The sequence below is a fragment of the Brucella sp. NBRC 12950 genome, from assembly GCF_030268145.1.
In the GTDB taxonomy this organism is placed as follows: domain Bacteria; phylum Pseudomonadota; class Alphaproteobacteria; order Rhizobiales; family Rhizobiaceae; genus Brucella.
On record NZ_BSQC01000006.1, the window covers coordinates 287,596 to 345,266 of the forward strand.

The following is a 57,671-nucleotide window of genomic DNA, read 5'->3' on the forward strand; positions in this document are numbered from 1 at the left end:
GCTCAACGATCCGACACGCGGCGTTGATCTCAACACCCGCATGAAATTCTATGAAGCCTTCCGTAAACTCGCCCGTGAAGAAGGTATCGCGCTCGTCATCCTGTCGAGCGAAATCGAAGAAATCCTGCAAATCTGCGACAGCGTTTCAGTGTTCCGCGATTTTGAATGCTCAAAAACCATCGGCAAATCCGAAATGTCGATGTCGGGCGTCCTTGCAGCCATGTTCGGACAGGATGAGGTGGAGCTATGATCTTAACCGACAACAAAAGCGGCTTTCGGCGCATCTTCTGCGGCAGTCAGGAAACACGGCTCGCCGCAATCCTGTTCATCATTCTGCTTGTCATCAATATTGTGCTTAACCCGGTACGCTTTGCACCGTCAAACTGGGGCTCGGTGTTGGGGCTTGCGGCCCCGTTGCTGCTGACTTCGCTCGCAATTACCATCCCGTTTCTTGCCGGGCGCGGCTCGATTGACATTTCCGTTGGTCCGCTCGTGGGTTTGATCAATGTCATTCTCGTTCAGATACTGATCACAAAAGGCGGCATATCCTCGCCCTTCATCATTATCCCCGCAGCAATTGCACTCGGCATTCTAGCTGGCGCATTAAATGGCCTTCTGGCGGCGATCATCCGCATTCAGCCAATTGTTGCAACGCTTGGCACCTACTTGATCTTTGGCGGGCTGGCACTCACCATCCTGCCGTCCCCATCTGGCTCGGTGCCTGCATGGCTGTCATCTTTGGCGGGTCCATGGTCCATTCTGCCAGTGGGCGCTGCGGTTCTGATATGGATCGGTATCAAACGCCTGCCTTTCTATGAGGCGCTTATGGCCGTCGGCAGCGAGGATCGAGCCGCCTACACCGCTGGTGTCAATGTTCCTCTCGTACGCTTCATCGCTTACGTTCTGGCCGGATTATTTGCAGGACTGGCAGCATTGTCGCTCACAGCTCTCATTGGCTCGGGTGATCCGATCATCGGCCCCGGCTATACGCTGATAGCTATTGCTGCAATCGCCCTTGGCGGCGTTAGCCTCGCCGGCGGTGTTGGCGGATTAACCGCAGCATTTCTAGGTGCAGCATGTATTTTCCTGCTGCAAAGCATGTTGACGGCCTTCAACGTCTCGACCTTCGTGCTGCAGGCAGTCTATGGCGCAGTACTTGTTCTGGCTGTCTGCCTCAACTCCGAAAAACTCAAACTCTATTTCCGACGCAAGGTGGCACAGTCATGATTAAGGCACTGGCTACAAATCGCGCTCTGGTCGCCTTCATCGGGGTGGTGCTGGTGTTCTTCTTGGGGGCAGCCCTCATTCCGGGCTTTGCCAGCCTTTTCTCCATTCGCGCCATGCTGGTTCTGGCAGCACTACTTGCTATTGCAGCACTTGGTCAGACGCTGGTGATGATCCTTGGTGGCATCGACCTTTCCATTCCGTTTGTGATCGGCTTTGCCAATGTAGTCTTCGCCAGCCTCTATGGCGATGGAATGTCACCGCTTTCGGCCGGTATTATCGTGCTGACATCGGCGGGGCTGATCGGTGCGTTTTCCGGTGCATTATCGGCAGCGCTTTCCATCCACCCACTCATCGTCACGCTTGGTGTCGGAACGATGGTTCAAGCGAGCGTACAAATTTGGACACGCGGCTTGCCGACAGGTTCAGCACCCGCTTTCATCAATGATTTCGTGTCACTGGGTGGCAGCATCGGGCCTTTGCCATTCCCTTGGCTGATCCCGTTTACAATTTTGCTAACCCTTGGCACCGTCTTTGTGTTGCGTGGTACGATTTATGGCCGCAAGCTTTATGCGTTGGGTTCAAACATCAAAGCCGCCGAACTGGCACTGATCAGACCAGTTGCAATGTGGGCAATCACCTTTTGTCTGAGTGCCATGTTTGCGGCACTTGCTGGCATTCTTCTGCTCGGCTTCACCGGCTCTTCAAGTGCGACAGTGGGCACGCCCTATCTTTTCCAAACGGTTTCTGCAGTCGTCATCGGCGGAACCGCGCTGATCGGCGGGCGCGGCGGGTTTGTCGGGACGGTGGCGGGTGCGATCATGCTGATGGAACTACGCACGTTTCTCATCGGCATGGGATTTTCGGATGCTATGGTACAGTCGTCACTTGGTGTCCTCATCCTGCTTCTGGTCGCAGCCTATGGCCGTGATCGTCATATCCGCAACCTTATCTGAAGGAGAACCCGTTGGACGAGCGGCTTGCACGGACAATTGATGCCATCAAAGTTTGCGGTGCCGATTGGGGCATTTTCACCAGCCCCGATGGCATCGCCTACGCTTCAGGTCATATCGTGTCCATTGAAGCGGGACCATCACCCTTTGCGGGTGGACCTGTCATCGCACTGGTTAGCAAAAGCGGCGAATGCGGACTTGTCGTCACCAATCTCGAAGCAGACACGCCAAGCTGGGCACAGATCGTTCTCACATATGAAGGTTTTTCATATAAAGAGCCGACGGACATTTTTACGAACTATCTCAACGCCGCGCAGGATCTCTTTACCAAATTTGGTGTCGGCGGAGTAATTGCCATAGAGCAGAACAACTTCCCAATATCCTTGCTCCCACTTATCGACACATGCCGTCGTGTGTCGATTGACGATGCTTTCAAGCGCCAGCGCATGCTGAAAACAGCAACTGAGATCGCGCTATTGCGTGAGGCAGCGCTGACGGCTTCCGCCGGGCAACGCGCGTTTATTGAGCACAGTAAGGCTGGCCGCAGCGAGCTGGAAATATTTGCCGACATCAGGCTCGCCATGGAAAGCAGAGCCTCTGAACGCCTGCCACTTACCGGCGATTTCATATCCGGAAAAACCCGCTCATCACAATTCATGGGCTGGCCAACAAACCGCATCGTTGCCACCGGCGACCCGCTCATCTGCGATCTCGCACCGCGCGTCAAAGGCTATTGGGGCGACAGCTGCGCATCGGCAATGCTGGGCAAAACAACTGACGGGTTTGAGAAGCAGTTCAAGGCTGTAAAATCGGCGCTTGATCTGGCAATCGAAATCATCCGCCCAGGCCTTGGCATCGGTGAACTGGATCAAAAATTGCAGGCCCATATAGCAGCACATGGCTATGGCTATGCTCATCATTCCGGACATTCTATCGGCACATCTGTCCATGAATGGCCACGGCTTGTCAGTTATGAAACCGCGCGTTTCCGCAAAGACATGGTTGTGATGGTGGAACCCACCGCCTTCGATCCGGACACTGGCGGCGTGCGGCTCGAATTCATGCTGCATGTGACAGAAAATGGCTGCAAAGTGCTAACCGACTTCGAGCATCAAATGGTTATTTAGCCACTAGCCCTGATCTTGAGTTCGAAACCGACATCGACAATCGTGTTTGTCGATGTTTCACCACGCATGGCTTCAAGCAAAAGCTCACCCGCCTGCCGTCCGATTTCCGCGGAAGGTACGGCGACCGTCGTCAATGGCGGCAGCAGATGACGCGAAAGTTCAAAGTCGCCAAAGCCTGTAATCGCGAGGCGTTCTGGCACCTTGATACCAATGCGCTGCGTCTCCAAAAGCGCGCCGGAAGCTAGAATATCGCTTGAAAACATCACGGCATCGGCTTCCGGATATTGAGCCAGCGCCCGTCGCAGAAGATCGACACCCGAAGCCATGGCAATCGGCATTTCAGTTGCCACCGTGATGCGTGGCTTCTCATCCGGGAACTGTTGCTCCATTGCCGCTTTGAATGCGGCACGGCGTTCAGCAGCACGGCTGTCGCCTTTCCGAACCACACCAGCAAAAACAATATAGCGCCGACCCGTATTGATCAGATGACTGACCATCTCGGTGATGGCCGCCGTATTTGAAAATCCAACCAGCCGGTCAATCGGTTTGTCGGTAAAATCCCAGCCCTCAACGACAGGAATTTCCGCACGTTTGAGCAATGCAACGCTGCGCTTGCTATGGTGTGTACCAATCAGAAAAACCCCATCCGGACGCCGCCCGAGGAGGCTACGAATGATTTCTTCCTCGCGTTCCAGTCGGTAATCGGTATTGCCTAAAAATATCTGATAACCGGCCTGATGCAGAATGTCGGAAAAATGCTGGATCGTGTCAGCAAAAACAGATGCGGACAGGGTGGGTATAATCGCCGCAACCGTATTGCTTTTATGCGATGCAAGGTGGCTTGCCGCGAGATTATGAACGTAATGCGTCTTCTCGATTGCATCCTGAATAAGCTTTCGCTTTTCAGGCATCACGGAATCGGGAAAACGCAACGCGCGCGAAACGGTCTGCATGGAAACCCCTGCAGCCGCGGCCACATCCGCCATGGTCACGCCAGAACCTTTGCGGCGCTGTTTTCGCGGTGTTGAGGCTTCAACGCTCACAGATAGAACGGCCTGACACAGACGGGAGTGCCAATTTCGATGCGTTTGCCCGTATCGGTCAAATTTCCCGTCTCCTTGTTGATGGCGAAGATCGTAATGCAATCTCCGTTCTGGTTAGCGACCAGAAGCCAATTGCCATCCGGTGTCAGCGTAAAATTACGCGGTGTTGCACCACCCGTAAAGCTGTGACCGATCTCAACCAGGTTGCCATTCTTCTGATCCACACGAAATATTGTGATCGAGTCATGACCACGATTGGAACAATAAAGAAAACGACCATCGGGTGAGAGGTGAATATCAGCGCAATGCGACTCAACATTCGCTGGCACTGTCGGCAAGGTCTGAACAAGGCGTATCTCATCGCCGTCACGCTCAATGAGCGAAACCGTGGAATTTAGTTCGTTGGAGACATAGACAAACCTGCTGTCGGGATGCTGGGCGATATGGCGAGGACCCGTACCGGGTGGCGTCGCAACACTGCTCACCCGCTTGAAACTGCCATCACTATCAAGACGATAGGCAATGACTTCATCGAGGCCAAGGTCGGCAGACAGGAACATGCCGCCTTCCGGTGTTTCAACCACGCAATGCGGGTGGCTGCGTTCTTGCCGGTCGACAACAGGCCCAATCTTGCCCTCGTGACGAACGCTATGTGCAACCGGCCCGAGGCTGCCGTCAGGCAACACTGGCAACGCAGAAAGCGACTGGTCAGGCCCGTCCGAGCCCATCGCATAATTGGCGACAAGCACAAACTTTCCGTCCACCGTCACGGTATTATGCGCAGTTATGCTGCCCTGGGCACTTTGCTTGTTGAGATAAACAAGCTCACTCTTTTCAGCATCAAAACGATAGGCACTGACCGTTCCCTCGTGCCAGCTGAACACTTCGGAATTTGCATAGATCACGCCTGTATCCGGCGCGACACTCAGGAATGTTGGATTGTCGACGGAAGATGTCGAGCATATATGCGACGCATCTCCTTTCGTCGTATCGAATGCATAGATGGAAAGGCCTTCACCACGCGCACCCTGAAAATAAGGTGCTTCGCGATTAAGCGATCCAACCGCCAGATAAAGCTTCCTCACGCATTCCTCCAATGCCAACTCTTTCCTTAATGCATTACCCATCCGCCATCGACATTCAAGGTCTGCCCGGTGATAAATCCTGCTTCATCAGAGGCAAGAAACATCAAAACCGCGGCAATATCCCGCGATGATCCGCGGCGCTTAACAGCCTGATGCTCAAGCACGAATTTCGTATAACCTTCCGGGTCGGGATGGATTTTCTCGGCGTCTGTTGGAAAAGCACCCGGCGAAATTGCATTGACGGTAATGCCATAAACGCCGAACTCGCGTGCCCAGGCGCGCGCAAGCCCTATGAGCGCCCCCTTTGATTGTACATAAGGCGAAAGCTGCGCCCAACCGCCATAAGCAGTTACGCTGGCTATATTGATAATACGACCCCAGCCCTTTTCCCGCATATGCTGCAGCGCTACCTGGACGCAGACAATACCCGCATCGACATTGATGTGCTGAACTTTCTGCATTTCCTCAAGCGTATAGTCTTCAAAAGATTTGGATGGATAAATCGCAGCATTGTTGATCACGATATCGAAGCCACCTGCCTCACGACTAATCGCTTCTAGTGCGGGGCGTAATGCCTGCAAATCCGACAGATCAAGCGCATGGATCGACAAGCCGCTTAAACCTTCGGCTGTGGCTTTTTCTTGCAGTTCATCAATCTTTTTCGGGTCGTGATCAATAGCCACCACCCGCGCACCAGCGCGTAGAAAATTCAAGCTGGTTTCAAGACCAAGCCCACCGGCAGCACCTGTATAGAGAATGGTTTTTCCTGCGACAGAAAACGGCGATGGTGCGGTCATGAGCGGCCCCCAATGGCAAGATGATTGCCAGATGGTGCGGGATAATCTTGGTCCGGCTGTTTAGCGATTGCAGCAATTCTGGCTTCGCTGGCAGCAATATCTGCAGCATCGCCCAGAATACGGAACGTACTGTTGTAGCGGCGCTCTTCACCATGTTCGAGCCAGATCAGCTCCCCACGTTCCCGCGCTCCACCATGCCCAAGCACATGATTTGTCGATGGTTCAATGCCAAGCGCATACTGCCCGGCTTGCAGGTTCTGCCACTCATACATGCAAGGGAACTGATCCTTGCGGGTAACGACTTCAAAACCGACACCAAGCTTGTCATTGACCAGCGCAACAGGCACTTCGCCAATGGCATCAGCGCCCATTTCATGCTGCCAAACCTGCTCATGAAAATTCATCTGCGGAGCAGGCAGCCTACGATAGCCGATGCCCTGCTTTTTGTAGTCTTCTCCGGCATGTGCCACCCATACCACATCCCTTATAGGCGCAAGATAACGTGAGCCTTCGGCCAAAACGGGATACCCAACATTAATGTGATAACAATACATATGCGGCGTGCGATAAAAGCCGCGATTGGTCACGCGATCCGTCAGCTTAATATCATTCGTGCCGGCCTTGATTTCGATGCGGCGTGTCAGTTCGAGGTGCTCACCGAACACGGTTCCTTGTGTGACGACACCCTCGCACCACAGATAACATTCGTCGCCTTCCCAGCGCTCACCATAGCCGGTCAGCTTTGCAGGAATAGTGCCAACACGGCCATGAATGGAGTGCGTGATCGTCTGACGCGGCTTGTAATTATAATGGTCCGCCGCCTCGTCATACATGAAGAGGATATGGTCCAGACCGCATGTCACCATCAGGCCGGAGAAAGAACGCATCCAACCCAGGCCGCCCTCACCCTCATATTCATGCAGTCCCGGATGGCGGAAACCGGACGGGGAATGCCACCCGATGGCCATGCCACGATAGTCGCAATCGGCAATATCCAGCGCGCGATCAACCAGAACGGTAAAGCGCAAACCGGTGCCTGAACGAAACTCCAGCATTCTTATGCCGCGTTCCAATCCGTCTTCAAGCACCATCAGGCGAACGCCTGCAAATTGAGCAAAAGAGCCACTGCTCGCTGCGATGTCGCGCCGCGACTTCACCTCTCCATAAAGCTTCACCATTCTGGCACCTTCGAGCGCATTTCGAGCTGATTGATTCAGATCGGCGCTCTAACTCCTTGTTTAAACGCGCATATAGTTCCGAAAGCCGTTTCACACTTTTCGGGATGCTCTTTAAATGCTGAGGCGTGCAGCCATTACAGTCGAAGGCGGCCAGTGTTTAAACGCTTGTTTATAGCACCAGCCGCCCCACCCCGCCCAAGGTGGCATTAAAGTCCTTGCGCGCGCAGCTTTCCGTCGAGGAACTTCTTCGCGCGTGGTACGTCGGCCTCATCGAGATGTTCGATAATCATCGGAATATTCGGATGCTTTTGTGCAAGGCGCTTGAGGTAAAGGTCATAGTTCAGCGAACCAAGCCCCGGAGCCGGCAGTTCGATCTCACCAACGCCACGGAAAGTATGGCTCTCAAGGGCATCGGTATCACCGATATCAGCATGCTTTTCCGTCTTATCATCGCCTGAGCGCTTGACGTCCTTGGCATGACCGATCTTGATCTTATCGCTCAAAGTATCGAACACCTGGTTGAGAATTTCATCCATCCGGTCGATGTTGTGCGTCTCGAAATAATTGGTCGGATCCATCAGGAGGCCAAGGCCCGGATGATCGACCTGCGCAAACATTTTTACCGTTTCCTCGACCGAACCGACGACGTTGTTCACATAGGTTTCGAGCAGGAACATTGCACCGTGGTCGTAAGCAAACTGCGACAGATCAGCTATGACCTTGCAGCATTCTTCAAAACCTTCTTCGGTCTTGTTCTTCGGGTGATGAACCCAGTCGGATTCAGTATTATAAGTACCGGTTTCCGAAATCACATAAGGCGTGCCAAGATATTGTGCGTGGCGGATAATCTCTTTGAGATAGCCCACGCGACGCTCACGCTCTGCCTTGTCCGGATGAATGATGTTCGTATAACCGGAAATGCATGAAATCGGCAGATTATGATCGCGGAATGTCTCGCGAATTTTGACGCATTTGTCCTTGGTGATCTGCCCAGCACTCAGATCCATATCCTTGAAATGCATATCCAGCTGGACCGTATTGAAGTCGAGTGCGCGGATTTTTTTGGCCGTTTCCTCAAGCGAATAAGGGAAATAGCCGCTGAAAATACCCACCTGCATCATGATCGTAACCCTCCCGTTAAGATTCTTTGTTAATGCGCATCTTTCCCGAAAACCGCTTCGCTCTTTTCGGGATGCACTCGTTTAACTAATTGATATCTCGGACAATTTTACAGTGCGACCTTCATCGATCGATTTGTAGCCAGCCTCAATGAGTGCGACCGTCTTCACATTGTCCGCCACAGAAAGCGCCGGCGGCTCGCCAGACTGAATGGCGTATTGCAGCTGCTCCATCACACCGATAAAGGCGTGCGGGAACCACATGGTTTCCCATTTTGGGCTTACCCATTTGCCGTCTGTCGTCTTTTTGGAGGCATAAGTCAGCGTTGATGGCGAACCATCCGGCCAGCCAATCGTGCCCTGTGCCACACCATCCGTACCCTCGACCCGCCATTTAATGTAAATATCGCTGTCAAAGCCGTCCTCGCGCGGCCCCGACCAAACGTCTTCCATTGAAACAGCCATCACACCGCTCGGGAACATCAGCGTCGAAACGGTGATACCGTCCTTGTGTTCAAACTGAGTACGTGGGTCAGTGCGTGTCAGGGTGGTGATGGTGTCAGGCTCACCAAACAGGAAGCGCAGCACATCGAGATGATGCACGCTCATGTTAGACAGTGTCAGGCGGTCATAATCTTCCAGAAACCCCTGCCAATGTGGGATAGCACGCATCTCGATTGTCGCCATGACAGGCGCACCCAGCTCACCCTTATCGAGAATTTGCTTCAACACGCGCATCGACTGGTCGTAGCGCATGTTCTGATTGACCGAGAGGATCTTGCCACTTTTTGCTGCTTCATCGCGAAGCGCAATGGCCTCTTCAAGCGTCAGAGCCAGGGGCTTTTGGGCGAGAATGCCCTTGATATGTGGTTGTGCCAGCGCTTTGCGGATGAGCGCAGGCTGCTGATCCGGCGGATAAGCAATATCGATGATTTCGATAGCTTCGTCGCCAATCAGCGCTTCTGGCGTGTCATGCACGGCGGCTATACCCCAGCGCGTAGCGACCTCTTCGGCCTTTGCCTTGGTACGTGAGGCGATTGCCGTGACTGTAAAACCAGCGTCTTTATAGGCAGCAAGATGGCACTCGGCCATGATCATGCCTGCGCCTATACAGCCGATTTTGAAATCCCGAGCCCGCACCTGCGGATCAGGAACAAAGCCCCGCGCTTCGCTCATTGCACCCTCCCATTTATGCCTAAGCCCGCATATCGTCAAAAGATCGACAAACGGGCCGCCCTCATCCGAGGAAAATGCCAACCTCCATTGGCAGCTTGAGGATTAATGAAGACTCAATACGATCGTGTCAACATCATATAAGATCATTTTACATCATTTCACATCGAACTTAATCAAGTTACTGTTCATTCTTTTGAATTTCAGCGTTCATATATAAATTAATGATGTTTTTTGATGGGGCCATTTCGCATTAATGCCAATTTAATGAGGAAAACAGATGGCAGAGACACAAGAAGCCTTGCATCTTGCATAAATCGAAATACATCATTTCCCATCATTTTGGTTAGGAGTGTGATTTGCGTTCCACGGTGAGCGACATTGCCAGAACAGCGGGCGTTTCCAGCGCCACGGTTGATCGCGTATTGAACAACCGCGATGGCGTGAAAGAGCGCACGCGTGAAATCGTCCTCGAAGCCGCGCGCAATCTTGGCTATCTCCCTGGCAGCGCGCCGCTCAACGCAAATACCACCGAGCGCATCAAACTGGCTTTCGTTCTGCCAGCGGGCACAAACACCTTCATTGCCAATCTGCGCGACCAGATCGCGAGGCAAGCAGCCTTGAGGCCCGAGATCGAACTTAAAATCCACAGTGTCGAAGGTTTCAACCCTGATACGCTTGCGCGCACCCTTGACGATCTCAAGGGACAGTCACAAGGCGTTGGCGTGATCGCACTGGATCACCCAACCGTGCGCGAAGCCATGCGCGCCCTTGCCGAATCCGGCACCCGCATTGTCACCATCGCGTCCGACATTCTGCATGTGCCGCGCGTCGGCTATATCGGCATCGATAACCGTGCAGCTGGTCGCCTCGGCGGCTATATTCTCGGTCGCTTTCTTGGCCCACAGTCCCGAAACGAGATCGCGCTTTTCGCCGGATCACTTTCCTATCGCGGCCACGAAGAGCGCGAAATGGGCTTTCGTCGGGTCATTGCGGAAGAGTTTTCGCACTTGAATATCGTCGAACTTAACGAGATCGAAGACAGCCGCGAAAAGGCCTACTCAGAAACGAGAGCTTTGCTTAAACGTCACCCGAACCTTGCAGGCATCTATAATCTCGGCGCTGGTAATCAGGGCATCGGACAGGCGCTGATGGATTTGGGAAAATCGGATTCCGTTATTTTCATCGGCCACGAGCTAACCGAAAACACAAAGCGACTCCTGTTGAATGGCACAATGGATGCAGTCATTGACCAGAACCCGCGTGTTGAAGCACGGGAAGCACTTGCTTCCTTGATGAGCAGCATCAAGGGCGAACCATTCGACCAGCAGCCACCTCGGGTTCAGGTGATCTTCAGAGAGAACATTCCTGAGAATTGAAGCGCATCCCGAAAAAGCTATTTCGTATAAAGGGCGCGCGAACGCTCCAGGTGATTGAGCATTGCCGCCTCTGCACCATCCGCATCTCTTACGGCCAGCTTGTCTACAATCTCTTCATGCTCGACCAGCGTGTACTTTTCTTTACCCGTCCAGATCAGCATATGCGTGTGATATTCACGCAGCCAGGCAAGCATGGATTCGCTCACCGCGACAAAGATCGGATTGCCTGAAATCTTCGCGATACGGATGTGAAACTCCATATCGGCAGAAATGAATGCATCAGCGTCGCCCAGCGAATCCCGCTGTCGCTCGACGATGGTACGTAACTCCGCAATATCCTTGTCGGTTGCCTTGAGTGCCGCTTCGCGTGCAATGCCGCGTTCAAAAAAGATTCGCGCGCTTTTAAGATGCTCCAGCGTATCTATTGATTGCGCCAGCATGATCTTGGCTGTCGGATCGACCTGCTGCAAAATTGAACGCGCAGTCAGTTTGAGAACTTTAGCACGTTCACCATGCGAAATGCTGACAAGCCCCATTTTGGCAAGTGACTGCATCGCCTCGCGGATGGCCGGACGCCCAACTCCAAGGCGCTCCATCAATACGCGCTCAGAGGGCATTTCATCGCCGGGCGTCAATTCGCCAGAAGTAATCATGTTTTCGAGCCGGTCGAAAACTTCGTCGGATAGCTTACGGCGAACAATAGGTTCCATGGGCTTATTCATTGCATCTCACTGTTCATAAGCTTTCTCCCCTTATGCACCGTCGAGCGACCAGATGAAAGCCGTTACCCACGCTCTCGTGAACAGGCTAACAATTTTCCGCTTGCAGATATTGGAATACTCATTATACCAGTTCGCACTCAGAGCCAAGCGCTTCAGTCGCATCTCGGAAAGTGAGGAGATACTTTCTGGCAAATGCGGGAAATAAGCTGCCAGAGACTCTCTGGCATGGGTGGAACACGAGAAGCGAGCGACAAACAATCCGATGAATATTTGTCTGACCTATCGCATTGAGACAACCGGCAGCATTGAAAAGATGGCCGCCAAGATCGCCAGCGATCAGTCGACCGGCACTTTTGTCGCCCTGCCCGGTGAAACAGAAGAGCTCAAAGCCCGCGTTGCAGCGCGCGTCTTGGAAATCCGTCCGCTTGAAGATGCGACAGTTCCAGCGTGGCCAGAACTCGAACCTGGTCACGGCCCAATCAAGCGCGCCGATGTGGATATTGCTTTTCCGCTCGATGCGATCGGCACTGATCTTGCAGCACTGATGACGATTGCCGTTGGCGGTGTTTACTCGATTAAGGGCATGACGGGCATCCGCGTCGTTGATATGAAACTACCGGAAGCATTCAAAAGCGCGCATCCCGGCCCGCAGTTCGGCATTGCTGGAAGCCGTCGGCTGGCGAGCGTTGAAAGGCGCCCGATCATTGGCACCATCGTTAAACCTGCACTTGGCCTACGTCCGCATGAAACAGCAGAACTCGTTGGCGAATTGATCGAATCCGGCGTCGATTTCATCAAGGATGATGAAAAGCTTATGAGCCCGGCCTACTCGCCGCTCAAAGAGCGCATCGCCGCCATCATGCCACTTATTCTCAATCATGAGCAAAAGACCGGTAAAAAGGTCATGTATGCATTCGGCATTTCACACGCCGATCCTGACGAGATGATGCGCAACCATGACATGGTGCTCGAGGCGGGTGGAAATTGCGCCGTGGTCAACATCAATTCGGTCGGCTTTGGCGGCATGAGCTTCTTGCGGAAGCGCTCCGGCCTCGTGCTTCACGCTCATCGCAATGGCTGGGATATTTTGACCCGCAATCCGGGCGCAGGCATGGATTTCCGTGTTTATCAGCAGTTCTGGCGCCTACTTGGCGTCGATCAGTTCCAAATAAACGGTATTCGCGTGAAATATTGGGAACCAGACGAAAGCTTCGTCAATTCGTTCAAAGCCGTCAGCACGCCACTTTTCGACCCGGCTGATTGCCCGCTTCCTGTTGCTGGTTCTGGCCAGTGGGGCGGACAGGCACCTGAAACCTATGAGCGCACAGGTCGCACCACGGACCTGCTTTATCTTTGCGGCGGCGGCATTGTCAGCCACCCGGGCGGCCCGGCAGCTGGTGTTCGCGCCGTACAACAGGCATGGGAAGCAGCAGTCGCTGGAATCCCACTTGAAACCTATGCTGCAGAGCATCCTGAACTCGCAGCTTCGCTCGCTAAATTCGGCTCCCCTAATTCAAATGGAGGAGGCGAATAATGAACAAGGCTTCCAACGAATTGCTGCTGTCTTACTACGGTGACGACCTTACCGGCTCGACCGATGTTATGGAAGCCATGGCTTCCAACGGCGTTGACACTGTGCTGTTTATGAATGTGCCGGACGAAGAGCTTCTTTCGCGCTTTTCGCACTGCAAGGCTATCGGTCTTGCAGGAACAAGCCGCAGCGAAACGCCGGAATGGATGCAGGAAAATCTCTCGCCTGCATTCAACTGGCTCAAAAGCCTGAATGCTTCAATTGCCCATTATAAGGTCTGCTCGACATTCGATTCCGCACCTCAGGTTGGCAATATCGGTAAGGCGGTTGAAATCGGCAAAGCGATCTTCAATCAAGCCTATGTGCCGTTGATTGTCGGCGCACCGCAACTCAAGCGCTATACCGCTTTTGGCAATCTGTTTGCCGCCTATCAGGGCGAAGTCTATCGTATCGACCGCCATCCGGTCATGAGCCGCCATCCTGTCACGCCAATGCACGAAGCTGACCTGCGCGAGCATCTGGATAAGCAGACCGCACTGAAAACCGTGCTTGCTGATCTCGTAGCGCTTTCATCCGCCGATGCGGATGAGCGTGTAAATGTGATTGTCAAAGATGCTGACGGCATGTTGTTGCTTGACGTCGACAGCCACGAAAGCCAGCTACAAGCAGGCCAACAGCTTTGGCGTCTGCGCCATGATATGGGCTGGTTCGTTGCCGGCTCGTCCGGCGTCGAGTATGCGCTTCTGGCCGCCTGGGCCAAGGCCGGACTGATCGGTGCAAAAAAAGAGTTTCCGCTTCCAGGCAAGGCTGACCGCATCGCGGTCGTTTCGGGCAGTGTTTCGCCGACCACCGAACGCCAGATCCGCCACGCGACCGCATCGGGCTTCACCGGGATTAATCTTAACCCGCTCGATCTTCTCGGCGAAAACGGAAATCAGGCAATCGAAGCTGCCATTGCTGACGGCCAGAAGGCGCTCCAGCAGGGCAACAGCGTTATCCTCAACACCGCCCTTGGTCCGTCGGCTGATCGCGGCACAGAAATTGATAGGATCGCAGGCAGCCGCCACAAGCTGGCCCGCAGCCTCGGCTTCATCCTCCGCAGTCTTGTCGAGCGCGAACAGCTCACCCGCGCAGTGATTGCAGGCGGTGACACTTCCAGCCACGCATTGCGTGAACTGCATGTTGATGCATTAACCACGCTTTTGCCGCTTCCACAAACACCGGGGTCGCCGCTTTGCACGGCGCACGGCGCGCATGCCGCCACCAACGGCCTCCAGATTGCTCTCAAGGGCGGTCAGGTCGGTTCTGACGGGTACTTCAGCCAGATTCGTGATGGCTTGACTTCTTGAATCTGGAATACTCATTGACTGGTTATACCAGTTAAGCTACCAAAACTACGGGAAGGAAATACAATCATGACAGCTATTGCTCTGTTCGGCGCAGGCGGCAAGATGGGTTACCGTCTGGCCAAGAACCTCAAGGGTTCGCGCTTCGACGTGCGCCACATCGAAGTCAGCGACGCAGGCAAGGCACGCCTGAAGAACGAACTCGACATAGACACCATCGATGCAGATGCAGGTCTCGAAGGCGCCGAAGTCGTCATTCTGGCTGTGCCGGACACCATCATCGGTAAGGTTGCTGCAGGCATCGTTGATAAGCTGAAGCCAGGCACCATGGTTATTGCGCTCGACGCAGCTGCTCCATTTGCTGGCCATCTACCAGAACGCGCGGACCTCACCTATTTTGTAACCCATCCTTGCCATCCGCCGATCTTCAACGATGAAACGGACATGCAGGCAAAGAAGGACCACTTCGGCGGTCTGTTTGCAAAGCAGCACATCGTTTCTGCACTGATGCAGGGTCCTGAAGAATCCTATGCGCTTGGTGAAGAAATCGCCAAGGTCATCTGGGCACCAGTCATGCGTTCGCACCGCGTAACCGTTGAACAGCTCGCAATCCTCGAGCCTGGTCTTTCGGAAACAGTTTGCGCGTCGCTTCTGGTTGTCATGAAGCAGGCCATGGACGAATGCGTCCGTCGCGGCGTCCCTGAAGAAGCCGCACGCGACTTCCTGCTCGGCCACATGAATGTTCTCGGCGCCGTCATTTTTGGCGAAGTCCAGGGCGTATTCTCCGATGCCTGCAACAAGGCAATCGAATTCGGTATTCCTGCGCTGATGCGCGACGACTGGAAGAACGTTTTCGAACCGGAAGAAATCGCAGAAAGCATCCGTCGCATTACGTGACATCAGTTGGGGGCGCAACCCGCCCCCTTTTTTCGCCCTTTTGGGAAACGGGGCTTATTGGGAGGTCTACATGAAGTTTACACGCAGGAAAATCGCACGCGGTTTTGCGATTGCAGCCGTCTCGGCAACATTGGCAGGCAGCGTAGTCATGCCGGCATGGGCTGCTGATCTGATCGCGATCATCACGCCATCGCACGACAATCCATTCTACAAGGCTGAAGCCGTCGGCGCTGAAGCCAAAGCCAAGGAACTTGGCTACGATACGCTGATCCTTCAGCATGATGACGATGCGACCAAGCAGTCGCAGCTCGTCGATACCGCCATCGGCCGTGGCGCAAAGGCTATCATCCTCGACAATGCTGGCTCAGAAGCATCGATTGCCGCCGTTCAGAAAGCAAAAGACGCGAAGATCCCGTCATTCCTGATTGACCGTGAAATCAACGCCTCGGGTGTTGCTGTTTCGCAGATCGTATCCAACAATTATCAGGGCGCTCAGCTCGGCGCCGAAGAATTCGTCAAGCTGATGGGCGAAGCTGGCAACTATGTCGAGTTGCTCGGTCGCGAATCTGATCTCAATGCTGGCACCCGTTCGAAGGGCTATCACGACGTCATCGACGAATATCCAGACATGAAGATGGTTGCGCAACAGTCTGCAAACTGGAGCCAGACTGAAGCTTTCACTAAGATGCAGAGCATTTTGCAGGCAAATCCTGACATCAAGGGCGTGATTTCCGGCAATGACACCATGGCGATGGGCGCATGGGCAGCGCTTGAAGCTGCAGGTCGCAAGGACGTGATCGTTGTCGGCTTTGACGGCTCCAATGATGTTCGCGACTCCATCAAGGCTGGCGGCATCAAGGCAACTGTTCTTCAGCCAGCCTATGCTCAGGCACAGATGGCTGTCGTACAGGCTGACGAATATATCAAGACCGGTAAGGGACCTGCTGAAGAAAAGCAGCTGATGGACTGCGTCCTCATCAATCCTGACAATGCAGACAAGCTCGAAACCTTCGCTTTGAAGGACTAACTCCCAAGGCTTGCGAAATCGGGAGCGCCAACAAGTGTTAGCGCTCCCGAAATACACCCCTAAAGTGCGTTGTGTTTTCCACAACGAGGCGACGCGCCTTAGGTCTTTGTTTTCACGCATGTCATTCGCATAAGCCCGGTGCCTATTTTTTCGCGACATGCTTTGATACCGAGGATAAATTCATGTCAGTGCTGAAGTCAGCTTCCTTTATCCTGCTGGCCTGCGGTGTCGCGCTTTCGGGCTGCAAGATCATCAAGACTCCGACAGCAGAAGAAGCCGCAGAAGCACGCGGCGATAATTTCAATCCCGACCGTTCGGTTGCCGACATCTGGGATTCAAAAGTGAAACCGTTTTTTGTTGAGAAAACCTCAACACTCGATGAAGTGATGCAGGCAGCAAGCTCAGATGCAGATGCCGCAGGAGCGAAATACGGTCATCGCGAAAAACAGGGGAATGCACCTTGGACTTTTGCTGCCAAGCTTGAAGGTACGGTGGTCGCCGCAGAAACGAAATCACGCGCAGCCTATGTTGATGTTGACAGCAATGGCGACGGCAAGGCCGATGCACGTGTGCAGATCGGGCCGACCGTTCGCGGCAGCGCAATCCGCGACAGCCTTTCCTTTGTGAACTTCAACGAGTTTCGCAATCAGATCGACTGGGCACAGTTTGGCAAGGCGTTTAACACCCGCGTCAATGACGATGTTCTCTCAAAGCTCCCACGCGAAGATTTGGTTGGAATGAAGGTGAAAGCCGAAGGTGCCTTCCCGTTGCCATCGAAGGGCCAACTTCCGCTTGTCACGCCTGTTTCTATCTCTTTGGAGAAATAAGCGATGGAGACGGAATTAAACCCAAAGGACGATATCGTTCTCAAGCTTGAGGATGTTTCCAAGGTCTATTCGGGGATTGTCGCGGTCAAGCGCGCCAACCTTGAATTGCGCCGTGGTTCGGTCAATGTGCTTGTCGGCGAAAACGGTGCTGGCAAGTCAACGCTGATGAAGATCATCGCGGGCGTTGAGCGTCCGACAATGGGCAAGATCATCCTCGACGGCGAGGACGTGTCATTCGCCAGCCCCGCCGACGCGCAGAAGCGCGGCATTGCGATGATCTTTCAGGAACTTAACCTATTTGCAAACATGACGGTGGCAGAGAACATCTTTGCCACACGCGAGATCACACGCGGTTTGCGCGGCATTGATCACAAGGCGCAGGTCGTCAAGGCCAATGAATATCTCGACCGTCTTGACGCAGGTATCAGTGCAAATACGCTCGTCGCGGATCTTCCGATCGGTCAGCAGCAGCTTGTCGAAATCGCCAAGGCGATTTCGCTCGATGCACGGATCGTCATCATGGATGAACCGACATCTGCCCTTTCTGCAGCCGAAGTTGACATTCTATTCAAGGTGATCGCGGAGCTGAAGAAGAAGGGCGTAGCAATCGTGTATATCTCGCATCGTCTCGAAGAACTGATGCGGATTGGCGATCACATCACGGTTCTGCGTGACGGAAAAATCACCGGCCAGGAAGAGATCAAGAATATCGATACGCAATGGATCGTGCGTTCGATGATCGGCTCCGATGCAAAGGATTTTGCTAAGCCTGTGACCCACACGATTGGCCCCGAAAGATTTCGCGCTGAAAACATCACTCTCCCGCGTGCGACTGGCGGCCTTGCCGTTGATAACGTCTCGCTTACTGTGCGCGCTGGCGAAGTTCTGGGGATTTACGGCCTTATGGGCGCCGGGCGTTCCGAGTTTTTCGAATGTGTGATGGGCCAACATGGGCATTCCACCGGCCATATCTATATCGATGGCGAGGAAGTGAAGGAGCGCGATACGACCCGTCGCATCCGGCGTGGTCTCGCCCTCATACCAGAAGATCGCCAGCGTGAAGGCCTAGTGCAGATTTTGTCGATTGCCAGCAATCTGACACTGGCGAGCCTCGACCGTCTGGCTCGTTTCTTCCACATCACGTCAAAGCGTGAAAAGCAGGCCATTCAACAGGCCATCAAAGACCTTTCGATCAAAGCACCGAATCCAGAATTCGAAGTCACTTCGATGTCTGGTGGCAATCAGCAGAAGGTCGTCATCGGCAAGGCACTGATGACCAATCCAAAAGTTCTTTTAATGGATGAGCCATCGCGCGGGATCGATGTGGGTGCGAAGGCGGATGTCTTTCGCACAATGCGCAGGCTCGCTGCCGAGGGGCTTTCTATTCTCTTTTCAACCTCTGATCTGGAAGAAGTCATGGCGCTCTCTGATCGCATCGCGGTGCTCAGCAATGGGAAGCTGATTGCCATATTCGATCGCGATAAGGCGACGGAAGCCGACATCATCACGGCGTCGGCCAAGGGCCACGGACACACACATGACAACGACCACAACAAACAACCAAAGGAACTCGCGTCATGACAGCCAACACGACGACGGCCGCCACTGACTCAGCCTTTAACAGCGGCTCGGCCCTGCTGACGCTAATGAAACTGAGAACCTTCATCGCGCTTTTTGCAGTGTTCATCTTTTTCTCGTTTGCAGCGCCGAACTTCCTATCAGCAGCCAACCTGATCCTAATGTCGAAGCACGTTGCGCTTAACGCATTTCTTGCGATGGGCATGACCTTCGTCATCATCACAGGCGGCATCGACCTTTCCGTCGGCTCCATTGTCGGGCTCTGCGGCATGGTTGCCGGAGGACTTCTGATCTACGGTATCGATCTTGGCATCGGTTATACTATCTATTTCAACATCATCGAAATCTCGCTGATCACATTGGCTGTCGGTGTAGCAGTCGGCTTCATAAACGGGCTATTGATAACCAAACTGAATGTTGCGCCCTTCATCGCGACACTCGGAACGCTCTATGTAGCGCGTGGTCTGGCACTACTGTCCTCGGACGGCCAGACCTTCCCGAACCTCGTAGGACGCGAAGACCTAGGCACAACTGGTTTCGCGTTTCTCGGATCTGGCAGCATTCTCGGTCTTCCGGTATCAATCTGGATTCTGATCGTCGTTGCATTGGCTGCGGCGTATATCGCGCGATACACGCCGCTTGGTCGCCAGATTTTCGCCGTCGGTGGCAATGAACGTGCGGCACGCATGTCGGGTATCCGTGTCGACCGCGTAAAAATGTTCGTTTATATGTTTTCGGGCTTCTGTGCTGCGATCGCCGGGCTTATCATCTCGTCCGAACTGATGTCGTCGCATCCAGCAACCGGCAACTCGTTCGAGCTGAATGCCATTGCAGCAGCCGTGCTCGGTGGCACCTCAATGTCAGGCGGACGCGGCACCATTGGCGGCACAATCATCGGTGCTTTTGTCATAGGTATTCTCTCCGACGGTCTGGTCATGATGGGCGTATCGTCCTTCTGGCAAATGGTCATCAAGGGCCTTGTAATCATCATTGCCGTGGTGGTTGATCAGGCACAGCGCCGCCTCCAGCAGCGCGTTACACTCATGCAAATGGCAAAAGCAGGATAAAGGCTCAGTAAATGGCAGAATTGAATGGCGCTCTGATCGGCTGCGGTTTCTTCGCAATCAACCAGATGCACGCATGGAATGACGTTTCGGGTGCCAAAATCGTGGCAATCTGCGACCGCGATCCTGAGCGGTTGAAGATTGTCGGCGACCAGTTTGGCATCGAACGCCGCTACACGGATGCGCAAGCGCTGTTTGCAGATGGCGGCATCGACTTTGTCGATATCGCCACCACAGTTTCAAGCCATCGTGCTTTGGTGGAACTTGCTGCCGCCCACAAGGTGCCAGCAATCTGCCAGAAGCCTTTTGCCAAAACGCTTGATGATGCGAAGGCCATGGTAATGGTCTGCGATGAAGCAGGTATTCCGCTCATGGTGCATGAAAACTTCCGCTGGCAGACGCCTATACAGGCGGTGCGCAAGGCGGTCGACAGTGGCGTCATCGGCACGCCGTTCTGGGGACGTTTCTCCTTCCGCTCGGGCTTCGACGTGTTTTCCGGCCAGCCATATCTTGCAGAAGGCGAACGCTTCATCATCGAAGATTTAGGCATTCATACGCTTGATATTGCACGCTTCATTCTAGGCGATGTGACCACCGTTGTTGCTCGCACAAAGCGTGTGAACCCGAAGATCAAGGGGGAAGATGTAGCAACTATTCTCATGGACCATGAAAATGGCGCTACTTCAATTGTTGACGTCAGCTATGCCACCAAGCTCGAAACCGATCCTTTTCCGGAAACGCTCATTGAAATAGATGGCACCGAAGGTTCGATCCGGCTTTATCAGGGTTATCGCCTTGAAGTGATTACGCCGAACGGCACCACGGTTTCCGACGTATCGCCAAAACTGCTCTCATGGGCCTCACGTCCATGGCACAATATTCAGGAAAGCGTTTTTGCCATTCAGCAGCATTGGGTGGACAAGCTGGAATCTCGCGAAGAAACCTCGACGTCGGGTGCAGATAATCTCAAGACTTTCGCGCTTGTAGAAGCCGCTTATGAGAGTGCCACAAGCGGCAACCGCGTCGACATTACGGCGTTGCTCAAATGAGCAACGTCGATCCTTTCCTGCTCTATGGAACGCGAGAAGCCGAAGCTCAGCCAACGCACCTAAAAGCGGGCTTACTCGGCCTGGATTTAAGCGACGGCAATCTTCGCACCATCACTTACGACGGCGTCGAAGTTCTGCGCGCTGTCTCCTATCTCGTTCGGGATCGAGACTGGGGAACCTATAAACCGGAAATCCATGATCTGAACGTCGAGCAAAACGACAGCGGTTTCATCGTCACCTATCAGGCACGTTGCGAAGGCCCGGATGCGACCCAACTCACCATTGATGTCCGCATTCAGGCGGAGAGTGGCGGTACGCTTACTTTCGACGCCGTAGCGAATACAGCGACAGGCTTTGAAACCAACCGCTGCGGCTTTTGCATCCTGCATCCAATCGTCGGCGTGGCTGGCTCACCTGTAGGCGTCGAACATGTTGATGGCACGCTCAACAAGACCCGCTTACCCGATCTGATCGAGCCATGGCAGCCTTTCAAGGACATGCGTGCGATCACGCATGAGGCCATGCCTGGCGTTACGGCCGAATGCCGCATGGAAGGCGATACGTTTGAGATGGAAGATCAGCGCAACTGGTCAGATGCATCTTACAAAACCTATGTTCGTCCGCTGGCTTTGCCATGGCCTTACCAGATCGAAGCCACCAAGCCCCAGCATCAGCGCATCGTGCTCAACATTTCCGACACGCGCGCGGCGACACTAAATCACACCCGTTATGCGGAGCCGGTGAGCATTACGCTTGGTGACATAAGCGGCAGAATGCCGAATATCGGCATTATCATCACACCGGAAGAAGCCAAAGCAAGCCTCGCCGCAATCGATCTATTGCAGGAGATTGGTCCGCAGGATCTGCTGTTTCATTACGATCAACTGGCAGGGCACAATGGTTCAACCTTTGCAGACTTCGCAGCCTTGGCTGCGAAGCATAGCGGACGCGTTTCGCTAGAAATTGCATTGCCTTGCGCGAAATCGCTCATCGAAGAGACGACAGAAATCGCTTCTGTTATGAAAGCGGCTGGTTTTACCCCGGATGCGGTCATAATTTCACCGGCTATAGATCGGCAATCAACACCACCCGGTAGCGAATGGCCACCCTGCCCGCCGCTTGAAGATGTTTATGCGGCAGCAAGAGCAGCATTCCCGGATGTGCGGCTTGGCGGCGGAATGCTGAGCTATTTCACCGAACTTAATCGCAAGCGCATTCCGGGCGAGCTTGTTGATTTCGTCACCCATTGCACCAATCCAATTGTTCATGCCGCTGATGATCTGAGCGTTATGCAAACACTGGAGGCGTTGCCTTTCATTACCCGTTCAGTGCGCGCGATCTACGGCGACAAGCCCTATCGCATCGGGCCATCGACCATCCCCATGCGCCAGAATCCTTATGGCAGCAGAACGATGGGAAACCCTAATGGCAAGCGCATTGCGATGGCCAATCGCGATCCGCGCCATAATGGTAAGTTCGCGGAAAGCTTCGCATTGGCCTATGCCATATCGGTGCTGAATGCTGGTCTCGACAGCCTTACGCTTTCAGCCCTCACCGGGCCTTTTGGGCTCATTGCGGATGATAATGAACCGGTCGCTATTGGTAACAACCGTCCTTTGTTCAACACTGTAAAAGTGCTTGCACAGCTTGCCGGGAAAAACTTCCAACTGTGTCAGTCCTCGCGTCCATCGGACGTTTTGGCAATGGCGGTAAAAGAGAAAGTCTGGCTGGTCAATATTTCACAACATGAACAAGATGCGGTGGTTGCAGGTAGCAAGACTATAACTTTGCCCCCCTATGGCGTGCAGTTGAGCATGATCTAAAAAAACGGGCCAATGGCCCGTTTTTTTCATTTAGACACTCGGATACTGAGCGTCCGTCACATGCTCCATCCAGTCAACGACTTTACCGTCGAGCTGCTCCTGCATGGCAATATGGGTCATCGCATTTTTTGGTGAAGCACCATGCCAATGCTTTTCATCTGGTTCGAACCAGACGACATCGCCGGGACGGATTTCTTCAATCGGTCCGCCCTCACGCTGCACCAACCCCAAACCTGCGGTAACAATCAGTGTCTGGCCCAGTGGATGTGTGTGCCAAGCGGTCCGGGCACCCGGTTCAAATGTCACGGTAGCCGCTGCAGCGCGCCTCGCTTCATTGGGCGAAAACAACGGGTCAATGCGAACCTTGCCCGTGAACCAGTCTGCAGGACCCACACTTGATGGCGCAGATCCATTTCTTTTGATTTCCATAGCGTTCTCCTGTCCGTGCATAAGATAGTGCTGCGACATCGCAAAGAAATGGCAAAATGCCGATCTTGAGCGCCCGCCCGGGAAAGTTTGAAACGGTTTTAAGACAAAAATGCGCGTTAGCGGCGTTTCGCTGGCTGATCGCCAAGCTTCATGCCGTGGCGTTTGGAAAGCTCGGCAATAACAAGCTCGAGCTCCTGCGCCTTACGCTCCGCGTCCCAACCAAATTCAACGCTGAGAATGTCGGAGATTGCCGCAAGATTGGCATTCGACAGCGCCCCGTCAATTGCCAGTGTTGTACGTCGCAGAACAACGTCCGAGAGATGCACCACCAGCTCATTTCGCGCAATCCACGCAATTTCCGCACGGCTGATGCTGTCTGTATCGGGCAGAAGTGTAACGCCAACTTTGGCTTCGTCCTGAATGATCGGCAGAGCAGTCGTGCCATAACGCTGCAAAAGTGTCGCGACACGTTCGACTGCAAGCCCGGTTTCCTTGGCATGTCTCGCGACCCATGCGGCGCGTGCGCTCTCATCGGCCGGGTAATCCTTGCCGCCGCCGATGGTCAAAGTGCGGGTTGATTTGAGACGCTCGCGACCAAAGCGCTTGAGTACCGTATCTGCCACTTCTTCCGCGAAACCGCGGAACGTCGTCCACTTACCGCCAACCAGCGAGATGATCGCGAAAGGACGGCCTGCATCCGGCTCAATAACCGGTGCGGAATGATCACGGCTGATAAGCCCCGGCTCCGACGCATTGGAGGCAGGCAGCGGGCGAATGCCGCTATAGGTATAAATGATCTGGCTGCGATCAAATTTCAGCTTCGGCAGCAGCGAACGCAGGCTCTCGATAAAGTAATCGATTTCCTTGTCTTCCGCGAAAACCTCATCCGGATTGTTTGCCGGAATATCCGTCGAACCGACCAGCGCCAGACCATGATAATCATAGACAAGGCAGATACGACCATCATCGGCTTCAAAATAGATCATCCGGCCCTTCAGGCTCTTCACCAGCTCGGGATGATCTACAAGGATATGCGAACCCTTGGTGCCGCCAATCATCTTGGTTTCTTTGCCAAGTGCCGCGTTGACATGATCGATCCACGGACCAGCGGCATTTATGACGATCTTTGGCTTGATCGTGAAAGCAGCGCCATCCGGCCCTTCAAAGCTCACGGCCCCGTCACGGGCTGCAACAATGGAACTGAAATTGGCTGCTGCGCTCTTTGGATTGGCTTTCACGCCGTCGCTGACAAGCTCATAAACCAGACGTTCCGGCTTACTCACCCATGCATCATAATAAATGCCACCCGCCACGATAGACGGCGTCATGTATGGCATTTCCTTCAAGGCACTCTTTTTGAAGAGAAAATTATGCTTTGGCATAACGCGTTCACGCGCACCAAAATAATCGTAAAGACCAAGACCAATCTTGATGAGAACCGCGCCACGGCTGCGCGGTGCTGTAGTTGAGCCGAACAAGGTACGAAGTGCTGCGGCAATACCCTTGGTCCAGGAGAAAACAGGAATAAATGTCGGCAGCGGCCGGACATTATGCGGCGCGTTTTTGAGCAGGATATTACGCTCAACGGTTGATTGCGCCACGAGACCAAATTCTCCGGTTTCGAGATATTTGAGGCCGCCGTGAATGAGGCGTGATGGGGCAGCACTCGTGCCGGAACCAAAGTCGCCCTTATCGACGATGAAACAGCTCACACCCTGTTCACTCAGATCGCGATAGAGACCCGCGCCATTGATACCCGCACCCAGGATGAGCACATCAACACCATCAGCTTCGAGTTGACTAATGCGGTTCTTCATTTGAGCGCTGTTTACGAAATCGTTCATTTCACTGTCTTTACATATTCGGTGCGCTTAGAGGCGCATTGGATTTCAATCCGTCAGAGCATCGATCTTAGGCCACATCGATCCAAGTGCAGATGCGATTTCCTTGAACAGCGCGTAGCGCTTTTCATACTGCTCGCTGCGCGCCGCATCCGGTGTATAAGTCCGGCCAATTGCATCAAGATCACGCGGATCGCTGTAAACATCTGTGAAAACGCCAGCGCCCTTACCTGCACAAAGTGCCGCACCCCATGCTGCCGCCTCATCCGTATCGGTGACCGTGACCGGCATCCCCAGCACATTGGCAAACATCTGCGCAAAAGATGGACTGCGCGACACGCCGCCGGTCAGACGCGCCGCGGAAATTTCAAAACCGCTTTTCAGATGGTCGACATGAATACGGTGGTTAAAGGCAATGCCTTCCCAGACCGCGCGCAGCATATCGCCACGTTCCTGCCAACCGCGCAGGCCGAAGAACGCGCCACTAGCCATCGCACCGAAAGGCGAGCCAAACAGATAGGGATGAAACAGAGCTGTTGAAGGCTTGGCCAGTGCTGCATCGATTTCCGGGCGAAGCATATCGTGGATCGAGCGACCGGTTTTGTCAGCTTCAAGACGTTCCGCCGGGCAGAGCTTGTCGAGAAACCAGTCGTAATTTGCAGTGGAAGCAGGTGAGATGGACATATTGTTCCACTCTCCCGGCGCAATCCCATTGCGGCAGAACCAGCTCTTATCGACATTGGGCTTAGACGACAGCGTTTCATTGATCGAATAGGTCCCGGCGACAACCGCAACTGTACCAATCTTGAGACCGCCAACACCCAGCGCAGAAGCAGTCACATCATGCAGGCCGCCAACAACAGGTGTCCCAGCAACAAGCCCGGTACGGTTTGCGCATTCTTGCGAAACACCACCAACAATCTCATCCGAGCGCGACATCGGCGGCAGCGCATCCCAAAGTGCTTCAAGGCCGAAAAATTTGAGCGCGTCTTTGGAATAGTCTTGCGTTTTGTAATCAGTGAAAGACGTCGATGCCTCGGTGCGATCAGTGCCGACTTCGCCCGTAAGACAGAAACGCAACCAATCCTTACATGCAACCACATGCCCGATGCGCCCATAGCGTTCGGCCTCATTTTCCTTGACCCAGGCCAGAATGGCGGACGGTGCAGAGGCGTGTGGCAATTGACCGGTGATCGCAATCGACTGTTCTGCGACAGGGCTGTTCAACCAGCGCTCAGCCACATCAACGGCACGGCTATCCAGTGACAGAATGCCTTTACCAAGCGGGCGGCGATCTTTATCGAGCATGTAGATGCCGTCACCATGGGCGGTGGTTGCAATAGCAAGAATATCTGATGCAGGGCGTCCACATTTTGAGAGTGCTTCAGCAATTGCATCTGCAGTCGCATTCCAGAATTCATCCATGTCGCGCTCGACATGGCGAGGGCGTGGGAAGGATTGCGCGACGCGGCGGCGGGCAACGGCAAGCGTCGAGCCATCAACGTCAAATATTACGGCCTTGGTGACGGTCAGTCCGCTATCAATTCCCAACAGAGACGGCATGGAACGTATTTCCTGATATGTATGCGATGAAGTACTGAAGCTTATTCTCTTGTTCCGCCAGAACTGGCGATAACAACATTGATGTTCTGCGCCTGCATGCGTTCAATATGTTCATGTGCAGTCTTGTCATCGACAATAACCACATCGAAATCATTGAGTGCGCCGAAATTGTGTAGCGCCCGGCGCTCGAATTTCGTGTGATCTGTCAACAGCACACGCTTTGCAGCACATTCCAGCATGGCGCGCTTTGTTTCGATCATTTCCGGAGATTGATGGAACAGCAGATCGTCAGTAATTGCAGCGATCGAAATGAAAGCCACGTCAGCACGCAGGCGGCGGATTTCATGGATCGTCATGCTGCCGACGAAGGCGTTGCACCAGTTGTAAAGCTGACCACCAAGACCGAGCAACGTGACATCTTTCATGTCACGCACTTCATTCATCAGGATCAGCGAATTGGTAATAACCGTCAGCGGTCCTTTATCGGCAAGATAGGGAACCATTTGAAGAACAGTTGTTGAGTCATCGAAGAAAATGGCCTGACCGGGCTCTACGAATTGCATCGCGGCTTCAGCGATCAGTTTCTTTTCTTCAGATTGACGCGCAACTCGATAGAGATCGCTTGCTTCAATAAGGCTAGTGGGGGCTGCGGAAACAATACCGCGTGATTTGCGAAACAGGCCGCGACTGACCAGCTCATCCACGTCCCGATGCGCGGTCATGAGGCTGATTGCGAAACGTTCAGTCAGATCTTCGATCCGCACCGATCCTTCCGACATAATCATTTCAGCAATTTGCTGGCGACGAACCATCTGACGTGCATGCCGACTATCGTTCGGCACCTGCTCTGTCATCAAGTTGTCTATGCTTGCTTTGTTGCTTGTGACCATGCTTACCACTCGTCCCCAGCCCGCTCAATAATTGACCGGTCCCGATTCATAGCATCGGTACGAAAAATAGAGAGAGGAGCGCGAGACCAAGCCCGCGCTCCATCTTTCAGTTCTTACTGTTCCAGAACGAACGGAGCAGTGTACTTGTCGACATTGTCCTTGGTGATCAGGAAGCAATCGAAAAGCTGCTTTTCCTGGTCAACGCCGGTCTTACCAGTCTTGATGAAGGTGTCGGCCTGCTTGACGGCAGCTTCAGAGAAGATAGCAACAGGCTGTAGAACAGTGTACTGCAGTTCACCAGCCTTGATCGCAGCAACTGCGTCTGGCGATCCGTCAAAACCACCAACCTTGACCTTATCGAGCTTGCCAGCCTTCTTCAGAGCAGCAATCGCACCGAGAGCCATTTCGTCGTTACCTGAAATAACGCCGATGATGTCTGGGTTTGCCTGAAGAAGAGCCTGCATCTTGTCGTGGCCCTGGGTACGGTTCCAGTTAGCAACGTCCTGACCAGCCTTTACGAGGTCTGGATACTGCGAAAGAACAGTTTCATAGCCGTTCGAACGGGTGGCAGCATTATTGTCCGACGGCGAACCGAACAGCTCAACATACTTGCCTTCTTCACCCACGCTTTCAACCCACTGTGTTGCACCGAGTGCTGCGCCCTGGGCGTTGTTGGAAACGAGCTGTGCCTTCGCGAGGCCTTCCTGGTTGATTTCAGCGTTTACAAGAAACACTGGAATGCCAGCTGCGACAGCGCGCTTGACTGCACCGACCGAACCATCAGCATTTGCCGGGTCGAGAATGATCGCGACCGACTTGTTGGTGATCGCGGTATCGATCAGGTTGCTTTCGGTATTGGTGTCGCCCTTGTGGCCGCCAACAACAGCTGAATAGCCGAGGCCTTCAGCGGTCTTCTTGGCGATTTCACCTTCGGTGTACCAATATGGGTTCGAAGGATCGTTGACCACGATCGAGATCAGACCTTCAGCCCATGCGGTGCTGGCGATAAGCGGCAATGCTGCAGCGGCAGCAAACAGAACGCGCATACCCTTCTTAAACATATCTCACTCCCGTAAAATTATCGTTGAGTTTTGCCGGTTTCCCGGCGTGACCATTTCCAGTGGGCGAGAGTTTCAAGCTAGATCGCCGTCTTGGAAAGTTTTCGCTACCCCCGAAGAACCGGCTCCGCCCGGAACGGTGGACGGAGCCGTAATTATCAACGTCGGGAATATTGAATGCTGTTGAGCAGAACTGCGAGCACGATCACTGCACCCGTAAAGACGGTCTGCCAATAGGACGATACGCCGATGATAACGAGGCCATCGGAAAGGAAACCGATAACAAAGGCGCCGAGAAGCGTGCCGAGAATTGTACCACGTCCCCCCGTAAGCGCTGCGCCGCCGATCACGACAGCAGCGATTGCCGTCAGCTCGTAAGTGGTGCCTGCGGTCGGACCCGCGGACGTCAGCTGCGATGACAGAACCAGACCAGCGATTGCAGCACAGATGCCCGAAATCACATAGACAGAGATCTGCACGCGCTTCACTGGGACGCCCGACAATTCAGCTGCACGTTCATTACCGCCCGAAGCATAGAGCCAGCGGCCAAATGCGGTGCGGTTGAGTACGATTGCAACGATGATGGCGAGAACAGCAAGTACCAGAACGCCAATCGGCACGCCAAAAAGCGTGTTGAAACCGAGCCAGTCAAACCCCGTATTGCCAAGCTCAGGACGACCGCCAAGATTGTTGTAAGTCAGACCATTGGTCATCAGCAATGCTACACCGCGTGCGCAATAAAGCACGCCGAGCGTCGCCACGAAGGCCGGAACGCGCAGATAAGCGATCAGAACACCGTTCACCGCCCCAACAAAGGCGCCCAGAGCACAGGTGATGATGACAACCGCCCAAACCGGGAAATAAAGGATAACACCCAGTTCCGGAATGTTGACGCCCTGCATGAGGAAGCCCGCTACAACGCCCGCAAGACCCAATGTAGAGCCGACCGAAAGATCAATACCGCCGTTGAGGATGACCAGCAGCATACCAATCGCCAGCAAGCCAAAAATGGCCACATGCGAGGACATGATGAGGAAGTTATTGACGGTAAAGTAATAAGGCGAAAGGAACGAAAAGGCTGCGATGATCGCAATCAACGCAAAGAACGCACGGCCTTCGAGCAGCAAATGCACGATGCTGGTTTTGCGCTTTGTCCCGGTGGACGCCGCCTTTTTTTCGTTGGTGCTCGTGACTGACATTCTATCAGTGCTCCATAACTATTTTAGTGACCGACCATAGACTCGCCCGAGGCGGCCATGATCTTTTCCTTGGAGACATCGGAGCCGAATTCGGCCGAGATGCGTCCACGGTGCATAACGATGATACGATGAGCGATGCTGAGGCATTCGCCAACTTCAGATGTCGTATAGACGACTGCAAGCCCGTCCTTTGCCTTTTCGGCCAGCAGCTTGAAGACTTCCGCCTTGGCACCAATATCGATACCGCGGCTTGGCTCATCCAGAAGGATAACCTTTGGCTCTGTCGCCAGCATCTTGCCAATAACGACCTTCTGCTGATTGCCACCAGACAGCGAACCGATTGCGGCTTCGCCACCATCCGTCTTGATGTGAACATTCTTGATCGACTGATCTACGATGTTCTTTTCACGCTTTGTCGAGGTGAAAAGGCCTTTCGTCATTTCGCCAATGCTTGCGAGCGAAAGATTGCGGCCAACTGTCATCGTCTGCACTAGACCATCACGCTGACGGTCTTCCGGCACAAGAACAAGACCCTGATCAATGCGTTGGGCAATTGTGAGGCCTGCGACATCCCTGCCTTCAAGCAGAATGCTGCCCGAATTCGCCTTGAGGCGGCCTGCTACCGTTTCAAGAAGTTCGGTACGTCCCGCACCCATCAGGCCGTAAATACAAACGATCTCACCGGCACGAACATTCAATGACATATTGTCGACAAGTGCGAAGTCACCGGACTTGTCCTGAACCGTCAGACCTTCCACGGAAAGTGCGACATCGCCCCATTCGTAACCGGTCGGAGGCGAACCAAGATCGAAGTTTTCGCCCACCATGTTGCGAACGATCCATTCTAGATCAATATCGGCACGCGGTGCATATGCGGTCATGGTACCATCACGCAAAACCACGGCATGATCGGTGATCTGCAGTGCTTCCTCCAGATGGTGAGAGATATAGACAATCGCCACGCCACGCGCTGTCAGGTCGCGAATGACCTTGAACAGCACCTCAACTTCCGAAGCACTAAGCGCTGACGTCGGTTCATCCATGATCAGAATGCGCGAATTGACCGAAAGCGCACGCGCGATCTCGACAACCTGCTGCTGGCCAAGACGAAGCTCTTCAACAGGGGTTAGCGGATCGATGTCTTCTTCAAGTTCTGCAAGAAGTTCGCGGGTCAGGCGTTCTTCTTCTGCAAAATTGACACCCGTTGCACTGCGAATTTCGCGTCCCATGAAGATATTGTCGCGCACATTCATATTGGGCGCGAGACTCAGCTCCTGATGGATAATCGAAATGCCACGGTCGCGTGCTTCGGTTGAAGAATTGAACACGACCGGTTCGCCATCAAGGATGATCGTGCCCGAAGTTGGCTGAATGACACCCGACAGGACCTTCATCAGCGTCGACTTGCCAGCACCATTTTCGCCAAAAAGCGTTGTGACCTGACCGCGACGGATTTCAAAGTTCACGCCTTTGAGCGCATTGATACGTCCATAGGCCTTAGCGACATCATGTGCGGAAAGAACGACCTCGCCGTGCTTGCCTTCAACTTTGGCTTGAACGGTCATTTTACTTCAAACCCCACTGGCGTAACCAACCAATTTTTCGGGTTGACCAGCTTGAAAACGCCCGTGACTGAAACTGTCTTGCCGACGAGATTATCGACATCGATACTTTCGAGAACCTGCTTCTTCATCTCGTTGTTGAGAGCGGAACCGGCGTTCTGGAACTCAATCTGGTTCTTGAACTGACCAAATTCGATTGTACCGGTTGCATCACGCAGATCGGTGCCATTTACGGCAGGACCCGTCTGAACGCGAATTGCCATGCCTTCAGGGAAACCATCGACCTTGATGACATTATAGTTCGACTTACGTTCTTCGACAGTGCCAGTGAACTTGACCGGGATAACCGGGTTCACGCTGCCGACGCCATATTTCTTACCGGCTGCATCCTTATCGGCAGCAAGTGCGGTGCCAACTTCAACAGCATCCGCGGCACGTTCTTCAACGCTTGCCTTGACCTTTGGAAACTCAGATGCGCCATAGGCATCAGGTGAGAAAACCTGCTGACGCACATCAGCGTCCGAGCCGATCTTCACGACTTTCGTGTCAAATCCAATCGCACCGACAACCACGACCGCAGCGACCACACTCCAGAGGACTGCGCGGTTCAGCTTGGCGGGCTTCTGTGAAACTTGATTAGCTTGTGTACTCATAATCAAACGCCTTCAGCAAATTCTGCCGGATTGTCGTTGTAAAAAACGGATTATGCGGCTGAATTCATACCGCTTGTAGACTGCACTCGCGATAAAGCACCCGACCAGCAGCAGCCAAACGGAAGCCAGAGCAGGTGGATATGGGAGTAACAAATTTATGCATGACGATCCTCCACATAATTCCCTGGCCCCGCCCCTCCGCGCAGCATGGAAACAGATGCGCCGCGACCATATGCTATGGTAGCGACATGTTATCAACTTCAATAATGATGTTATAAACACCTATAACTGTCAATCGGATGTTTTTGTAGCGCCCCGAGTTTCGCACGGCTTCAGGCTAAAAACTGACCATTCTGCCGTTAATTTCACCGCTGCGAATGTTACGCAGAGACTTGGTTTTAAAAGCTATCACCGGCAATACATGGCTTTGCATAAAATACTATTTCCATTTTTTATCATTGAAAAACAATCATATATACGCAAAAACCACCTCTTTTCTTCCAGCAGAAGAAGCTAATCCATCCACAAAGAAGTTGAGGTTCGACCCGTAATTTTCACCATAATCACCTTTTGGTGAAAAAAAATGCTTACCCACGAAAAATTTACAGACAGGTCGTTATCGTTATGTTATCTCGATCATAAGCGAAGGCCCATTTTCATTAAAAACGTGGGTAGCGAGCGACAAATTTCGTCGCGGGAGGAATCCAAATGTCCGCCAAGGACCTCATCGGGAAAGCATAATCAAGTCATGCGTGGTCAAGGTGATATAATCATCGGCATCGACGCGGGCACATCCGTCGTCAAGGCTGTGGCATTCGACCTTAACGGTCGACAACTCGATTCGGCAGCTGTCCGAAACAAATATGAAACCGGCGAACATGGCGCAGTTACACAGTCGCTTTCCCAAACGTGGGAAGACTGCGCCAGCGCATTGCGTGGCCTTGCCGAGAAAATTCCAAACTTAAGCCAGCGCACCGCGGCTGTTTCTGTCACCGGCCAGGGTGATGGTACATGGCTGGTCGGGCGAGACAACAAGCCTGTTGGTGATGCCTGGATCTGGCTCGACGCCCGCGCGGCCAATACAGTCACTAGACTTGCAGCAGGGCCGATGAACCGCGCGCGCTTTGAAGCGACCGGCACAGGCCTCAATACCTGCCAGCAAGGTACCCAGATGGCGCATATGGACAGTTTTGTGCCGGAACTGCTCGACAATGCGGAAGTCGCCCTTCATTGCAAGGATTGGCTTTACCTCAACCTTACAGGTATCCGCGCCACAGACCCTTCAGAAGCCAGTTTCACCTTCGGTAATTTCCGCAATCGTCAATATGACGATGTGGTTATTGAAGCTCTCGGCCTTAAAAAGCGCCGCAGTTTACTGCCCGAAATCGTGGACGGCACTCAGAACCAGAATCCGCTAACCCCCGAAGCAGCCGCGGCGACAGGTCTTTTGGCCGGAACGCCAGTTAGCCTCGGTTATGTCGACATGGTGATGACCGCACTTGGAGCGGGCGTCTATTGTGGTGCAGCCGATGCGGGCTGTTCGACGATCGGATCGACCGGCGTGCATATGCGCGCAAAACAAGTTTCCGACATTCATCTGAATGCGGAAGGTACGGGTTACGTCATTGCTCTGCCGATTCCGGGCATCGTCACGCAGGTTCAGACCAACATGGGTGCAACGATCAACATCGACTGGATTCTGCAGATTGCTGCCGACCTCATGTCGACGGAAGAGAAAAAAGTCTCGCTGAGCGATCTGATCCCTCGCCTGGATGAGTGGTTTAACGCAAGCCGGCCCGGCGCGCTGCTTTACCATCCTTATATTTCGGAAGCCGGAGAACGCGGGCCTTTTGTCAACGCTTTTGCCCGCGCGGGGTTTATCGGTCTTTCAAGCCGCGATCGTTTCCCAGAATTGGTTCGTTCCGTGGTCGAAGGTCTCGGTATGGCGACACGGGATTGCTATGCGGCCATGGGTGATATGCCCGCCGAATTGCGCCTGACAGGCGGTGCTGCACGCTCTCGCGCACTGCGCAGCACCTTGTCTGCAGCGGTCAACGCACCTGTACGCGTTTCATCTCGTGAAGAAGCAGGAGCAGCAGGGGCAGCCATGATGGCTGCGGTTGCGATCGGCGCTTATAACTCCATGGATGACTGTATAGCTGAATGGGTGACCCCACTGCTTGGCGCCACCGAAGCGCCTGATGAAGTGCACGCAAAACGCTATGACGAACTCTTCACGGCCTACAAGGACGCTAGACTGGCGTTAGAGCCTATCTGGGACAAGCTTGCAGCTGATAGATAATTAGACAATCGGCTGAAATTACTTATTATTTTGCCGGAATGCCGGCATCCGAAGGAGCATGAAATGGCTGAACCGGAAATCTACGATCTGTTTGTGATTGGTGGCGGGATCAACGGCGCGGGCGTGGCTCGTGATGCAGCCGGGCGCGGCCTCAAGGTTGTGCTGGCGGAAAAAGACGACCTCGCCGAAGGCACTTCGTCCCGCTCAGGTAAGCTGGTGCATGGTGGCCTGCGTTATCTCGAATATTACGAATTCCGCCTTGTACGCGAAGCGTTGATCGAGCGCGAAGTTCTGCTTAACGCGGCACCGCATATTATCTGGCCGATGCGCTTTGTTCTGCCACACAGCCCGCAGGATCGTCCGGCTTGGCTCGTCCGCCTTGGGCTGTTTCTTTACGACCATCTTGGCGGCCGCAAGAAACTGCCCGGAACCCGCACACTTGATCTGAAGCGCGACCCGGAAGGCACTCCTATTCTCGATCAATATACCAAGGGCTTCGAGTATTCCGACTGCTGGGTTGATGACGCCCGCCTCGTCGTTCTAAATGCTGTAGGCGCCGCTGAAAAAGGCGCGACCATTCTGACCCGTACGCCAGTTACTTCCGCACGTCGCGAAAAAGGTGGATGGGTCGTTGAAACCAAAAACCGCGATACTGGCGAAGTGCGCAGCTTCCGCGCGCGCTGTATCGTCAATTGCGCAGGTCCGTGGGTTACAGACGTTATCACCAATGTCGCTGGCTCAAATTCTTCGCGCAATGTACGTCTAGTCAAGGGTAGCCACATCATCGTGCCAAAGTTCTGGTCGGGTGCAAATGCCTATCTGGTTCAGAACCACGACAAGCGCGTGATCTTCATCAATCCATATGAAGGCGACAAGGCGCTCATCGGCACCACCGATATCGCTTATGAAGGCCGTGCCGAAGACGTCAGCGCAGACGAAAAAGAAATCGATTACCTGCTCACCGCAGTAAACCGCTATTTCAAGGAAAAGCTGCGCCGCGAAGACGTGCTTCACAGCTTCTCCGGCGTGCGTCCGCTGTTTGATGACGGCAAGGGCAATCCATCAGCCGTCACTCGAGATTATGTATTCGATCTGGATGAGACCAACGACGCGCCACTGCTGAATGTGTTTGGCGGCAAGATCACCACATTCCGCGAGCTCGCAGAGCGCGGTATGCATCGCTTGAAACATATCTTCCCGAATATGGGGGGAGACTGGACTCATGGTGCACCGCTTCCAGGCGGCGAAATCCCGAATGCGGATTACGAAACCTTCGCAAATAGCCTCCGCGACAGCTATCTATGGATGCCGCGCAAGCTCGTCCATCACTACGGACGTCTCTATGGTGCCCGCACCAAGGACGTCGTTGCAGGTGCATCCGATCTTAACGGTCTTGGACAGCATTTCGGCGGTGACCTCTATGAGGCTGAAGTTCGCTATCTCATTTCGAAAGAATGGGCGAAGACGGCGAACGATATTCTATACCGCCGCACCAAGCACTATCTGCACCTGACCGAAGCCGAACGCACTGCTTTCATTGCATGGTTCGAGAACGCCAAACTTGCTGCATAAAGCGCGACATCCGAGGACACCATGGCCCTTACGCTTTCGCTGAACACCAATCCGCTTGTTAACCGCTTTGCAGAGCCGGATGATCTGATCGAAACCGTTGCGCGCGACCTGCGGCTACGCGATCTGCAGCTCACGCACGAGTTCATTAATCCGAGCTGGCAGGCTTCTACCATTCGTCGCCTAACGCGCGACATGGATAAGGCTTTAGAGCGCACCGGTGTTCGCGTAACGTCCGGCATGACTGGCCCCTATGGCCGCCTCAACCACTTTGGTCATCCGGATGCCGAAGTTCGTCGCTATTACATCGACTGGTTCAAGACATTTGCCGATATTATTGGCGATCTCGGCGGCAAGTCGGTCGGCACACAGTTTGCGATTTTCACCTACAAGGATTTTGACAATCCTGAACGCCGCGAAGAGCTGATCAAGATTGCGATCGACTGCTGGGCGCAAGTTGCCGAACATGCCCGAGGTGCCGGTCTCGAATATGTCTTCTGGGAACCAATGAGCATCGGTCGTGAATTTGGAGACACAATCGCTGAAAGCATCAAGCTTCAGGATCGGCTGACGGCCGCCAATATGGCAGTTCCAATGTGGATGATGGCCGACATCGATCACGGCGATGTCACATCCGCCAACCCGGGCGATTTTGACCCCTATGCATGGGCGCGCGCCGTGCCCAAGGTCTCACCGATCATTCACATCAAGCAGAGCCTTATGGATAAGGGCGGTCATCGTCCTTTCACGGCTGCTTTCAATGCCAAGGGCCGCATTCAGCCTGAACCGTTGCTGAAGGCTTTTGCCGAAGGCGGTGCAGTGGATAACGAAATCTGCCTCGAACTCTCGTTCAAGGAACGCGAGCCAAACGACCGTGAAGTTATCCCGCAGATTGCAGAAAGTGTGGCCTTCTGGGCACCCCACATTGACACAGGCGCGAGTGACTTGAGAATATAACTACAAGAAAAGAATAAAGAATCGGGAGCAGGCAGCGCGAAAATGGCAGATTCAGACGATTCCTTGGCCCTTCGTGCAGCCTGGCTCCATTTTATTGCTGGGATGACCCAGTCATCTGTTGCAAAACGCTTGGGTTTGCCTTCCGTGAAGGCCCACCGGCTGATCGCCAAGGCCGTTGCCGACGGAGCGGTTAAGGTAACAATCGACGGCGATATCACCGAATGCATCGACCTCGAAAACCGCCTCGCAGAGCAATATAATCTTGAATACTGCGAAGTCGCTCCTGATCTTGGGGAAGATGATTTGCCTCTTTTGTCGCTCGGAACCGCCGGTGCTGAATTTCTGCGTCGCGAGATCGAGCATGGCGATCATGAGGTTATTGGCCTCGGCCATGGCCGCACGCTTTCAGCAGCGGTCAATCACATGCCGCGCGTGGCGGCCAAGGATCTGCAATTTGTGTCGCTGCTTGGTGGTCTGACGCGAAATTTTGCGGCCAATCCACATGACGTCATGCATCGCATCGCCGAGAAGACCAGCAGACCTGCTTATGTGATGCCGGTGCCTTTCTTTGCAAATACAGCAGAAGATCGCGAAGTCCTACTGGCCCAGAAGGGTGTTACCAGCGTCTTTGAAATGGGCTGTCAGGCCGAACTTAAGATTGTCGGCATCGGTACTGTCGACGCCCATGCGCAGCTCGTCACATCCGGCGTGATCGATCTGTCGGAGATGGAAGAGATCGCAGAGCGTGGCGCTGTCGGCGAAATGCTTGGACATTTCTTCGACATCAACGGAACGCGGCTTGAAACAGGGTTGACGGCACGCACCATTGCCGCTTCGGTCGAAAATGCCGATATGAGCCGTATTATCGGGCTTGCTGGCGGGATCACCAAGGCAGGCGCTATCCGGTCGGTGCTGAGGAGCGGTCGCCTTTATGGCCTGATTACCGACGAGCGCACGGCCAAAGTACTTCTGCAATAGCCACAACGCCGATCAATAAAATATCACAAAATCACATTTTATATGGATTGTTTTGTGATTTTGTGATTTAAGTTTGTGTGATAAACAAACACGCTCTGAGATCGGAAATTCCGTGAAACGCGATGAAAGAAGACAGGCGATCATCAATCTGCTGATTGAAAATCATGCAGTCGATCTCGATGATCTTTCCGAGCGCTTTGCTGTCTCCAAAATGACCATCCATCGCGATCTGGATTCGCTTGAAGAATCGGGCGTGCTGCGCAAAGTACGCGGCGGAGCGACCATGGATGCTGGCTCTCAGTTTGAAAGCGATTTCCGTTTTCGCGTCCAGCAGGATAATGAAGCCAAGATCGAGATGGGCCGCGCGGCCCTTGACCTGATCGAACCCGGCATGACCGTGATGATTAATGACGGTTCCACCGCTGCGGTTCTCGGAAGCATGTTGATTGAGAAGCGCCCGCTGACGGTGATTACCAACAATGCGGTCATCATCGAAAATCTCAAGGGCGAAGGCGGCATCAACCTGATCGCGCTCGGCGGCGTATTTTCGGCAAAGTTCAATGCGTTCTTTGGCCTGCTGACCGAGGAAGCCCTGTCAAAACTCAGCGCAGATATTGCCTTCATTTCCGCGCCTGCGGTCAATGGGCGTCTCGTCTATCATATGGATGAAAACGTCGTCCGCACCAAGCGCGCCATGACAGCGTCGGCAACTCGCACATGCCTGCTGGTCAATCATCAGCGTTTCCGCCGCACGGCCCTGCATGTAATGGCTGATCTTGGCGATTTCGATGCGATCATCACGGATAAATCGCCGGGCGATGCTCTTGTGGCCGAACTTGAGCCGGCAGGCATCAAACTGACAATTGCAGAATAACACACGAGAAGAAAGACCATTCAAGCATGTCCAAATTCTGGGTAGGTACGAGCTGGAAAATGAACAAGACGCTTGCGGAAGCACGCGTTTTCGCAAACGCACTGAAGGACGCCGATGCTGGCCGTTCGGCAGGCATTCAGCGCTTCGTCATTCCACCGTTTACTTATGTTCGTGAAGTGAAGGAAATTCTGTCGGAAACCTCCGTCAAGGTTGGCGCGCAGAACATGCACTGGGCCGATCACGGTGCATGGACCGGCGAAATTTCGCCGCTGATGCTGAAAGATTGCAACCTCGACATCGTAGAACTCGGCCATTCCGAACGCCGCGCAAACTTTGGCGAAACCAACGAAACTGTTGGCCTCAAGGTTGAAGCAGCGGTTCGTCACGGCCTGATCCCGCTTATCTGCATTGGCGAAACGCTCGAAGACCGCGAGAGCGGACGCGCTGCGGAAGTGCTTGCTGAAGAAGTGCGTGGCGCACTTTCCAAGCTTTCGGACGAACAGAAAAAGGCCGAAATCCTGTTTGCCTATGAGCCTGTCTGGGCGATTGGTGAAAATGGCATTCCAGCCTCGGCAGATTACGCCGATGCCCGCCAGGCCGAAATTATTGCTGTTGCCGAAGGCATCCTTGGCCGTCGCGTGCCTTGCCTCTATGGCGGCTCGGTCAATCCCGGCAACTGCGAAGAACTCATTGCCTGCCCGCATATCGATGGCCTGTTCATTGGCCGTTCGGCATGGAACGTGGAAGGCTATCTCGATATTCTGGCGAAATGCGCCAAAACCATCAAAGCCAATTAAGGAGCAATATCATGAAAGTAGCAGTAGCAGGCGATAGCGCCGGTGAAGGTCTGGCCAAGGTTCTTGCAGATTATCTGAAGGATCGTTTTGAAGTGTCCGAAATCTCCCGCACGGACGCTGGCGCAGACGCATTCTACGCAAACCTCTCGGACCGCGTTGCATCCGCCGTTCTCGACGGCACCTATGACCGCGCAATTCTGGTTTGCGGCACCGGCATCGGGGTTTGCATTGCGGCCAACAAGGTTCCGGGCATCCGCGCAGCGTTGACCCACGACACCTATTCGGCAGAACGTGCAGCACTCTCCAACAACGCGCAGATCATCACCATGGGCGCACGCGTTATCGGTTCGGAAGTTGCGAAGACCATTGCTGATGCGTTCCTTGCACAGACCTTTGACGAAAATGGCCGTTCGGCTGGTAATGTCGACGCGATCAACGAAGTCGACGCCAAGTACAACAAGTGCTGATCGTCTAAGCAAAGTCCAAAAATGCAAAAAAAGCGGCGGGTTTCCCGCCGCTTTTTTACATTGAAGCTAGACTATTTAGCTGAACTTCGGATCCAGCGAACCGTCGCGATAACGCTTTGCCATATCCGACAGCGGGATCGGACGAATTGACTGAGCATGACCAGCAGTGCCGAACTGCTCGAAGCGATCCTTGCAAAGCTTGGTCATCGCAGTCATTGCAGGCTTGAGATATTTACGTGGATCGAACTCGCTCGGATCTTCCTGCAACACGCGGCGGATCTGGCCCGTCAGTGCCATGCGGTTATCGGTGTCAATGTTGATCTTGCGCACGCCATGCTTGATGCCGCGCTGAATTTCCTCAACAGGCACACCCCAGGTTGGCTTCATCTTGCCGCCATACCTGTTGATGATCTCCTGCAAATCTTCCGGCACCGAAGACGATCCATGCATAACAAGATGCGTGTTTGGCAGCTTACGATGAATCTCTTCGATCACGTTCATTGCAAGCACGGAACCATCAGGCTTACGGCTGAACTTGTAAGCGCCGTGCGAGGTGCCCATAGCGATTGCCAGTGCATCGACCTTGGTTTCACGCACGAATTTCACGGCTTCATCCGGGTCGGTCAGAAGCTGGTCATGCGAAAGCTGACCTTCCGCGCCGTGACCGTCTTCTGCTTCACCCATACCGGTTTCGAGCGAACCGAGAACACCAAGCTCACCTTCAACCGAAATGCCGCCAAGGTGGGACATTTCACTGACCTGACGCGTAACGGAGACGTTGTAGTCCCAATCGGCAGGCGTCTTGCCGTCAGCCTTGAGCGAGCCGTCCATCATGACAGAGGTAAAGCCTGCCTGAATTGCAGTCATGCAGGTGGCAGCTTCATTGCCATGATCGAGATGCACGCAAACCGGAATATGCGGATAGATTTCTGTGACCGCATCCATCATGTGACGGAGCATAATATCATTTGCATAGGAACGCGCACCGCGCGAAGCCTGCAGGATAACCGGCGCATTGGTCGCATCCGCCGCTTCCATAATGGCGAGCGCCTGTTCCATGTTGTTGATATTGAAAGCCGGAACGCCATAGCTGTGTTCAGCAGCGTGGTCGAGCAATTGACGCAGCGTAATACGTGCCATCTGAGTTTCCTCCTAAACTAAATCAGTTACGCGAACGCGCGTAATATTCGCCGAGCACATCGACTTCTTCCGCAACGCCAAACACCAGCGCACTGCGCTCGTGGTAGGTTTCTGGAACGATATCAAGGATCGGTGTGGAACCGTTGGTCGCTTTGCCACCAGCCTGCTGGCTGAGGAAAGCAATCGGATTGGCTTCATAAACGAGGCGCAGACGGCCTTTTTCATAGCCCCGACGCGCATCGTCTACGTAGAAGAAGATGCCGCCGCGCTGCATGATGCGATGCATGTCACCGACAGCTGCACCCAACCAGCGCATATTGAAATTGCGTCCGCGCGGCCCGTCCTTGCCGTTGTAGCAATCATCGACATAGGCCTTCATGCCAGCCGAAAGATGACGATATACGGATGCATTATAAGCGAGATCGGACGTGCGCTCAGGAAGCGTCACATTCTTGCGGGTGATCTGGAAGATGCCGCTGACCGGATCAAGCGTCGCAAAAAGAACGCCTTCGCCGACCGAGAAGGCGAGATCAATCGAGTTGCCGAACGAGACATAGCCTGCTGCCAGCTGGCGATTACCGGGCTGAAGGAATGGCTCTGCCGTATCCGCAGGGAAGATCGAGAAAATGGTGCCGAGCGGTGCGCCTAAGCCCACATTACCGGAACCATCGAGCGGGTCGATTGCAACCGCAACCAGACCATCCGCTTTACCCTTAATAGGAAGATCCGCTTCTTCGGACAGAACCGATGCAGCACCCGCCGCAATCAGCAATTCAACGAAGAGATTGTGCGAGCCGACATCAATGCTCTTCTGCTGATCAGAATCGCTGTTGACGCCAACCAGCTTGCCGGGATCACCCGGAAGCGAGCCGCGCGCGATCCGACCAGCGAGACGGCCTGATCCTGCGAGAATTGCCTTGATGACGCTGCTTGTTGCAAGACGCAAGCTATCCTGACCCGCCCAAGTGTCCAGATACTCTCCAGCAGCCTGCGCATCTACACGGTCATTATCGCCTTCGAGAACCAGTGGTGCGAAATTACCTACCATCGTCATTCGCCCTGCTCCTGGAAAAGAGGCAGTTGCAGCACGTTGGAAGCGGGGGAAACGGAATTCATTTACTGGCAATCTCCATGCGGATGTCTTCAAGACACGCCCGATAGTGGGCCGAGACACGGAGGACGTAACACCGTTCTGATATCATCACAATCATGTGGATAACATTATAACGATTTAAATGTGATAATATGTTTTAAAATGATGTTACTCGCGCACAAACTCCGTCATTTTCCCACATAAAACACACGCAAACAGCTTGAGCACGCGTCGATGACTCGCGCCCTTCACAATTATTGAAGAGAAATTTGATATTTCAGCGAGGTGCCCGTTAGCAGCGTGAAACTAAAATGCCCTGCTTAATCCTGCTTTTTCTTGTCCGGGTTAAATGTGACAAAGAAACGGTAAGCCGACCAGAGGCCAAGCGCGCCAAACAACATGGCCCAACCGACGGCCCCCATCGAAATCTCGAATGCAGCCCAAGCCAAACAGCTTCCTGAGATCAATACCCGAGTCCACAGAGGCCGAAATCGGGGGTCATCAAACTCAAACATTGGTCAGCCTTGTAACGGTTTCACGTCTCTGAAGCAGAGTTCCTTAGAATTTGCGCCATGTGTAACCAGTTTCCTGGCTTCTCGTAAGTGCTGCTTGTTCATTTCGACTGACATTTTGTGATTTTAATTGGGTTGCCGTTTTTTGCTTAAAAAACCAACCAGGCAGACACACCCGCAGACCGAATATACCCAATCAAGCAGCTTCAGCGCGCGGTGCCATTGCTCCTGTCATTAATGCCACGGCATCCGACATCGAGTATTCCTTAGGGTCAACCACCGTCAGACGACGGCCAAGACGATGAATATGAATACGATCAGCCACTTCAAAAACATGCGGCATGTTGTGCGAGATCAGCACAATCGGCATTCCTCGCGCTTTCACATCCTGAATAAGCTCCAGAACGCGGCGAGATTCCTTTACGCCAAGTGCCGCCGTCGGCTCATCCATGATGACAACCTTGGAACCAAAAGCTGCGGCACGCGCGACCGCAACACCCTGTCGTTGACCGCCTGACAGGGTTTCCACCGCCTGACCAATATTCTGGATGGTCATCAGGCCGAGTTCAGAAAGCTTTTCACGCGCGATCTTTTCCATCGCTCCACGATCAAGCATCCTGAGTATTGAACCAAGAGGTCCCTTGCGGCGGATTTCGCGTCCAAGAAACAAATTGTCCGCAATGGAAAGTGCAGGAGAAAGAGCTAGGTTCTGATAAACCGTCTCAATACCTGCATGGCGCGCTTCCATTGGCGAATGGAAACTAACTGGCTTGCCATCAAGCATTATCTCGCCTTCATCGGGACGGATGGCCCCTGACAACGCTTTGATAAGCGACGATTTGCCAGCGCCATTGTCGCCAATAACAGCAAGGATTTCTCCCGGATAGAGGTCAAAGTCGGCATGGTCGAGTGCCGTAACGCGTCCATAACGCTTGACGAGACCGCGTGCGGAAAGAACCGGGGTTGGAGAGGTTTTCATGCGGCAGCCTTTCTGATCCATTGGTCAATGGCGACGGCGGCAATAATAAGAACGCCAATCAGGAGATAGGTCCATTGCGGATCTGTGCCCCATAAGCGCAAACCCAGCGAGAAAACGCCAACAATCAGTGCGCCAAACATTGTGCCGAGGATGGACCCACGCCCGCCGAAAAGGGAAATCCCACCGATCACGACAGCCGTAATGGATTCAATGTTGGCAAACTGTCCAGCAGTCGGTGACACAGAACCCAAGCGCCCGATCATAGCCCAGCCAGCAAGTGCGCAAATAACACCTGCCAGAACATAAACCGACATGAGTATCGGCTTAACCGAAACGCCTGATAGTTTTGCAGCCTCCGGATCATCGCCGATGGCGTAGACATGGCGCCCCCAGGCCGTGTGGTTTAGCACGAACCAGAGTAACAAAACCAAAAGTACCATCGCGATAACGCCATAGGTGAAGACTGCCCCACCTACGCGAATGCTTTCTCCAAAAAACTGCAGGATAGGCGCCTCTGCTGTAATCTCCTGTGCACGAATGGTTTCGTTCGAGGAATAAAGAAAGTTCGTCGCCAGGATCACCTGCCACATTCCGAGCGTGACAATAAATGGTGGCAGTCGCACATAGGCGATCAAGAACCCGTTGATGAAACCGCAAAGCGCACCGGTAGCAAAGCCGAACAGAATGGAAAGCTCTGCAGGCAAGCCATAGCGGAATGTGAACTGCCCCATGACCACGGAAGATAAGACCATGATTGCGCCGACGGAGAGATCGATGCCGGCAGTAAGGATCACCAAAGTCTGCGCCGCAGCCACGATGCCTGTAATCGCGACTTGCTGTAGAATAAGTGTCAGCGCGAAAGCGGAGAAAAACTTTCCACCAAGCGTTATGCCGAAGACCAGCAACGACATGACCAGCACAATCAACGGTACGGCCGCGGGATTGTGATGCAGAAAATGCCGAAGGCGATAGAGCAAAGACTGATCGCCCGCATCAAAAGATGCGACATCGCTTGCGCTTTGGGAGAGCGATTTTTCATATTCCTGCATTGATGCTTTTACAGGGGTGGTCGTCGCCTGTGGCTCACTCATTTCTATCTCCTGCTTTAAGGCGCAAGAGCATCCGGCAAAAGCTGCCGGATGCGAGTTATCACTAGAGCGCATCTCGAAACTAGCGAAGCGGTCTTTGGAACAAGAAGCGCGAAAAAACAAACGGATAGAGCATTTCCAATGACTCAATCATAACCGGAAATGCTCTAAGCTATTAGCCCCAGCACTTGCCGAGCGCAGTTTTGGTGTCGATTGATTCCACACCCTCCACCGGCTTGTCAGTGACCAGCGCCACTCCCGTATCGACGAAGGTCTTGCCTTCTGTCGGCTTTGGCTTTTCGCCACTATCAGCGAATTTTTTGATAGCTTCGATGCCAAGAGCTGCCATCTGCAGCGGATATTGCTGCGACGTTGCACCAATAACGCCGGCTTCGACGTTTTTAACGCCTGGGCAACCGCCATCAATCGAAACAATAAGCACGTCTTTTTCACGGCCTACGGCCTTGAGCGCTTCGTAAGCACCAGCTGCAGCAGGTTCGTTGATCGTATGAACGACATTGATGGTCGGATCTTTCTGGAGAAGGTTTTCCATCGCGCGACGGCCACCTTCTTCATTACCATCAGTCAAATCACGACCCACAATGCGTGGATCATCTTCATCGCCGAGCTTGGTCTTGTCTTTCGGGTCGATGCCAAAGCCAACGGCAAAACCCTGATCGCGCAGAACGTCAACGCTTGGCTGCGACGCGGTGAGGTTAAGGAAAGCCACGCGCGCATCCTTCACCTTATCGCCCAGCGTTGCCGCGGCCCATTTGCCGACCAGTTCGCCAGCAAGGAAGTTGTCTGTCGCGAAAGTGGCATCTGCTGCATCCGCTGGTTCCAGCGGCGTATCAAGCGCAATGATCAACGCACCCGCGTCACGAGCTTTTTGCAGCGATGGTACGATGCCCTTTGTGTCAGAAGCGGTAATCAGAATGCCCTTTGCACCATCTGCAATACAGGTTTCGATTGCTGCGACCTGACTTTCGGAATCGCCGTCGATCTTGCCTGCATAAGTCTTGAGATTGACGCCTAGCTCCTTGGCTTTTGCAATCGCGCCTTCCTTCATCTTAACGAAGAAGGGGTTGGTGTCGGTCTTGGTAATCAGGCAAGCACCAACATCCGCCGCATTGGCTGGGCCTGCAACCGAAGCGGCCACACTAAGCGAAAAGGCAGCAACCGCTGCCGAGAGAACTGTCTTCTTCATGAACTCCTCCCAGAGTGAAACCGGTTCCTCTTCCCCCGGCGTGATGAAAGCAAAACACGGCTTCGCAAGAGAGTCAATTAATAAATCCACTTGATTTATTAATTTGCTGTGCCACTCTCTGGCTAGGAGATTGAGGCTGGTTTGTTTCCTTAAAGTACGATTCCGGCGCTTAAGTTGATGTTTTTATTTAACATGTTCGCCAAATGAGGGCTTCTTCTGCTTCATCGAATGGAGTAGGCCAATCGACGATGAAGCGGGTTTGGATCTGATTGAACCAGATCTACACGCTAAGCTTATGTTTAATCGCGCATCTTGTTCCGAAGATCGTTTCACACATTTCCGGGCGCGACTTCAACATGCGGGACCTTGGGAGAGGATATGGTCAGGCACACTTCAGAACGTGATTCTGAGCAGCGCGGCGAACCCGCAGCAGCTGAATCTACTTTGCCACAATTTGCCGAAACCGGGGCGAGTATTAATCGTGGGTCCAATCAGATTGGCGTTCGCGCCTATAATGAACGCCTTGTACTGGCGTTGGTGCGCCGACATGGTGCAATGGCGCGTGCTGATATTGCGAGGAAGACTGGGCTTTCCGCACAAACCATTTCTGTGATCATTCGCGAACTCGAAAAAGATGGCCTCATTACACAAGGCGAACGCGTGCGCGGGCGTGTGGGGCAACCATCCATGCCCATGCGGCTTGCTGCCGACGGCGTATTCTCATTTGGCCTCAAGATTGGACGGCGCAGTGCAGAGATCATCCTGATGGATTTTCTCGGTCACATTCGGCAGCGCCGCCACGTCACATATTCCTGGCCCGTTCCCGATAAAATTCGCCAATTTGCTTTCGACAGCATCAATGAGTTTACGGCAGCCCTTGACGCAGATAAACGCACCCGTATTGCAGGCCTCGGCATTGCGCTTCCGTTCGAGCTATGGAACTGGGTCGAGGAAGTTGGCGCACCTGCCGCCGATATGAATGCTTGGCTTGATGCTGATCTTATCCATGATTTCGGGTCAGCTTTGCCATTTCCTGTCTTTCTGCAAAATGACGGAACGGCCGCCTGCGGCGCGGAACTGACATTCGGACGCGGGCCTGAATTTGCCGATTTCGTCTATTTCTCAATCGGGTCATTTATCGGTGGCGGTGTGGTTTTAAACAACACACTCTATCCGGGTCGCACCGGCAACGCTGGGGCTCTCGGTTCCATGCCTATGCGTATGCGCGGAACAGACGATGCTCGCGAAACAATTCAGTTGATCGATACTGCTTCGCTCTTCGTGCTTGAACGCATGTTGCGTGAGCACGGTATCTCGTCGGAACAACTGTGGCTTTCCCCGGAACGCTGGCCGGATTTCGGTCAATTACTAGACGATTGGGTTGCATTGGCCGCACGCGGCCTGGCCCATGCGGCAGTTGCAGCTGCGTCTGTCATTGATTTCCCTGCAGCGATTATTGACGGCTGGTTGCCAGAAAGTGTCCGCCACAGCATCGTTGAAGCAACCAAGCTTGAGCTAACGCGCATCGACCTGCAAGGTCTTTCGGCACCCGAAATCATTGAAGGGAAAGTCGGTGTTCATGGGAAAGCGATGGGCGCTGCAAGCCTGCCGCTCTCCCATCGCTATCTTTTCGACCAGAGCGTCCTTTTCAAAGACAGCGCCTGATGGCTAGTCGCTGGCGCTACCTGCATACAGACAGCACCAGTTCTCTTTGACCGCTTACAACGAACGCTGAAAGCGGACTTTCAAACCGAATGCGTCTTCACCATCAAGCGCAATGCGCTTGTTATTCCACTGAACATAGGTGAGTTCCGGGGTGATATTGAAGCCCGGCACCAGCGCATAGCTCACATTGCCGGTCGCCATCAGCGTTTCGCTGGCATCATAGCCAACCTGCAGGTTGAGCTTTGCCTTTTCAGTTGCCTGATAGGCAAGACCGCCCCACAAAGCCCAATCGCCACCCCATGTTCCGTAGAAGCTATCTACCATACGATAGACTTCGCCATTGGCATTGGCTTTGTAATGGTCATCATTGGACTTATACGCGAACTGCGACCAGACCGAGAACTTGTTGTTCACTTTGAGGTCGACCTTGACCTTACCTGCCCATTCTTCGTTGCGCGCGTCATAGGCCGCTACACCTGCAATACTGCCCCATGACGGAGCATATTTCAGACCACCCACCACATGCGGCATGTAATCGTCGATGGTAACATCCACGTCTGCATCTGTGTTTCCGCCCTGTTCAAGCGACAAGGTAGCCGAAAAGCCTTCCTTGTTCTTGTAGGTATAGCTGATGAGGTTCGTGCGGTAGCCACCGGCGAGAATGACGTCATCATTGAGCACATTGCCCAAATAGTCCGTGAAGGTCACAAAAGCCGACTGATCGAGACCGACAAGCAGACCACCAAGTTCAATAAAGCCCAAACGCAGGGAGCCGGATGACGAAGAATCTGCACCATTGTACCACTGATAACGAACTTCAGTGACTGTCTTGAGTGTACCGAGTTCGGTTTCGGTTCCGGTAAAGGAACGGAAGGTGAAACGGGTCAGCTGCGCATAAGTATCCATATCCCGGGTGCTCGGTACGCGCGCATAAGCATTATCGCCACCACTGACATCATAACGCACATAACCAGCAAAACGCAGGCAGGTTTCGGTTCCGGGAATATAGAAATAGCCCTTGCCATAGGCATCGCAAACGCGAACATATTCAACAGCTTCGGGCTCGGGTGCAACAATGGTATCGGCAGCCGATGCAACTTGCGACATTGCCAGAACAGCAACCGATGCAGCTAGAATTTTCTTCATTTGAGTAGGTTTCCCCTTTGATTTTAGACAATAGGAGTTTTTCGGCGGAAAGAGACTTTCCGTCGTTCTGAGAACAAGCTGCCGGAACTCGCTAAAACCGACCGCCTGCTATGACTGTGAATGCTGGATTACGTCCCTGATATGGACAAAGCGCCCCGCCCCGTCATCAACTCAAATCCCCCATCTGGATTTCTAAAGCTTGCAGTGACGCGCCATCATTTCGGCGACGTGTTCCCGCCCCTCTTCGCGCAGTTTTTTGATCGCAGCACTCATATCTGCCGACCGCTCGTCCTGCCCGAGCTTGAACTTGATCTCCATATTCTCAATCGGCATTTCGTAGCCGACAATATTGGGCAAACGCCGCTCCAGACCACCGGAACCGAGTTCCTTCATCTGCCAGGGCTTGTCACGACCCTTTTCCATATGCTTGACGAGCTCGTGGAGATGTTTGGCGGTTGCTGCTTCCGACAGGATTTTAGGCACGCCATGGATATGAGCAACCATGAAGCTCCAGGTCGGCGCGCTGTCCCTTTCCGGATAACCCGGATACCATGATGATGATACATAATGACCAGCATCCATCAGTATTGCGATTGATGGCAGCCCGCGTTTCAGAAACTCAACATGATCGTTGGATGCAGCAACATGCGAGACCAGCGTGCCGTTTTCGCCGCGTGTCCGATCCATCATGAAGACAGGGTGTGATATAGCAACGCTACCCTCATGGCTGGTGATCAAAGTGCCAAGCACCGTTCTATCAACGAGATCGAAAACCTCTGTCATTTCGGACGGCTGGAAATAAGGCTTTGTATAGAGCATCGCTTGTCTCTTGATTTTAGGCGTGAATGGCGGGCAGTCGATCAGACCATGGGCACATGGCTTCCAACTGACCTGCAAGTTCGAATAGCAGATTTTCGGCCCCATAAGGAGCAATGACCTGGCTGCCGATCGGCAAGCCATCAGACGTTTCGTGAAGTGGAACGCTCATTGCAGGCAAACCAGCAGCGTTGACCGGATGGGTGAAGGCTGTCAGCTCCAGAAACTGCCGGGCAAAACCCTTCCAATCCGGTGAGCGCACGTCGAGCATCCCAAGCGGAAATGACCCATCCGGCATGACCGGGCTTAACACCACATCGCATTCTTCAAACAGACGACCAAAACTGCGCGCCGTACTATTTGCGGTCAAACGCGCTTGAATAACCTCTGTCGCAGCCAACCCATCGCCGTAAGCGGCCAACCCCAGATTTGAAGGCTCAAAATAGAGATCATTGGCGGGCTTTGCCATTGTTGCGGCAACATCCGCCACTTCAATAGCCGTGTAAACGGCGATCAGTTTTTGTACTGCATCTGCAAGCTGAACGCCGTCAAAATCAGGCTTCACCCGAACAACGCTATGTCCCAGCTGTTCGCACAGCGCAATCGTCGCCTCAAGTGCTGCCACTGCCTGCTCGTCCAGATCATGACGAAGATCAGACTTCTGCCAGACGCCGATACGAAGCTTCCGCGGCGCCTTTTTGACACTGTTGACGAACAGATCCGTCTTGGCCGGGGCCGCGTAAAGCGAACCGGGCTCAAGCGCATCTGTCAGATCAAGCATCATTGCGGAATCGCGAACCGAACGGGTCAGAACATGATGGCTGACCATTCCGCCCCAGTTTTCTGTCGAGACCGGGCCGCATGGGACCCGCCCGCGCGATGGGCGCAGCCCGAAAAGCCCGCCACAAGATGCGGGGATACGGATCGATCCTGCTCCGTCATTACCATAGGCCACAGGCACCATACGCGCGGCAACTGCCGCTGCCGCACCGCCGGAAGAGCCGCCAATGCTGCGTGTCACATTCCATGGATTGAGTGCCGGACCATGCAGCGAGGATTCCGTTGCGATATTACAGGAAAACTCTGGCAGATTGGTTTTACCCACCACCACCAGACCGGCGGACTTATAGCGTTTGACGAGTTCATGATCGCACTGCGAGATATTTCCCTCTGCCGCACGACATCCAAAGGACATTGCTGCACCGGCATAGGAAGGGCAATCATCCTTCAACAAAACCGGAACACCTCTGAGCGGACCCTCTGGCAGCGATTTAAGCTGTTCTTCCGCCTGATCGCGCATCTTATGGATCACGGCATTCAGCTCGGGATTGCATCGATCAATCGCTGCAAATGCCTCATGAACAACCTCATGCGGCGACAGAATCTTTGCGCGAATGGCCTCTCCCAGACCAATGGCGTCGGTCCGGGTGTAGTCAAAGGATGTAGACGTCATGGGGTTATCTCAATGCTAAGCTCGCGAAGCGGAGCGATTTACTGTGCCTTGCTGATCGTCCAGAAACGAAGCGTATCACCAGCCCAACCCTTGAAATCGTTCACTTTTGGACCGGCAGCTGTGATCGATGGCAAATTTACCAGACCAAGGATCGGAACCTGCTCACCCATTAACGTGTTGAGTTCGTTGAAGAGCTTCTTGCGTTCTTCGACATCGCTTTTCGCCGAAACCTGCTTGAGAAGGTCTTCCGCCTTGGCATCGTCCCACTGGCGCGCGGCATCGGCCTTTTTGTCACCGATCATCGATTGGAAAGACAACAGCGGATCAAGGCGCGCCGAATAAGCGAAAACGGCAAGTTCATATGCACCACGACGATACTGATCGAGCTGGGTCGCCCAGTCACGCACTTCAAGCTGCACATTTATGCCGGAGGCAGCAAGGAATGCCTGAACGATCGTGGCAACCTGGACGCGGTTCTGGCGGTTGGCGACCAGAAGGCTGATCGGTTCGCCCTTATATCCTGCCTTGGTCAGCAGCTCCTGCGCTTTGGCTGGATCATATGCAGGCCAGGCAGCCACCTGATTATCCGAATAGATGGTGTTTGGTGCAATGACCGAAGGGTTTGGCGCATACATGCCCTCACCGATCGCCGCTGCCAGCTGGTCAAGATCGATAGCGTGAGCAATCGCCTGACGCATCTGCGGATCTTTGAGCTTATTGGAAGTTGACTGAATCTGAAGCACCATCCATGCAGGCGTCTGCTGCACATTGACCTTCACGCCCTTCGCTTCCAGATCCTTGACGCCAGTTGGCTCCACTTCATCGATGAAGTCGATCTCACCTGAAAGTAGACCATTTGTGCGCGTGCTGGAATCTGGAACAGTCATGAACTGAATAGTCTTTACATGACCTTTCTTGTTCCCTCCCAGACCGTCGACATCGCCGGACAGAGCCGCGTAATCATCGAAACGGGTTAGGTCCAGATAACGACCACGCTCCCATTTGGAAAAAGCATAGGGCCCGGTTCCAATCGGCTTTACAAATTTGCCATCTGCATCAACGGATTCCGGGCTCAATATCCAAGGGGTACACTGGATGGTAGCCATGGTGATGACGAAGTTTGGTGCAGGATCTGCGAAGCGGAAGCGCACCGTGCTGTCATCGACAGTCTCGACCGACTTCAACTCGGAATCAACCTTGCCATTGTAGCGATTGACGCATTGAAACGCTGTATCCGGCTTGAGATAACGCTCAAAATTCCAGACGACATCCTTGGCGGCCAGGTTTTTGCCGTTCTGGAACTTGACGCCTTTGCGTAACTTGAATTCATAGACCGTATGATCGGCATTCGCGGTCCAGCTCTCGGCCAGCATCGGCTTGATGGCGAGATCGTCGCCATAAGCGACCAGACCTTCGGCAATGTGGGCAACAACCATATCGGCATTGGCATCGCGATTGACGCCCGGATTGATGCTCGCAACATCAGAGTGAATGGCGACGCGCAAGGTCTCATCGTCTGCAGCATGTGCTTGGAAGAATGTGGCGCTGAGACCAAGAAGCGCAATGCTGAGTGCAGAGCGGATCGAAATTGGATTGAACATTTTGGTTTCCCCTTTTTGTTTTTGATTTTGCGGCATGGTCAGCTTTGTGACCTCAGCACATCCGCGAAAAATGCCTCGACCGGCTCCAGCACTTTGAAAGGCTCATGAGCCACGCCCGATACTCTGTCCCTCCGAACCGCGATGCGATGCGCCTCAAACGACTTTGCCAGTGCTTCAATGCGGTCGATCCGGCAATCGCCCTGAAGATCGGCGCCGTCCATCCAGAAGGCGCTGTCACGCGGAATGGCGATTTCCCAGGTCGCGGTATCTTCCGCACCGATCACTGTATGAACCGTAACCGCCTTCATCGCTTCAAGATCAATGCGGTAGCCAAAACGTGCTTCAACATCGCGAACGCCAACCCACCAGTCATAATCGGAATTGAGCAGAGTTACGACGCCCGGCGCTCCGATAGAGACGGCCTTGAGCCTGTGGGGATGCAGCATGAAAAAGCGCTGGCAGAACTGCCCGCCGCCAGAAAAGCCGTACATGATGGCGCGATTGCTTTTGAGGCGATACTTGGCAGCCACTTCGTCGATCATCGACAGCAGAATAAGATCAAAGCGAATGCCGTGGAACTCGATGCGCTTGTAGTTGGCAAGATCGCTCTGCACGACGATGCCCGCAGGAAACAGTGGTGCCAGTACAATGCAGCGGTTCTCTCGCGCAAAATTTGCAAAGTGATCGCGGTATTGTGCCGCCGTCCGCCCCGTTCCATGAATGATGACAATCAGTTCGTGCGTTTCGATGCCGTCCTCATCATAGTCCTCGGGGACATAAAGGCAGTAGCTGAAACGCTGATCGAACTGACTTGCAAAGAACGTGGTCGCTCCGAAATCATAGAAGCTGAGTTTTTTGCCATGGCCCTGCCGCTTGGTGACAGGCTTTTCCTCAGTGATGGACATGACCGCCCTCCTCTCCGAATTTCGTATTTGCATTATCGCCGCGCCATTTGAGCTTAACACCGCCCTCGCCCGTCAGTTCGAGCATTGGAATGGCTGACAAAAGACGGCGGGTATAGTCGTTTTGCGGCGTGTCGAAAATCTCGTCGCGCGTTCCCTGCTCGATAATGCGACCGTCATTCATCACGACCACACGATCGGCAATTTGTTCAACCACGCCCAGATCATGGGTAATGAACAGGCAACCGAAGCCATAGCTCTGCTGCAGCTTGGCAAAGAGATCGAGAACCTGCGCGCGAACCGTTACGTCAAGGGCCGAAACTGCTTCATCGGCAATGACAAAAGCCGGACGGCGCACGAGCGCACGTGCGATCGCCACACGCTGACGCTGGCCACCCGACATTTCATGCGCATAACGATTGGCATAATCTCCACCGAGGCCCACATCCTCCAATGTTTCGCGAACACGATCCGCCTTCTGACTAGGCGAAAGCTCTTTTGAGAAACGCAGCGCCTCACCGACCAACTCTCCCACTTTCATACGCGGATCGAGTGACGAATAGGGGTCCTGAAACACCATCTGCGTGTGATAACGATAATCCTGATAATGGGATGAACGTCTCTCGACAGGCTGTCCCTTGAACAACAACTTCCCTTCGCTCGGCTTGATTAGTCCAGCCATCACGCGCGCGGCTGTGGTCTTGCCCGAACCGGAACCGCCAACCACGGCAACAACCTCGTTGGGCAGAACATCAATCGTAACCCCATGCAGAGCTCGTTTGCCGCCCGCTTTCTTGAACCAGCCACCCCGGCCTTCAAAATCGACAACAAGATCGCGCACGCTGATCAGCGGATCAGCCTTTGGAACCAAGCGCGCAGGCCCACGAACCGGCAGTGTCGAAAGCAGTTTGCGGGTGTAATCATGTCGGGGCTTTGCCAGAACATCAGCGGTATCGCCCGTTTCAACCACTTCACCATGGCGCATCACAATCACACGTTTGGAATAGCGCGCAATCATTGGAAGATCGTGACTGATCAGCAAAACGGTCGTGCCACGTTCCCGCGTGAGATCGACCAGCAACTCCATAACCTCGCGCTGGATAACCGCATCAAGCGCAGTGGTCGGCTCGTCCGCGATCAGCAGATCAGGCTTCATGAGCATCGCGCAGGCGATCATGATGCGCTGGCGCATTCCGCCGGAGAACTCATGTGGGAACGCCTCAATCGCCCGATCTGGATCGGCAATACCGACACGCAACAACATGGCTCTGATCCAGTCGGCATGTTGTGCCTTCTCAGCTGGAAAGTGTAGTTCAAGCCCTTCTTCAAGCTGCCGCCCGATGGTCAGTGACGGGGTAAGCGAAGTCATCGGCTCCTGAAAGATCATAGCAATGCCATCGCCACGCAGCCCGCGCAAGGCGGTCGGCGACATCGTTGACACGTTCTGCCCCTTGAAGCGGATCGCACCATGACTTGTTTTAATGGACGCCGGAACCAGCCCCATGATCGCCCGCGCGAGCATGGTTTTTCCAGAGCCGGATTCGCCAACGATACCGAGAATTTCGCCAGCTTTTATGGAGAAGGAAGCGCGCTTGACGATCTCCAGCACACTGTCGCCAACACGCAGGCTGACATCGTCGATTTCAAGCAGGGGTGCGGAAGTCATGAGCGCTTCCTCATGCGTGGGTCTAGGCGGTCGCGCAACGCGTCACCAAGAAGATTAATACCAAGCAGCGACAGCGAAATTGCAAGGCCGGGGAAGATACCAAGCCAAACGGCTTGCTCAATGAAATTACGGCTTCCCGCCAGCATATTTCCCCACGTCGGCGCTGGCGGCGGCACACCCAGACCCAGAAAGCTGAGCGAGCTTTCTGCGAGAATTGCCCAGCCGCACATGGACGTTGCCATGACCAGAACAGGTGCCAGACAGTTGGGCAGAATATGGCGCACCATCGTATAGATTTCCGAGTTCCCCATGACGCGGGAGGCCTCAACGAACTCCCGTTCACGCAGGCTCAAAACCGTGCCACGGACCACGCGGATCACCGAAGACATATAGGCCAAAGCAAGTGCTAAGATGATGCCATTCTTGTTGGCGCCAAAGACGGCCAGCAAACCAAGCGCCATCAATATGCCGGGGAATGCCAGCAAAGCATCATTGACCATCATCAACAGCCTGTCGAACCAGCCACGCAAAAAGCCGCTGATCGCCCCGATAAGCACTCCGCCAAGGGTGGCGAGAAAGACTGTGAACACGCTGATTGAAACACTGGCCGATGCGCCTCTCATAAGACGGCTCAGCTGGTCGCGCCCGAATTCATCCGTACCCAGCCAATGCGCAGCGCTTGGCGGCGCAAGGCGCGCGGAAAAGTCGAGGGCCAGCGGGTTGTAAGGCGTCCAGAAGGAACCTACCACCGCTATCGTGAGAAGCGTTGCGGTCAGGATTCCGCCAATAATCGCGTTGAGAGAGAGATGTTTCATTTCGCCGTCACCTTCGGGTCGAAGAACGGATAGAGAAGGTCCACGATCAGATTGACCAGCACATAAACGCAGGCTGTGAAAAGCAAGCAGCCCTGAATGACGGGATAATCGCGGGCAAAGATCGCATCAACGAGAAGCCTGCCAAGTCCGGGAATGGTGAAAACCGTTTCCACAACTGCAATACCGCCAAGCAGATTGCCAAGGATCAGCCCTAACAAAGTCCAGGTCGGGCCAAACGCATTACGGAAAGCATGACGCCACATCACGGTTGCTTCCGACAGTCCCTTGGCGCGGGCATGAGTGATGTAATCAAGGTTCAGCACTTCAAGCGTTGAGGCGCGCGCCATGCGCAGAATAACGCCGATCTCATGTAAAAACAGTGTGGTGATCGGCAGAACCAGATAGAGAAGCGCTTTCCATGAATTCTCACCGAAGCTGACATAGCCGACAATCGGCAGCCAGCCGAGCTTGAGGCCGAAGGCCAGCAACAGCAGCAAGCCCATCCAGAATGCCGGCACCGAAAGCAGCAAAGTGGCACAGGTCACAAGCGTCAGATCAGTCAGGCTGTTCTGCTTCCATGCCGCGATCATTCCAAGCGGAACAGCGACAAGCGTGGAAAGCACCACAGCTGACAAGACGATACGCGCACTTACGGAAAAACGCTCCAGAACCAGCGGGAGTACCGGCTGCTGGTTGGCAATGGAAACACCAAGATCGCCATGCAGAACATTGCCGCCCCAGATCAGATACTGGGTGAAGATGCTGTGATTGAGACCCAGCTGTTCGCGAAGCGCGGCCAGCGTGGCAGCATCCGCAGAATCGCCCAGCATCAGGGCTGCAGGATCGCCTGGTATCAACCGGACAATCACAAACACAGCCACTGCCACGATCAGCAATGTTGGAATGGCCATGCCTATTCTGGAAAGCGCAAAGCGCAACATTTCTTTAGCCTTCGATAAAGAGGGATTTCGCGCGTGGCGCGGCATCGGACGGTAGCGGCGTATAATCCTGCAGACAGTAAGTCGCAAACTGGCGGTTCAAAGCAGGCAACGGCGCAATTTCCATCATGCCAAGCGCTGCCTCCATCACCACCATCGCAACTGTGGCCGTGATATTGTCGTGATTGCCCGGACGCGGCGGGCGGCAGACTGCATAAGGTGTCAGGAAGTCGTCAAACAGCGCTTCCTTCAGCTCCTTGCGGCCAATTTTTCCACCGTGTGATTCAAGAGACTGGCGAACGCGCCAATCACGGTAGAAGCTTTCAGGTACAAAAGGGATGCCGGTGTCGCGTAGCTTTGTCAGCGCAATCGGGCTGACCCAATGATTGGCATGAACGATCAGATCATTCTCAGGCAGGATTGGGAAGGACTCATCCGGCGCGCATTCAAAATCGATGCCGAAACCGGCGCTCGTCGCAATCATGATATTGTTTGAGCAGGATTTTGGTGTCGAAGCCACAGCCTTGATTGCTTTGGCAAAATGCTCCTGCTCAAGCACCTTGCGGCGCA

52 protein-coding genes (2 of these 52 only partly in view) are annotated in these 57,671 nt (G+C 53.8%); 22 read left to right on the forward strand and 30 right to left on the reverse strand.

The annotated features are described in order from the left end of the window. The 4 genes in view from QSJ70_RS12575 to QSJ70_RS12590 are tightly spaced (at most 11 nt apart) and all read left to right on the forward strand, a layout consistent with a single transcriptional unit that may run on beyond the window. A protein-coding gene (locus QSJ70_RS12575) for an ATP-binding cassette domain-containing protein (protein ID WP_215778401.1) crosses the window boundary here: on the forward strand, nucleotides 1-250 show its 3' end. The gene continues 512 nt to the left of window position 1, outside the view; 250 of the gene's 762 nt are visible here — the last part of the coding sequence; its start codon lies beyond the left edge, outside the window; its stop codon occupies nucleotides 248-250. Then, a complete protein-coding gene (locus QSJ70_RS12580; RefSeq protein WP_285536767.1) occupies nucleotides 247-1,227 on the forward strand; it encodes an ABC transporter permease in 981 nt (326 codons plus the stop codon). Before QSJ70_RS12575 ends, QSJ70_RS12580 begins: the two co-directional genes overlap by 4 nt. Beyond that, complete coding sequence (locus tag QSJ70_RS12585) at nucleotides 1,224-2,180, forward strand: ABC transporter permease (RefSeq protein WP_285536769.1); 957 nt, start codon at nucleotides 1,224-1,226, stop codon at nucleotides 2,178-2,180. The genes QSJ70_RS12580 and QSJ70_RS12585 overlap by 4 nt, the downstream gene beginning before the upstream one ends. An 11-nt stretch (nucleotides 2,181-2,191) precedes the next feature. Next, nucleotides 2,192-3,304: a M24 family metallopeptidase gene (locus QSJ70_RS12590; RefSeq protein WP_285536771.1), complete on the forward strand. Its 1,113-nt coding sequence runs from the start codon at nucleotides 2,192-2,194 to the stop codon at nucleotides 3,302-3,304. On the opposite strand, the gene QSJ70_RS12595 is transcribed toward QSJ70_RS12590, so the two are convergent. The 6 genes from QSJ70_RS12595 to QSJ70_RS12620 form a co-directional block, all read right to left on the reverse strand. Then, entirely contained in the window at nucleotides 3,301-4,347 is a 1,047-nt protein-coding gene (locus QSJ70_RS12595) for a LacI family DNA-binding transcriptional regulator (RefSeq protein WP_215778394.1), read from the reverse strand. The genes QSJ70_RS12590 and QSJ70_RS12595 overlap by 4 nt on opposite strands. Further along, entirely contained in the window at nucleotides 4,344-5,432 is a 1,089-nt protein-coding gene (locus QSJ70_RS12600) for a lactonase family protein (RefSeq protein WP_285536774.1), read from the reverse strand. The genes QSJ70_RS12595 and QSJ70_RS12600 overlap by 4 nt, the downstream gene beginning before the upstream one ends. A 26-nt stretch (nucleotides 5,433-5,458) precedes the next feature. After that, nucleotides 5,459-6,229 carry an SDR family NAD(P)-dependent oxidoreductase gene (locus QSJ70_RS12605; protein ID WP_215778391.1) on the reverse strand — a complete coding sequence of 257 codons (771 nt, stop codon included), beginning with the start codon at nucleotides 6,227-6,229 and terminating at the stop codon, nucleotides 5,459-5,461. After that, a complete protein-coding gene (locus QSJ70_RS12610) occupies nucleotides 6,226-7,407 on the reverse strand; it encodes an aldose 1-epimerase family protein (RefSeq protein WP_215778389.1) in 1,182 nt (393 codons plus the stop codon). The genes QSJ70_RS12605 and QSJ70_RS12610 overlap by 4 nt, the downstream gene beginning before the upstream one ends. Nucleotides 7,408-7,613: 206 nt before the next feature. Then, entirely contained in the window at nucleotides 7,614-8,528 is a 915-nt protein-coding gene (locus QSJ70_RS12615) for a sugar phosphate isomerase/epimerase family protein (protein ID WP_285536778.1), read from the reverse strand. Nucleotides 8,529-8,609: 81 nt separating this feature from the next. Then, nucleotides 8,610-9,701: a Gfo/Idh/MocA family protein gene (locus QSJ70_RS12620; RefSeq protein ID WP_215778385.1), complete on the reverse strand. Its 1,092-nt coding sequence runs from the start codon at nucleotides 9,699-9,701 to the stop codon at nucleotides 8,610-8,612. A 356-nt stretch (nucleotides 9,702-10,057) separates the two neighbouring features. On the opposite strand from QSJ70_RS12620, the gene QSJ70_RS12625 reads away from it, so the two are divergent. Then, nucleotides 10,058-11,077, forward strand: a complete 1,020-nt coding sequence (locus QSJ70_RS12625; protein WP_215778383.1) for a LacI family DNA-binding transcriptional regulator — start codon at nucleotides 10,058-10,060, stop codon at nucleotides 11,075-11,077. Nucleotides 11,078-11,094: 17 nt separating this feature from the next. Here QSJ70_RS12625 and QSJ70_RS12630 read toward each other — a convergent pair whose 3' ends face one another. Continuing rightward, on the reverse strand, nucleotides 11,095-11,799 hold the full coding sequence (locus tag QSJ70_RS12630) for a transcriptional regulator NanR (protein WP_215778381.1): 705 nt from the start codon (nucleotides 11,797-11,799) through the stop codon (nucleotides 11,095-11,097). Between the two features lie 262 nt (nucleotides 11,800-12,061). On the opposite strand from QSJ70_RS12630, the gene oiaX reads away from it, so the two are divergent. The 9 genes from oiaX (at nucleotide 12,062) to apnL (ending at nucleotide 22,941) form a co-directional block, all read left to right on the forward strand. Continuing rightward, the gene (oiaX, locus tag QSJ70_RS12635; protein WP_285536781.1) at nucleotides 12,062-13,333 is read left to right on the forward strand and encodes a 3-oxo-isoapionate-4-phosphate decarboxylase OiaX; all 1,272 of its coding nucleotides are present in this window, start codon (nucleotides 12,062-12,064) and stop codon (nucleotides 13,331-13,333) included. Beyond that, entirely contained in the window at nucleotides 13,333-14,679 is a 1,347-nt protein-coding gene (locus tag QSJ70_RS12640) for a four-carbon acid sugar kinase family protein (RefSeq protein WP_285536782.1), read from the forward strand. The genes oiaX and QSJ70_RS12640 overlap by 1 nt, the downstream gene beginning before the upstream one ends. A gap of 66 nt (nucleotides 14,680-14,745) precedes the next feature. Next, nucleotides 14,746-15,573 (forward strand): phosphogluconate dehydrogenase C-terminal domain-containing protein, encoded by an 828-nt coding sequence (locus QSJ70_RS12645; RefSeq protein ID WP_064321494.1) that lies wholly within the window; start codon nucleotides 14,746-14,748, stop codon nucleotides 15,571-15,573. Between the two features lie 70 nt (nucleotides 15,574-15,643). Continuing rightward, a complete protein-coding gene (locus QSJ70_RS12650) occupies nucleotides 15,644-16,600 on the forward strand; it encodes a D-ribose ABC transporter substrate-binding protein (protein ID WP_007878322.1) in 957 nt (318 codons plus the stop codon). A 182-nt stretch (nucleotides 16,601-16,782) separates the two neighbouring features. Further along, nucleotides 16,783-17,427: a DUF2291 family protein gene (locus QSJ70_RS12655; protein WP_215778376.1), complete on the forward strand. Its 645-nt coding sequence runs from the start codon at nucleotides 16,783-16,785 to the stop codon at nucleotides 17,425-17,427. Between the two features lie 3 nt (nucleotides 17,428-17,430). Further along, nucleotides 17,431-19,008 carry a sugar ABC transporter ATP-binding protein gene (locus tag QSJ70_RS12660; protein ID WP_285536783.1) on the forward strand — a complete coding sequence of 526 codons (1,578 nt, stop codon included), beginning with the start codon at nucleotides 17,431-17,433 and terminating at the stop codon, nucleotides 19,006-19,008. Next, nucleotides 19,005-20,072 (forward strand): ABC transporter permease, encoded by a 1,068-nt coding sequence (locus QSJ70_RS12665; protein WP_215778373.1) that lies wholly within the window; start codon nucleotides 19,005-19,007, stop codon nucleotides 20,070-20,072. The genes QSJ70_RS12660 and QSJ70_RS12665 overlap by 4 nt, the downstream gene beginning before the upstream one ends. 11 nt (nucleotides 20,073-20,083) lie before the next feature. Further along, nucleotides 20,084-21,118, forward strand: a complete 1,035-nt coding sequence (locus QSJ70_RS12670; protein ID WP_215778372.1) for a Gfo/Idh/MocA family protein — start codon at nucleotides 20,084-20,086, stop codon at nucleotides 21,116-21,118. Continuing rightward, a complete protein-coding gene (apnL, locus tag QSJ70_RS12675) occupies nucleotides 21,115-22,941 on the forward strand; it encodes a D-apionate lactonase (RefSeq protein WP_285536784.1) in 1,827 nt (608 codons plus the stop codon). The genes QSJ70_RS12670 and apnL overlap by 4 nt, the downstream gene beginning before the upstream one ends. 30 nt (nucleotides 22,942-22,971) lie before the next feature. On the opposite strand, the gene QSJ70_RS12680 is transcribed toward apnL, so the two are convergent. The 8 genes from QSJ70_RS12680 to QSJ70_RS12715 form a co-directional block, all read right to left on the reverse strand. Further along, on the reverse strand, nucleotides 22,972-23,370 hold the full coding sequence (locus QSJ70_RS12680; RefSeq protein ID WP_215778369.1) for a (R)-mandelonitrile lyase: 399 nt from the start codon (nucleotides 23,368-23,370) through the stop codon (nucleotides 22,972-22,974). Nucleotides 23,371-23,486: 116 nt separating this feature from the next. Continuing rightward, nucleotides 23,487-25,214: a glycerol-3-phosphate dehydrogenase/oxidase gene (locus tag QSJ70_RS12685; RefSeq protein ID WP_502871679.1), complete on the reverse strand. Its 1,728-nt coding sequence runs from the start codon at nucleotides 25,212-25,214 to the stop codon at nucleotides 23,487-23,489. Nucleotides 25,215-25,259: 45 nt separating this feature from the next. Next, on the reverse strand, nucleotides 25,260-26,774 hold the full coding sequence (locus QSJ70_RS12690) for an FGGY-family carbohydrate kinase (RefSeq protein WP_215778367.1): 1,515 nt from the start codon (nucleotides 26,772-26,774) through the stop codon (nucleotides 25,260-25,262). Between the two features lie 41 nt (nucleotides 26,775-26,815). After that, on the reverse strand, nucleotides 26,816-27,664 hold the full coding sequence (locus QSJ70_RS12695; RefSeq protein WP_215778366.1) for a DeoR/GlpR family DNA-binding transcription regulator: 849 nt from the start codon (nucleotides 27,662-27,664) through the stop codon (nucleotides 26,816-26,818). A 113-nt stretch (nucleotides 27,665-27,777) separates the two neighbouring features. After that, nucleotides 27,778-28,725 (reverse strand): D-ribose ABC transporter substrate-binding protein, encoded by a 948-nt coding sequence (locus tag QSJ70_RS12700; RefSeq protein WP_007878309.1) that lies wholly within the window; start codon nucleotides 28,723-28,725, stop codon nucleotides 27,778-27,780. A gap of 155 nt (nucleotides 28,726-28,880) precedes the next feature. After that, a complete protein-coding gene (locus QSJ70_RS12705; RefSeq protein WP_215778365.1) occupies nucleotides 28,881-29,921 on the reverse strand; it encodes an ABC transporter permease in 1,041 nt (346 codons plus the stop codon). Nucleotides 29,922-29,944: 23 nt separating this feature from the next. After that, complete coding sequence (locus tag QSJ70_RS12710; protein ID WP_285536788.1) at nucleotides 29,945-31,486, reverse strand: sugar ABC transporter ATP-binding protein; 1,542 nt, start codon at nucleotides 31,484-31,486, stop codon at nucleotides 29,945-29,947. After that, entirely contained in the window at nucleotides 31,483-32,136 is a 654-nt protein-coding gene (locus QSJ70_RS12715) for a DUF2291 family protein (protein ID WP_215778363.1), read from the reverse strand. The genes QSJ70_RS12710 and QSJ70_RS12715 overlap by 4 nt, the downstream gene beginning before the upstream one ends. Nucleotides 32,137-32,884: 748 nt before the next feature. Between QSJ70_RS12715 and QSJ70_RS12720 the strand changes: the two genes are divergently transcribed. The 7 genes from QSJ70_RS12720 to derI all read left to right on the forward strand — a co-directional run bounded on the left by QSJ70_RS12720 (nucleotide 32,885) and on the right by derI (nucleotide 40,080). Next, a complete protein-coding gene (locus QSJ70_RS12720; protein WP_215778362.1) occupies nucleotides 32,885-34,438 on the forward strand; it encodes an FGGY-family carbohydrate kinase in 1,554 nt (517 codons plus the stop codon). Nucleotides 34,439-34,501: 63 nt separating this feature from the next. Next, nucleotides 34,502-36,010 carry a glycerol-3-phosphate dehydrogenase gene (locus tag QSJ70_RS12725; RefSeq protein WP_215778361.1) on the forward strand — a complete coding sequence of 503 codons (1,509 nt, stop codon included), beginning with the start codon at nucleotides 34,502-34,504 and terminating at the stop codon, nucleotides 36,008-36,010. A gap of 21 nt (nucleotides 36,011-36,031) precedes the next feature. Continuing rightward, entirely contained in the window at nucleotides 36,032-36,964 is a 933-nt protein-coding gene (locus QSJ70_RS12730; protein WP_215778360.1) for a TIM barrel protein, read from the forward strand. Nucleotides 36,965-37,006: 42 nt separating this feature from the next. Then, entirely contained in the window at nucleotides 37,007-37,942 is a 936-nt protein-coding gene (locus QSJ70_RS12735) for a sugar-binding transcriptional regulator (RefSeq protein WP_285536791.1), read from the forward strand. A gap of 112 nt (nucleotides 37,943-38,054) precedes the next feature. Next, on the forward strand, nucleotides 38,055-38,816 hold the full coding sequence (locus QSJ70_RS12740; RefSeq protein WP_007878294.1) for a DeoR/GlpR family DNA-binding transcription regulator: 762 nt from the start codon (nucleotides 38,055-38,057) through the stop codon (nucleotides 38,814-38,816). Between the two features lie 26 nt (nucleotides 38,817-38,842). Continuing rightward, a complete protein-coding gene (locus tag QSJ70_RS12745; protein ID WP_215778354.1) occupies nucleotides 38,843-39,613 on the forward strand; it encodes a triose-phosphate isomerase in 771 nt (256 codons plus the stop codon). Between the two features lie 11 nt (nucleotides 39,614-39,624). Then, nucleotides 39,625-40,080 carry a D-erythrulose-4-phosphate isomerase gene (derI, locus tag QSJ70_RS12750; protein ID WP_094540588.1) on the forward strand — a complete coding sequence of 152 codons (456 nt, stop codon included), beginning with the start codon at nucleotides 39,625-39,627 and terminating at the stop codon, nucleotides 40,078-40,080. A 75-nt stretch (nucleotides 40,081-40,155) separates the two neighbouring features. Here derI and fba read toward each other — a convergent pair whose 3' ends face one another. The 6 genes from fba to QSJ70_RS12780 form a co-directional block, all read right to left on the reverse strand. Then, on the reverse strand, nucleotides 40,156-41,220 hold the full coding sequence (fba, locus tag QSJ70_RS12755) for a class II fructose-bisphosphate aldolase (RefSeq protein WP_285536802.1): 1,065 nt from the start codon (nucleotides 41,218-41,220) through the stop codon (nucleotides 40,156-40,158). A 22-nt stretch (nucleotides 41,221-41,242) separates the two neighbouring features. Then, the gene (locus QSJ70_RS12760) at nucleotides 41,243-42,274 is read right to left on the reverse strand and encodes a class 1 fructose-bisphosphatase (RefSeq protein WP_285536804.1); all 1,032 of its coding nucleotides are present in this window, start codon (nucleotides 42,272-42,274) and stop codon (nucleotides 41,243-41,245) included. Between the two features lie 359 nt (nucleotides 42,275-42,633). Then, complete coding sequence (locus tag QSJ70_RS12765) at nucleotides 42,634-42,762, reverse strand: hypothetical protein (RefSeq protein ID WP_256443865.1); 129 nt, start codon at nucleotides 42,760-42,762, stop codon at nucleotides 42,634-42,636. A gap of 259 nt (nucleotides 42,763-43,021) precedes the next feature. Further along, nucleotides 43,022-43,804: an ATP-binding cassette domain-containing protein gene (locus QSJ70_RS12770; RefSeq protein WP_215778345.1), complete on the reverse strand. Its 783-nt coding sequence runs from the start codon at nucleotides 43,802-43,804 to the stop codon at nucleotides 43,022-43,024. Continuing rightward, on the reverse strand, nucleotides 43,801-44,895 hold the full coding sequence (locus tag QSJ70_RS12775; RefSeq protein ID WP_215778343.1) for an ABC transporter permease: 1,095 nt from the start codon (nucleotides 44,893-44,895) through the stop codon (nucleotides 43,801-43,803). Before QSJ70_RS12775 ends, QSJ70_RS12770 begins: the two co-directional genes overlap by 4 nt. Nucleotides 44,896-45,067: 172 nt before the next feature. Further along, nucleotides 45,068-46,099, reverse strand: a complete 1,032-nt coding sequence (locus QSJ70_RS12780) for a sugar ABC transporter substrate-binding protein (protein WP_215778342.1) — start codon at nucleotides 46,097-46,099, stop codon at nucleotides 45,068-45,070. A 378-nt stretch (nucleotides 46,100-46,477) separates the two neighbouring features. Between QSJ70_RS12780 and QSJ70_RS12785 the strand changes: the two genes are divergently transcribed. After that, a complete protein-coding gene (locus tag QSJ70_RS12785; RefSeq protein ID WP_252349099.1) occupies nucleotides 46,478-47,764 on the forward strand; it encodes an ROK family transcriptional regulator in 1,287 nt (428 codons plus the stop codon). Between the two features lie 54 nt (nucleotides 47,765-47,818). Here QSJ70_RS12785 and QSJ70_RS12790 read toward each other — a convergent pair whose 3' ends face one another. From QSJ70_RS12790 to QSJ70_RS12830, 9 genes are all read right to left on the reverse strand, one after another. Beyond that, nucleotides 47,819-48,910, reverse strand: a complete 1,092-nt coding sequence (locus QSJ70_RS12790) for a porin (protein WP_285536812.1) — start codon at nucleotides 48,908-48,910, stop codon at nucleotides 47,819-47,821. 192 nt (nucleotides 48,911-49,102) lie between these two features. Beyond that, nucleotides 49,103-49,729: an FMN-binding negative transcriptional regulator gene (locus QSJ70_RS12795; RefSeq protein WP_285536814.1), complete on the reverse strand. Its 627-nt coding sequence runs from the start codon at nucleotides 49,727-49,729 to the stop codon at nucleotides 49,103-49,105. A 16-nt stretch (nucleotides 49,730-49,745) separates the two neighbouring features. Beyond that, nucleotides 49,746-51,179, reverse strand: coding sequence for an amidase (locus QSJ70_RS12800; RefSeq protein ID WP_285536816.1), 1,434 nt, complete (start codon nucleotides 51,177-51,179; stop codon nucleotides 49,746-49,748). A 38-nt stretch (nucleotides 51,180-51,217) separates the two neighbouring features. After that, a complete protein-coding gene (locus QSJ70_RS12805) occupies nucleotides 51,218-52,780 on the reverse strand; it encodes an ABC transporter substrate-binding protein (protein WP_285536818.1) in 1,563 nt (520 codons plus the stop codon). 38 nt (nucleotides 52,781-52,818) lie between these two features. Further along, nucleotides 52,819-53,685, reverse strand: coding sequence for an alpha/beta hydrolase family protein (locus QSJ70_RS12810; protein WP_285536819.1), 867 nt, complete (start codon nucleotides 53,683-53,685; stop codon nucleotides 52,819-52,821). After that, nucleotides 53,672-55,348, reverse strand: coding sequence for an ABC transporter ATP-binding protein (locus QSJ70_RS12815; protein ID WP_285536821.1), 1,677 nt, complete (start codon nucleotides 55,346-55,348; stop codon nucleotides 53,672-53,674). Before QSJ70_RS12815 ends, QSJ70_RS12810 begins: the two co-directional genes overlap by 14 nt. Then, nucleotides 55,345-56,163, reverse strand: coding sequence for an ABC transporter permease (locus tag QSJ70_RS12820; protein ID WP_285536824.1), 819 nt, complete (start codon nucleotides 56,161-56,163; stop codon nucleotides 55,345-55,347). The genes QSJ70_RS12815 and QSJ70_RS12820 overlap by 4 nt, the downstream gene beginning before the upstream one ends. Continuing rightward, nucleotides 56,160-57,104 carry an ABC transporter permease gene (locus tag QSJ70_RS12825; protein ID WP_285536825.1) on the reverse strand — a complete coding sequence of 315 codons (945 nt, stop codon included), beginning with the start codon at nucleotides 57,102-57,104 and terminating at the stop codon, nucleotides 56,160-56,162. The genes QSJ70_RS12820 and QSJ70_RS12825 overlap by 4 nt, the downstream gene beginning before the upstream one ends. 4 nt (nucleotides 57,105-57,108) lie before the next feature. Next, nucleotides 57,109-57,671 carry the final stretch of a C45 family autoproteolytic acyltransferase/hydrolase gene (locus tag QSJ70_RS12830; protein ID WP_285536827.1) on the reverse strand. Its footprint extends 604 nt past the window's final position, so only the last 563 of its 1,167 coding nucleotides appear in the window; the start codon falls outside the window, past its right edge; the stop codon is at nucleotides 57,109-57,111.

Coding starts and splice junctions, on each gene's coding strand:
- QSJ70_RS12580 (WP_285536767.1), top strand. CDS start 247: ATGATCTTAACCGACAACAAAAGCGGCTTTCGGCGCATCTTCTGCGGC.
- QSJ70_RS12585 (WP_285536769.1), top strand. CDS start 1,224: ATGATTAAGGCACTGGCTACAAATCGCGCTCTGGTCGCCTTCATCGGG.
- QSJ70_RS12605 (WP_215778391.1), bottom strand. CDS start 6,229: ATGACCGCACCATCGCCGTTTTCTGTCGCAGGAAAAACCATTCTCTAT.
- QSJ70_RS12610 (WP_215778389.1), bottom strand. CDS start 7,407: ATGGTGAAGCTTTATGGAGAGGTGAAGTCGCGGCGCGACATCGCAGCG.
- QSJ70_RS12615 (WP_285536778.1), bottom strand. CDS start 8,528: ATGATGCAGGTGGGTATTTTCAGCGGCTATTTCCCTTATTCGCTTGAG.
- QSJ70_RS12620 (WP_215778385.1), bottom strand. CDS start 9,701: ATGAGCGAAGCGCGGGGCTTTGTTCCTGATCCGCAGGTGCGGGCTCGG.
- QSJ70_RS12630 (WP_215778381.1), bottom strand. CDS start 11,799: ATGAATAAGCCCATGGAACCTATTGTTCGCCGTAAGCTATCCGACGAA.
- oiaX (WP_285536781.1), top strand. CDS start 12,062: ATGAATATTTGTCTGACCTATCGCATTGAGACAACCGGCAGCATTGAA.
- QSJ70_RS12640 (WP_285536782.1), top strand. CDS start 13,333: ATGAACAAGGCTTCCAACGAATTGCTGCTGTCTTACTACGGTGACGAC.
- QSJ70_RS12645 (WP_064321494.1), top strand. CDS start 14,746: ATGACAGCTATTGCTCTGTTCGGCGCAGGCGGCAAGATGGGTTACCGT.
- QSJ70_RS12650 (WP_007878322.1), top strand. CDS start 15,644: ATGAAGTTTACACGCAGGAAAATCGCACGCGGTTTTGCGATTGCAGCC.
- QSJ70_RS12655 (WP_215778376.1), top strand. CDS start 16,783: ATGTCAGTGCTGAAGTCAGCTTCCTTTATCCTGCTGGCCTGCGGTGTC.
- QSJ70_RS12660 (WP_285536783.1), top strand. CDS start 17,431: ATGGAGACGGAATTAAACCCAAAGGACGATATCGTTCTCAAGCTTGAG.
- QSJ70_RS12665 (WP_215778373.1), top strand. CDS start 19,005: ATGACAGCCAACACGACGACGGCCGCCACTGACTCAGCCTTTAACAGC.
- QSJ70_RS12670 (WP_215778372.1), top strand. CDS start 20,084: ATGGCAGAATTGAATGGCGCTCTGATCGGCTGCGGTTTCTTCGCAATC.
- apnL (WP_285536784.1), top strand. CDS start 21,115: ATGAGCAACGTCGATCCTTTCCTGCTCTATGGAACGCGAGAAGCCGAA.
- QSJ70_RS12680 (WP_215778369.1), bottom strand. CDS start 23,370: ATGGAAATCAAAAGAAATGGATCTGCGCCATCAAGTGTGGGTCCTGCA.
- QSJ70_RS12685 (WP_502871679.1), bottom strand. CDS start 25,214: ATGAACGATTTCGTAAACAGCGCTCAAATGAAGAACCGCATTAGTCAA.
- QSJ70_RS12690 (WP_215778367.1), bottom strand. CDS start 26,774: ATGCCGTCTCTGTTGGGAATTGATAGCGGACTGACCGTCACCAAGGCC.
- QSJ70_RS12695 (WP_215778366.1), bottom strand. CDS start 27,664: ATGGTCACAAGCAACAAAGCAAGCATAGACAACTTGATGACAGAGCAG.
- QSJ70_RS12700 (WP_007878309.1), bottom strand. CDS start 28,725: ATGTTTAAGAAGGGTATGCGCGTTCTGTTTGCTGCCGCTGCAGCATTG.
- QSJ70_RS12705 (WP_215778365.1), bottom strand. CDS start 29,921: ATGTCAGTCACGAGCACCAACGAAAAAAAGGCGGCGTCCACCGGGACA.
- QSJ70_RS12710 (WP_285536788.1), bottom strand. CDS start 31,486: ATGACCGTTCAAGCCAAAGTTGAAGGCAAGCACGGCGAGGTCGTTCTT.
- QSJ70_RS12715 (WP_215778363.1), bottom strand. CDS start 32,136: ATGAGTACACAAGCTAATCAAGTTTCACAGAAGCCCGCCAAGCTGAAC.
- QSJ70_RS12720 (WP_215778362.1), top strand. CDS start 32,885: ATGCGTGGTCAAGGTGATATAATCATCGGCATCGACGCGGGCACATCC.
- QSJ70_RS12725 (WP_215778361.1), top strand. CDS start 34,502: ATGGCTGAACCGGAAATCTACGATCTGTTTGTGATTGGTGGCGGGATC.
- QSJ70_RS12730 (WP_215778360.1), top strand. CDS start 36,032: ATGGCCCTTACGCTTTCGCTGAACACCAATCCGCTTGTTAACCGCTTT.
- QSJ70_RS12735 (WP_285536791.1), top strand. CDS start 37,007: ATGGCAGATTCAGACGATTCCTTGGCCCTTCGTGCAGCCTGGCTCCAT.
- QSJ70_RS12745 (WP_215778354.1), top strand. CDS start 38,843: ATGTCCAAATTCTGGGTAGGTACGAGCTGGAAAATGAACAAGACGCTT.
- derI (WP_094540588.1), top strand. CDS start 39,625: ATGAAAGTAGCAGTAGCAGGCGATAGCGCCGGTGAAGGTCTGGCCAAG.
- fba (WP_285536802.1), bottom strand. CDS start 41,220: ATGGCACGTATTACGCTGCGTCAATTGCTCGACCACGCTGCTGAACAC.
- QSJ70_RS12760 (WP_285536804.1), bottom strand. CDS start 42,274: ATGACGATGGTAGGTAATTTCGCACCACTGGTTCTCGAAGGCGATAAT.
- QSJ70_RS12770 (WP_215778345.1), bottom strand. CDS start 43,804: ATGAAAACCTCTCCAACCCCGGTTCTTTCCGCACGCGGTCTCGTCAAG.
- QSJ70_RS12775 (WP_215778343.1), bottom strand. CDS start 44,895: ATGAGTGAGCCACAGGCGACGACCACCCCTGTAAAAGCATCAATGCAG.
- QSJ70_RS12780 (WP_215778342.1), bottom strand. CDS start 46,099: ATGAAGAAGACAGTTCTCTCGGCAGCGGTTGCTGCCTTTTCGCTTAGT.
- QSJ70_RS12785 (WP_252349099.1), top strand. CDS start 46,478: ATGGTCAGGCACACTTCAGAACGTGATTCTGAGCAGCGCGGCGAACCC.
- QSJ70_RS12790 (WP_285536812.1), bottom strand. CDS start 48,910: ATGAAGAAAATTCTAGCTGCATCGGTTGCTGTTCTGGCAATGTCGCAA.
- QSJ70_RS12795 (WP_285536814.1), bottom strand. CDS start 49,729: ATGCTCTATACAAAGCCTTATTTCCAGCCGTCCGAAATGACAGAGGTT.
- QSJ70_RS12800 (WP_285536816.1), bottom strand. CDS start 51,179: ATGACGTCTACATCCTTTGACTACACCCGGACCGACGCCATTGGTCTG.
- QSJ70_RS12805 (WP_285536818.1), bottom strand. CDS start 52,780: ATGTTCAATCCAATTTCGATCCGCTCTGCACTCAGCATTGCGCTTCTT.
- QSJ70_RS12810 (WP_285536819.1), bottom strand. CDS start 53,685: ATGTCCATCACTGAGGAAAAGCCTGTCACCAAGCGGCAGGGCCATGGC.
- QSJ70_RS12815 (WP_285536821.1), bottom strand. CDS start 55,348: ATGACTTCCGCACCCCTGCTTGAAATCGACGATGTCAGCCTGCGTGTT.
- QSJ70_RS12820 (WP_285536824.1), bottom strand. CDS start 56,163: ATGAAACATCTCTCTCTCAACGCGATTATTGGCGGAATCCTGACCGCA.
- QSJ70_RS12825 (WP_285536825.1), bottom strand. CDS start 57,104: ATGTTGCGCTTTGCGCTTTCCAGAATAGGCATGGCCATTCCAACATTG.